We start from the raw sequence: 52,292 nt of genomic DNA on the forward strand, positions 1-52,292 counted from the left end.
AATCTTCAGTTTTCAAAGAACAGACCTCGCAAAACGCAAGATCGTGGCCCGTTGTGCTTTTGGCTCCGGGCCGTCCGAGTGTCGCTTACGCGGCTCTCTTGATTTCGTCCAACTATGCGAAACACAGAAGCAAACTTCTTCGTCGCCAGCAGCGTCACCGCCGTCGTTGGTGTGGCGCATATAGGCGACGCCCACTCGGCGTGTCAACAGCGCGTTTGCAAATTTTCTGCATATCCATATTTGCAGCCGGTGTTGCGTTTTCGGCCCGGCCTTTCGCCGCAGCGCAAGCATAGCTGCGATGTCGATGAGCTAACGAAACGTCAAGCGCCCCTCCTGCCCGCTTTTGAGCGGGCTCTGCGAAGCCGCTGGCCGAGCAGATGCTCGACAACGCGATTCTGAAGTACATCGCCGCAAACAATGGTGGCGCCCGATGCCAAGCGGAAAGCGTTCGCAAGCTCACCTCATGCCTGCGAGATGCACGGGATGAGCTAGCGTCGGGCGTGTCAGGCTTTGAAGATCGGCCGTTCTACGGTGCGCCGCACCGGCGCCCTTCTGGACGATGCTCCCTTGCGCGTGGCGATGAAGGCTGTGGCGGCGGAGCGCCGGCGGTTCGGCTATCGCAGGATCCACGTCATGCTGGACCGGCAGGGATCGTGATGGACCCGAGCCAGATCCATGCACCAACGCCCTTGCAATGGGGAGTCAGGCTGCTATTGATCCCCGAAAGCGACAGGGAGTCTGGCCCATGCGACGCGGATCGGAGTTGCGCAAGGCACTGGCCGAGAAGTTCGACGACGAGCTTCGCTTTTTCAAGGGCTGGATCGACAAGCCAAAGGCTGTCGGGTCGATCATCCCTACCAGCTCGATCACCGCAAAACGCATGGCGTCGGTCGTCGACATTTCTTCCGGCCTGCCGGTGCTGGAGATCGGGCCCGGAACCGGCGTGATCACCCGCGCCATACTGGGGCGCGGTTTGCCTGCCGCGAAGCTCTACGCCGTCGAATATTCTCCGGACTTCGTTCGTCATCTCAGGCGCAATTTCCCGGGCGTCAACGTAATCGAAGGCGACGCCTTCGACCTCGACGCGACGCTGGGCGAGGATGCGCCGAAGCGTTTCGACAGCGTCGTCTCGGGCGTGCCGCTGCTCAATTTCCCGGTGCAACAGCGCGTCGCCTATATCGAGGATCTGCTCGACCGCATTCCGGATGGGCGGCCGATCATCCAGCTGACCTATGGGCCGAAATCGCCTGTGCCGCCTGGCCTTGGCAACTACAGCGTCAAACATTTCGACTTTGTCATCCGCAACATCCCGCCCACGCAATTGTGGGTCTATCGGCGGGGCCGCGGCAATTGATGAACGGCTTTGATACGCGGCCGGGGCGCGGACACCGTTGAATCCGAAAATTCTCGTGTTCGCCGGCTCGATCCGCACTGGCGCCTATAGCGGCAAGACGGCCGACGCGGCGATGAAGGAACTCGCGCTGCAGGGCGCGGAAGTGACCCGCATCTCGCTTACCGACTATCCGCTGCCGATCATGGATCAGGACCTGGAAGCGGAAAAAGGCGTTCCGGAAAACGCCGTGAAGCTGGCCCGATTGTTCATCGATCACGACGGAATTCTGATCGCCACGCCGGAATATAACGGCTCGATGCCGCCTCTCGTGAAGAACACGATCGACTGGATCAGCCGGGTGCGCAAGGATCGCGGCATCGCGCTGCGGCCGCTGCCCGGCAAGGTCGTGGCGATCTGCTCGTCCTCCGAAGGCCATTTCGCCGGCATCCGCAGCGCCAACCATCTACGCGCCGTGCTGTCGCATATCCAGATGGAGGTGATCCCGCAGCAAGTTTCGGTTCCACATGGCGGAGATGCCTTTGACGATCATGGCGACTTCCGGGAAGAGCGGCTGCGCAATGGCATGCAGCGGCTCTGCCGCGCGCTGATCGAACGCGCGGTGATGCTGTCGGGCCGCTACCAGCATTGATCGCCTATTACCTCACCCATCCGCAGGTCGAAATCGACCGGAGCGTTCCCCTGCCGCTGTGGGGGCTTTCGGCGAGAGGGCTGGACCGCACGGAGGCATTGGCCAGGCGCACATGGGTCGGATCCGTCCGGCGGATAGTCGCCAGCGAGGAACGCAAGGCGGCCGAAACGGCAGTCATCATTGCAAGTCGGCTCGATCTCGACATCGAGACCCATGCTAATCTTGGCGAGAATGACCGGTCCTCGACTGGATTTCTCGAACCGCAAGCATTCGAGGCGGCCGCCGACCGGTTCTTCGCTGAACCCGAGGTTTCCTGGGACGGCTGGGAACGCGCAACCGACGCCTCGGCACGAATCACCCGTGCCGTCGATCGCATCCTCGATGCCCATGACCCGGTACTGCCGGTTCTCTTCGTCGGACATGGCGCAGTCGGCACGCTGCTCAAATGCCGGCTCGCCGGACGGTCGATCTCCCGCAGCGAAGACCAACCGGCCGGGGGCGGCAACATATTCGCATTTCGTCTTGTCGACCGCGCGCTTCTCTGCGACTGGACACCAATGGAGAGCTTCGACGGAGTCTTCGATGCCGCATGACGATATCGCCAAGCGCCTGATCGTCGGGCTCGACGTGCCGGACCTGAGGACGGCGCAAGCGGTCGTGCGCGACCTCGACGGCGTGGTTTCCTTCTATAAGATCGGCTACCAGCTCGCCTTCGCCGGCGGTCTGGCCTTTGCCCGCGAACTGGTCGAGTCGGGCAAGAGTGTCTTCCTCGACATGAAGCTGCTCGACATCGACAACACCGTGGCGAAAGGCGTCGAGAACATCGCCAGGATGGGCATGACCATGCTGACGCTGCACGCTTATCCGAAAGCGATGCGGGCGGCCGTCGAGGCGGCGCGCGGCACGCCGCTCTGCCTGCTGGCAGTCACCGTGCTGACCTCCATGGACGAGCAGGACCTGATCGACGCCGGTTACGAATACGACCCGCACACGCTGGTGCTGCGCCGCGCCGAGCAGGCCCGCATTGCCGGCATGGGTGGCATCGTCTGCTCCGCCGGCGAGGCCGCCGCCGCACGCAAGATCGTCGGGCCGGATATGGCTGTGGTGACGCCCGGCATACGGCCGGCCGGAGCCGAGCATGGCGACCAGAAGCGCGTGGTCGCGCCCGGGGATGCGATCCGGGCCGGCGCCAGCCACCTTGTCGTCGCCCGCCCGATCATCGCCGCGCCGGACCGACGCGACGCGGCCCAGGCGATCATCGCCGAGATGGCGGCGGCTGGACAAGCCGCCTGAGCGGCGACTTCGGCGCAGAGATCACGGAGGAAAAATGCCCAAGGGATACTGGATCGCCCGCGTCGATGTGCGCGATGCCGAAGGCTACAAGGCCTATGTCGCCGCGTCGAAACTTGCCTTCGACAAACATGGCGCAAAAATGCTGGCGCGCGGTGGCGCCCACGAACTGGCGGAAGGCCCTGGGCGGGGCCGCAATGTGGTGATCGAATTCGCGTCGCTTCAAGCCGCCCATGACTGCTACCACTCACCGGAATACCAGGCAGCCAAGGTGATCCGGCAGAAATACGCCGAGGGCGAGATCGTGCTGGTCGAGGGGGTCTGAGCCCGATCGGGTACCCCATTTCCCGGCCGTGATCTTGGACCAAAGGATGAGACCACCTCTCGCAGGCGCATCTATTGCATCGCAACAATAGATCGTTAACTTCGTTGTCTAACGATGGGCGGGTTGCCGCGCCGTCCGCGCGGCAGAGGGGTTGTTGCATGTTCTATCAGATGTATGAGATGAGCCACGCCGCGATGCAGCCCTATCGGGCCTATGCGGATGCGGTTCGGCTGTTCTATTCCAATCCCATAAACCCGCTGTCGCTGACGGCGTTCGGGCGCTCTGTGGCGGGGATGGCAGAGCTTTTCGAGCGCACCACCCGCCGCTATGGCAAGCCCGCTTTCAATATCGAAAAGACGGTCGTCGATTGGAAGCCGGTTGCGGTGGCCGAGAAGGTTGTCTGGTCGCGTCCCTTCTGCAACCTGATCCATTTCGTGCGCGACCTGCCGGCGCGGCGCAAAAACGACCCCAAGCTGCTGATCGTGGCGCCGATGTCCGGCCACTACGCGACGCTGCTGCGCGGGACCGTGGACGCCATGCTGCCGCATGCCGACGTTCATATCACCGACTGGACCGATGCCCGCATGGTGCCGGCCGCTGCAGGCCGCTTCGATCTCGACGATTATATCGACTACATCGTCGACATGCTGCACATGCTCGGGCCGAACACACATGTGATGGCGGTGTGCCAGCCTTCCGTGCCGGTGCTTGCAGCCGCGGCGCTGATGGAAGCGCGCGGCGACCGCTACGCTCCTTCGACCATGACGCTTATGGGCGGCCCGATCGACACGCGCCGCAACCCGACCGTCGTCAATCTGCTCGCCCAGGAGAAGGGCATCGACTGGTTCCGCGAGAATGTGATCATGCCGGTGCCGTGGCCGGCGCCTGGCGTCATGCGCGACGTCTATCCGGGTTTCCTGCAGCTTTCGGGGTTCATGAGCATGAACCTCGACCGCCACATCACGGCGCACAAGCAGTTCTTCATGCATCTGGTCAAAAACGACGGCGACAGCGCCGAGAAGCACCGTGACTTCTACGATGAATACCTGGCGGTGATGGATCTGACCGCCGAGTTCTATCTGCAGACGGTGGACACCGTGTTCGTCCGGCATGCTCTGCCGAAGGGCGAGATGACGCATCGCGGCACGCCCGTCGACCCGGCGGCGATCCGCAACATCGCCCTGCTCACCGTCGAGGGCGAGAATGACGACATTTCCGGTCTCGGCCAGACCCAGGCAGCGCACGACCTCTGTGTCAACATCCCGGACGACATGCGCGCCCACTACATGCAGCCGGCCGTCGGCCACTACGGCGTCTTCAACGGCTCGCGCTTCCGCGCCGAGATCCTGCCGCGCATCGTCGACTTCATGTCGAGCTACGGCAAGGACAACCGCGTGCCGCTCCGGCCGCGCCTCGTCAGCACCGCCAAGGCCTGATTCCCTTCGCACCTGCATCCTGGCTGATCGGCAGGGTCGAAGGGCGGCTTCTGCCCGCTTTACGAGCAGCCAAGTCTCGCTGCCTGTTGCAGATTCGTCGCGCATATACCCCGGCGGTAACCATCACGCGAAACTGTTCTCCCATATGAATTGACTTGGCCGGCAAATCGACCTTAACGTTTTGTTAACGACAAAGGGCGAGTGGGCTATGCAATCCTCTCCGCGGACGCGGCGCACGATGATGCGCATCGGCATGCTGGTGGCTTCGGCGACCGGTGCGCTGTCTGCCGGCAATGCCTTTGCCTCCCAGCCCATGATCACCGGCGGCCTCACCTCGCAGCCGATCGGCCACTACGAATTCTGCAAGGTCAATCCGGCCGAGTGTTCGATCCGCCCGCGCGACCGCGGGCCGGAGCGCATGTCCGGCGCGTTGTGGAGCCAATTGGTCAGCGTCAACGCAACCGTGAACGCGGTCGTCAAGCCGATGAACGACCTCGACATCTACGGCAAGGACGAGGTCTGGGCCTATCCGGACAAGGGTGTCGGCGACTGCGAGGACTATGTGCTGGAGAAGCGCCGCGAGTTGCAGCAGCGCGGCCTGTCGCTGGCGAACCTACTGGTGACGGTCGTGCGCAAGCCGGACGGCGAGGGCCATGCAGTGCTGACCGTGCGCACCGACAAGGGCGACTTCGTCCTCGACAACCTCACCAATTCGGTCCGCGACTGGAGCCAGACCGGCTATCGTTTCCTCAAGCGGCAGGCTTCGAACCATACCGGCCGCTGGGTGACCATCCGCGAAGGCTCCGCTCCGCTGGTCGGCTCTGTGCAATAGTTGATCGGTCGCCACGCCGATCATTCCATATCGCTCCAACGATCATCCCGGCTTCTATCCGCGCCGGTCTGCCCAAGCGCTAGATTAGGCAGGTCCCGGACATAGTCGCCTACGCCGCCTGCGCCAGTCTCTCCGCGGCGATGCGGTAGGAAATCGCTTCGGCGAGATGGATGCGGCGGACGGTCTCGCTCTCGTCCAGGTCGGCCAGCGTGCGCGCCACCTTCAGCACCCGATGATAGGCTCTCGCCGAGAAACCCAGCTTCTCGCTGGCGTCGCGCAACAGCGCTTCGCCAGCGGCGTCGGGCCGGGCGATCTCCTCGACCAGTGCTGTAGGGCAATGGGCATTCGTGGTGATCGACGCGCCGATCTCCTCGAAGCGCCGGCGCTGGATCGTCCGCGCGGCGGCGACACGCCTGGCGACGTCGGCGCTCGCTTCTGACTTCGCCGGCCGGATCAGGTCGCTCGCGCTGACCGCCGGAACCTCGATCCGCAGATCGATGCGGTCGAGCAGCGGCCCGGAAATCCGCCCCTGATACTCGGTGCGGCAGCGGTCGCCGCGCGCGCAGCGGAACCCCGGTTCGCCGGACATGCCGCAGCGGCACGGGTTCATCGCGGCGATCAGTTGCATCCGCGCCGGATAGGTGACGCGGGTGTTGGCGCGCGCGATCACGCATTCGCCGGCCTCGATCGGCTGGCGCAGCGAATCCAGCACGACCGGAGAGAATTCCGGGAATTCGTCGAGGAAAAGAACGCCATGATGCGCCAGTGACACCTCACCGGGGCGCACGCGCAGGCCGCCGCCGACCATCGCCGCCATCGAGGCGGAATGATGCGGGGCGCGGAACGGCCGGCGGTTGGTCAGCCGTCCGCCCGCAAGCTCGCCGGCGATCGAGGCCACCATCGACACTTCGAGAAGCTCCTTCGGCGACAGCGGCGGCAGGATCGATGGGAGCCGTTGCGCCAGCATGGATTTTCCCGAGCCGGGCGGGCCGATCATCAAGAGATTATGTCCACCGGCGGCCGCAACCTCCAGCGCCCGCCGCGCCGTCTCCTGGCCCTTGATGTCGGCAAGGTCCGGCAGATTGTCGGCCGGCACATGCACCTTCGCCTCTGGCCGCGCCAGCACCTGCGTGCCACGAAAATGGTTGGCGATGGCGACAAGGCTGCGCGGTGCAAGGATCTCGATCTCTTCGCCGGCCCATGCGGCTTCGGAGCCGCAAGCCGATGGGCAAATCAGGCCCTTGCCGTCGGCGTTGGCCCCGATTGCCGCCGGCAGCGTGCCGGCAACTGAGGCTATGGTGCCGTCGAGCGACAGTTCGCCGAGCACGACGTATCCCGACAGCGCATCGCCCGGCACCGCGCCGAGCGCGGCCATCAGGCCGAGTGCAATAGGCAGGTCGTAATGGCTGCCCTCCTTCGGAAGGTCGGCGGGCGCCAGATTGACAGTCACTTTCTTGGCCGGCATTGACAGGCCGGATGCGTGCAGCGCCGCCTGCACCCGCTCGCGGCTTTCGGCCACCGCCTTGTCGGGAAGCCCGACGATGTGGATGTTCGGTTTTCCCGGCGCGATCATCACCTGCACGTCGACGGGAACCGCCTCAATGCCCTGGAACGCCACCGTGCGTACGCGCGCGACCATGTAGCTTCTCCGATGCGCGGATGAAGAGCCCTGGCCCGCGCGAGAGGAGTGAAGCACAGATTTTTTATTTCATCAAGAACATTACAAGAACATTGTTCCGGATGAACGACGCCTTTCGTGGCGTGTTTGTTCAGGCCAGTTTCGCTTCCACCGCGTCCCAGAACAGGGCGGCGATATCGGCGCCGCCGAAACGCTTCACTTCGCGCACCCCGGTCGGCGAAGTGACGTTGATCTCGGTCATGTAGCCGCCGATCACGTCGATGCCGACCAGGATGAAACCGCGCTCTTTCAACGACGGGCCGATACGGGCGCAGATCTCGCGTTCCTGGTTGGTGAGTTCGGTCTTCTCGGCGCGGCCGCCGACATGCATGTTGGAGCGGCTGTCATGTTCGGCCGGCACGCGATTGATGGCGCCCGCCACTTCGCCGTCGATCAGGATGATGCGCTTGTCGCCCTTGCGCACGTCCTTCAGATAGCGTTGCACGATGAAGGGCTCGCGGAACATCTGGGCAAACATTTCGAGCAGCGAGGCGAGGTTGCGGTCGGCCTCGTGCAGATGAAAAATGCCGGCGCCGCCATTGCCGTACAGCGGCTTGATGATGATGTCGCCATGCTGCCTGCGGAAGGCCGCCACCTCCTGCGGGTCCTTGGTGATCAGCGTTTCCGGCATCAGGTCCGGGAATTCGGTGACGAATATCTTTTCCGGGCTGTTGCGCACCCAGGCCGGATCGTTGACCACCAGCGTCTTCGGATGGATGCGCTCGAGAATATGCGTCGTGGTGATGTAGTTCATGTCGAAAGGCGGGTCCTGCCGGAGCAGGATGACATCCATCTCCGACAAATCGGTCCTGACCGGGTCGCCGAGCGTGAAATGGCTGCCCTTCTCGTCGCGCACGGTCATCTCCTCGATGCGCGCAAACACCTTGCCGCCGGCCAGCGTCAGCCGGTCGGGCGTGTAGTGGAAGAGCGAGTGGCCGCGCCGCTGCGCTTCCAGCGAAAGGGCGAAGCTGGTGTCGCCGGCGATGTTCACCGTCGACACATGATCCATCTGGACGGCGATCTTGAGCGGCATGAGGCCCTTCCGCGTTGCGTTGCCCGTATCGGCACCGCATGTATCGCGTCCGGGTCATCCTGCCAATCGGCCAGCCTTGGCTGGAAGCAGGACAGCGCAAACGTTCGGACGCAAGGCCGGCGGCGTCTCGCCAACGGCGAAACGCCGCCGCAAGACCTATTCTCCTGTGAGAAGTTTGAGGTCGATCGAATTGGCCATGGCGTCATAACCCGCCGCATTCGGATGCAGGTGGTCACCCTTGTCGAATTCCGGCTTGATATAGCCGGGCTTTTGCGGGTCGACGACGACCTTGTCGAAATCGATGACGCCGTCGAACTCCTTGCTGTTGCGGATGAATTCGTTGACGGCAAGCCGGATCTTCTCCTTCTCGGGCGTATAATAACCTTCGAACGGCGTCCCGGCGAAGGAATCGCCGAACGGCGTCAGCGTCGCGCCGATGATGCGCATGCCGTCCGCGTGGGCGCGCGCGATGAGCTGCCGGTATCCGGCGATGATGTCCTCAGCGGTCGGCTCGGGATCATGCAGGGCCAGGCCCGAGCCCGGCCAGCCGATGTCGTTTATGCCCATCATCAAGACGACGGTGTCGGCATTCGGCTGGTTGAGCACGTCACGGTCGAAGCGCGCCAGGGCGTTGACGCCCATGCGGTCGCTCAGAACCTTGGCTCCCGAAATTCCCTGGTTGAGCACGGCGACCGGTGCGCCGCCCGCCTGCGCCAGCCGTTCGGCCAGCGTGTCCGGCCAGCGGTCGTTGCCGTCGACGGTCGAGCCGTCGCCATCGGTGATGGAATCGCCGAACAGCACGATGGCGCTGGCATCGTCAGGGGCCTCGACCATGATGCCCGTCAGGAAGGCGCGCTGCGTCTGCGTGGAATCGGCTTTCAGCTCTTCGTCCGCGACCTTGTTGCCGGCGGCGATGAAAGCAGTCTGATGGCCGTCCCAATGCATGGTCGTTGCCGGCGCGCTTTCCGGGAAGAACAGGCTGACAGAGAGCTCCGAAAGCGGCTCCACCTTCAGGTCAACCGGATCGCTGATGACCGGCGCGCCCGGCGGAATGGTGATTGATGGGCTGCCGCTGAACGTCAGGGCCTTGCCAGTGCCCGGCTGGATCGCGGCGCCATCCTTGGTGACGCCGATCTGTGCGGCGCCGATCTTGAGCGGCAGCTTGCCGTATTCGTTGGACACGATGATGCGGACCTTGTCGCCGCCGATGCTGACGCGCGCAACCTGCCTGATCGTGTGGTTCCAGAGATTAGCCTGCATGCCGAGCGGCACGGCGAAATCCGCCTCCCAGGCCGGTTGAGCGCTGGCTGTCCAGGTGCCGATCCAGTCATTGTCTTCCTGTGCGGCGGCAAATCCGACAAGCGACGCCGTGAACGCGGCGCCCGCCAGGGCAGCCGTCATCATTTTCCTCATGGTTTCCTCCCGGCGCTAGCCGCGCCGATGCTGGGGTTAAGTCGCTGGTTTTTGCCCCCCCGCTGCGATGATGTCAGCCGGCGAAATCCTGTCAATTCGACTTCGGCAGCACAAAAGCCCGCGCAGTACACCCCAAAAGCCTGACGCCGCTTCTGAACGAAACGAAATGCGAAGTTGAGGCAAAGAATTAACAGGACGCCAATCACTCTGTGCTTAGGTCCGTCTCAACGGCGGACGCGGCGATGCAACGCGAAGGCCGAATGTGGAACGGATGGAGTGGACACCGCCATGAATGCAGTCGCGGCCAAGCGGCGCGAAGATCACGCCCAGTTCGAAGACCCTGCGGAACTGGAACTGACCATCCTCATGCCCTGCCTCAACGAGGCTGAGACTCTCGCTACCTGCATCGGCAAGGCGCGCGCCTATCTGATCGGCGCAGGCATATCCGGCGAGGTGCTGATCGCCGACAATGGCAGCATCGACGGCTCGCAAGACATCGCCAAGGGGCTCGGCGCGCGCGTCGTTCCCGTGCCGCAGAAGGGCTACGGCGCGGCATTGCTGGGCGGGATTGCCGCGGCGCGCGGCCGTTTCATCATCATGGGCGATGCCGACGATTCCTACGATTTCAGCGCGCTCGACGCTTTCGTGACGCGGCTGCGCAGCGGCGCGGAACTGGTGATGGGCAACCGCTTCCGGGGCGGCATCGAGCCCGGCGCCATGCCGCCGCTGCATCGCTATCTCGGCAACCCCGTTCTCTCCTTCATCGGCCGGCTGTTCTTCCGTATCGGCACCGGCGACTTCCATTGCGGGCTACGCGGCTTCAACACGGCACGCATCCGTGAACTCGACCTGCGCACGACCGGCATGGAATTCGCCAGCGAGATGGTGGTGCGCAGCGCGCTGGCCGGCCTGCGCATCGAGGAAGTGCCGACCACGCTGAAGCCGGACGGCCGCAGCCGCCCGCCGCATCTGCGCACCTGGCGCGACGGCTGGCGGCATCTAAAATTCCTGCTGATGTATAATCCGCGCTGGCTGTTCGTCATTCCGGGCCTCAGCCTGTGCGGCCTCGGCGTGCTGTTGGCGGCGGTGCTGTTCTTCGGGCCGTTGCAGCTCAACAGCACGATGGAGCTCGATCTCAACACGTTCCTGGCAGCCTGCTTCATGATCGTCACAGGCGTCCAGCTCGTCAGCTTCGGCGTGCTGTCGCGCTACTATGCCGACCTCACTGGCATCCTGCCGAGAACGGCATGGTCCGACTGGCTGATGCGATCGATCAGCACGGACCGGCTGGCGCTCGACGCCGCCATCTGCTTCTTCGCCGGCGCCGGTTTCTTCGTCTACGCGCTGATCTGCTGGGGCAAGCTCAATTTCGGGCCGCTGTTCGATTCGGAAATTCCGCGCATCGTAGTGCTGGGCTTGACCCTTATCGTCATCGGGCTGCAGGGTTTCTTCTCGGCCTTCCTACTCGGCGTGCTGGAAATCCCGGTGGTCCGCGACAAGGTCGCGCCGGCGCTGAAGCGTCAGGCGGCGCAGGGCGCGTGACGGACCTGCTGCGTTCCGCGCTCCGCCTCAGGCTGGTGCGTTTCGTCACCGTCGGCGTAGGCGCGGCGGCGCTGCTTTTCGCGCTGTCTTACCTGTTCGTGCGCCTTGGCATGGCGCCCTTCGCAGGCAGCGTCGCCGCCTATGCCATAGCCTTCGCCGTCGCCTATACATGCCAGCACGGCTGGACTTTTGGCGGCATGCACGACCATTCCCACGCCTTGCCGCGCTATCTCGCCGTCCAACTTGGCTGCGCGCTGATCTCAGGCCTTGTCGCTCACGTCGCCGTCGACGGGTTCGGCGGATCGCCGTTTGTGATGTCGGTGGCCGTCACCATCGTCGCCAGCGCGGCGAGTTACGTCCTGTCCTCCCTCTGGGTGTTTCCCAGGCGGGCGGATCCAAGCTGATCGGCGGGCAGAGACCCCGCCGCTTTACGAATTCTTGAAGCGCAACCGCTAGCATTCGATCCGAGAGAATTCACCAGGAACCCTGTTGGTGGCCACCGCAACAACGCTTGCCGTCACGCGGCCGTCGCATCTCGAAGGCTGGAAGGCCGACCTCGGGGCGAGCCTGCTCGCGGCGGTATTGCTCGTCGCCGCGCAGGCCGCGGCGGGCTTCCCGACGCTGTTCGATTCCGGCGGCGACAACGACGGCATGATGCGCCTGGCGCAGATCAGCGACTGGCTGGGCGGGCAGCCGTGGTTCGACCTGCACCAGTATCGCATGGGCCCGGAAGGCGGCTTCGTCATGCACTGGTCGCGCATCGTCGACGCGCCGGTCGGCGCGATCATGCTGGCGGTGGCTGCGCTGACCGGCAGCATGGCGGCGGGCGAGATGGCCGCCGAGATCGTCTGGCCGGCGCTGCTCAGCGTCGCGGCGCTGTTCCTGCTCATGCGGGCGTCGCGGCTGCTCGCCGGTCCGGACACGATGATGCCGGCGCTGGTGATCGGCGCCATCACGCTGAACGCCATGGGCCTGTTCACCGCCCGCGCGCTCGACCACCACAATCTCCAGCTCGTGCTTGCGGTTGCCATGGTGACGCTGCTTCTGGCGCCGGGATGGCGCAGGGCGGCGGGCAGTGGCGTTTGCGCGGCGATCATGCTGGCGGTCGGCATGGAGACCGCGCCCTATGTCGCCGTGGCGGGCGCCTGCGCGGCGGCCACGCTGTTGTTCACGCGGGAGAAATACGCCAGCACGGCGACGGGCTTCGGCCTGGGTTTTGCTGGTGCGGCGGCTGTCGCGCTCATCGCTACCGTGCCACCGCCCTCGTGGTGGATCGCGCAATGCGACGCTTACTCTGCGCGGCTCAGCGTAGTCGCCATTCTTGGTGGGCTTGGGCTTGCAGCGACTGCCGCGATCACCTTCTCGAAGGGCATGCCGGCGCGGCTTGCTGGTCTCGTGGTGCTGGGACTGGCGATAGGCATCACCGCTATCCTACTTGCGCCGCAATGTTTCGGCGATCCCTATGCCGAACTCGACCAGAGAATGCGCGATTTCTGGCTGGACTCTGTCACAGAGGCACAGCCTTTGTGGCGCGTCGTTGAATTGCAGCCAGCGAACATTGCCCAGAACTACGTGACGCCTCTCATCGCCATGGGCGTTCTGGTCGCGATGGTGCTGCGGGACGGCGCGCGACGCGCCGAATTCATGCTCCTCGCTTTCCTGGTCGCGGCGACGGCGGTCAGCGTCTGGCAGATACGCGGCACCAGCTTTTCGCTGCCGTTTGCAATAATCCCGTTGGCAGCCCTGGTGGCCGCCGCGCGGCGCGGGGCGCAGCAGCGCACCGCGAAGGCGACTCTCAAGATGGTCTGCGCCTGGCTGGTCTCGCTGACGCTGGTGTGGAGCACCGGCTCGCATGCGATCGCCAATGTGATCGCACCGAAACACAATGCCGTCGCTCAAGACGCGGGAGGCGGCGAGACGACCTGCACCGCCGACGCGACCTATGCCGTCCTGGCGCAGCAGCCACCGACCACCGTGTTGACCATCTCCAATCTTGGCGCACCGATGATCGCGACAACGCCTCATCGCGTGCTCGCGGGGCCGTATCATCGCAACAATGCCGGCAATGTCGCGGTGCTCGACGCCTTCATGGGAGCGCCTGAAGAGGCGCATGCCGTCATGCGGCGCGAGAAGATTGGCCTGCTCGCCTTCTGTCCGGGCAATGGCGAAACCGGCTCCTTGGTGGAATGGGCGCCCAACGGCCTGATGGCGGAAATCGTCAAGGGCAACGTGCCGTCGTGGTTGGAGCCGATACCGGAAACGCTCGGCCTGCCGCTCGTCCTTTACCGCGTTCACTGAACCGGCAGTCGCGCGATTCTAACAACTCATCGATTCGGCACCGCGGCGACACGTTTCATCAATGATTTGCTGCCACGATTGCCATGCAAAGAGTGCATTGCATGGGAATTTTAATGCAGCCGTCCTTCGCCCAAGGCCCGGACCGCAGCGAAGGGGCTGATCTGGCTTTCACCGATCCACTGACCGGGCTGGGCAATCATCGGCGATTCTTCGACAAGATCGACCGGCTGATCAGCGACAGGGCAGACGACCCGGCGCCGTTCACGGTCGGCATCCTCGATCTCGACGGATTCAAGCCGATCAACGATCTGTTCGGCCGCAAGGCCGGCGACGAGATTCTGGTCCAGGTGGCGATGCGGCTGCGCGCGTCGATGGATGCGGGTTCGACCGTGGCGCGTGTCGGCTCGGACGAATTCGCCTTCCTCTATCCGATGGTGTTCTCCGAAGAAGCCGCCGCCGCCCGCGCGCGCATGCTGATCGAGATCCTGTCCGCGCCCTACGATGTCGGCGACCGCACGGCGCGGCTCTCCGCTTCGGTCGGATGTTCGCTGTTCTATTCCGGAGACGAGACCACAGAGATCCTCGTCGACAAGGCCGAGACCGCGCTATACCACGCCAAGCGTTCCGACCGCGGCAAGGTGGTCGTCTATACGCGCGAGATGGAGGCCGCCGCCAAGCGCGTCACCCATATCGAACAGGCCTTGCGGCGCGCCGTCTCGGCCGGCGAGGTGGAACCGCACTTTCAGCCGATCATCGATCTCGAAACCCGACAGATCCGCGGTTTCGAGACCTTGGCGCGCTGGACCGATCGTGATCTCGGCGGGATTTCGCCCAGCATCTTCATCCCCATCGCCGAGGAGCGCGGCATCATCGGCCCGCTCTCGCAACTCGTGTTGCGCAAGGCAACCGAAGCGGCGCGCAACTGGCCCACTGACCTTTTCCTGTCCTTCAACCTGTCGCCGTCGCAACTGGTCGACCAGAATACCGGCCTGCATATCCTCGCCATCCTTGACCGCACGGGCTTCGACCCGCGCCGGCTGGAAATCGAGATCACCGAGACCGGCCTGATGAACGATCCGGTGTCGGCCGGCAAGATCGTCGAGGATCTGCGGCGCTGCGGCATACGCGTGTCGCTCGACGATTTCGGCACCGGCCTGTCGTCGCTCGGCCGCTTGCGCGAGTTCCATTTCGACAAGCTGAAGATCGACCGCAGCTTCATCGCGTCCATCCTCGACGACCGGCCGTCGGAACACATCATCCGCGCCATTCTTTCCATGTGCGAGGGCCTCGGCATGGAAGCGGTCGCGGAGGGAATCGAGAAGGAAGGGCAGGCGGCGCGGCTCACCGAATTCGGCTGCAGGGGCGGCCAGGGCTATCTATTCGGCCGTCCCGCCAATGCCGAGACGACGCTTGGCGTCCTGCGTGATTCTATCCGGGGCGCTCCGCTCATCGCCGCCTCCCGAAGGGCCTAGAGCCTGCCTGAGACGCCGGAAGGCATTCGAAAATCCGCAAGATTTCTGTCGCGCGCGGCGCTCGTCCGGTCTATTCATTGCCCGCATTCTCCAGCCTGAAGAGTTTTCTCCATGTCGCATCCGGCCCGATACGCCGATCTCGAGGGAGCGGCCGTGCTGATCACCGGCGGCGGTTCCGGCATTGGCGCGGCGCTTACCGAAGGTTTTGTGGCGCAGGGAGCGAAGGTCGCTTTCCTCGACATAGCGGACGGGCCGAGCGAAGCTTTGCGCGACCGCATCGGCAAGACCTACGAAGCGACGCCACTGTTCATCCGCTGCGACCTCCGCGACATCGAGGCGCTGCGCGACGCTATACGGCAAGCCGAGACGGCGCATGGCGCGGCAACGGTGCTGGTCAACAACGCCGCCTTCGACGACCGGCATGACATTGCCGATGTGACGGTCGACTACTGGGACACGAACCAGGCGATCAATCTCAGGCCGCATTTCTTCACCGCACAGGCGGTAGCGCCGGGAATGCGGGCGGCGGGACGAGGATCGATCATCAACTTCACCTCGACTTCCTTCCTGATCAACCATCCCGACATGCCGTCCTATACGGCGGCCAAGGCCGGCATCATCGGCCTCACCAAGGGTCTGGCCGGCAAGCTCGGCCCATGGAACATCCGCGTCAACGCGGTGGCGCCGGGCTGGGTCATCACCGAGCGGCAGCGCAGCCTGTGGGTGACGGACGAGACGCTGGCGGCGCATGTCGCGCGGCAATGCATACGTGAAGTGATGAAACCGGAAGACATGGTCGGCCCCTGCCTGTTCCTTGCCTCCGACGCGTCGCGCATGCTGACGGCGCAGACGATGATCGTCGACGGTGGTTTCCTGTGAGCAAGGCCGGCAAACCAGCCGTTGCCGCCGCTGACTGGGGCACGACGCGGCTGCGCGTCTGGCTGCTCGACGCCGCCGGCAATGTCGTTGCCGAGCGGCGGAGCGACGAAGGCCTGCTCTCCGCCCAACCTGACCGCTTCGGGGACATTCTGGAACGGCAGCTTGGCGAGATGGGTGCATCGGCAAGCTTGCCAGTCATCATCTGCGGCATGGCCGGCTCCCGCCAGGGCTGGGTCGAGGCGCCCTACGCCACCGTGCCGGTTTCACTTGCCGAGATTTTCGGCGCGGCGGTCAGCGTGCCATGGACGAAGCGCGACATCTTCATCGTGCCCGGCCTGGCGCAACGCGACGCTGCTACGCCCGACGTAATGCGTGGCGAGGAGACGCAGCTCGCCGGCGCGGCGGCCCGCCTTGGCGCGGGACGGCATCTCGTCTGCATGCCCGGGACACATTCCAAATGGGTCGAGCTGATCGACAAGACGGTGACCGGTTTCCAGACCTTCATGACAGGCGAACTGTTCTCGGTGCTGTCGGCACAATCGATCCTCAGCCACTCGATCGGCACTGAGACGAAAGTCGCCGCCGACAGGCCGGCTTTCCTCGACTGGTGCAAGAATGCGCTGTCCAGCCCAGCGCCGGTGGAGACCTTCCTTTTCCGCATCCGGGCGGCGACGCTGTTGCACGGGCTTCAGCCGGCAGATGCAGCGGCGGCCCTGTCGGGCCTGCTGATCGGCTCGGAGATTGCGGCGGCAAAGGCGCGGTTCGCGCTCGACGGCGGGCCGGTCGTGCTCATCGCATCCGGCGCCATGCACGCGCTTTATGAGGCGGCGCTTGGCCTCGCCGGTTTTACCATCGAGACCGTCGACGCCGACGACGCTGTGCGCGCCGGACTGGCCGATATTGCAAGGCATTTCGGGATGATGGAGGGCGCCGCATGAGCCAGACATTTCCAGCCCTGCGGCGCAATCTGGTGGCGATCCTGCGCGGGTTGCGCGCCGACGAGGCCGGCGAGATCGGCGCCGTTGTTTTCGAGGCCGGAATAGAGGCGATCGAGGTTCCGCTCAATTCGCCCGATCCGTTCCGTTCGATCGAGACACTGGTCCGCGACCTGCCCGCCACCGCGCTGGTCGGCGCAGGCACTGTGCTGAAAGCCGAGGAAGTCGATCGCCTGCACGGCGTCGGCGGACGCCTGCTCGTCAGCCCCAACATCGATGCCGATGTGATGCGGCAGGCGGCCAAACGCGGCCTGGTGACGATGCCTGGCGTGTTCACGCCGACGGAAGCGTTTCTGGCGCTCAAGCTTGGTGCGTCGGCCCTGAAATTCTTCCCGGCGAGCGTGCTCGGGCCAGGTGGCATCGCAGCGATCAAGGCCGTTCTGCCGGTGGACACGACGGTCGGCGTGGTGGGTGGCGTGTCGGACACCGATTTCGCCGCTTATGCCAAGGTCGGCGTGCGCACCTTCGGCCTGGGCTCCAGCCTCTACAAACCCGGCATGAGCGCCGCCGCTGTAAGCGAGCGCGCCGTTGCTGCGGCCAAGGCCTGGGATGCTGTGTTTGGCCAAAGGCCCATCTGAGCCGGGATGACTGCGGGAAAATCCACCTATCTGATCCGGGGAAGCGCAGCCGATAGTCTGATTGATCGCGGATGGGAGTTTGGAACGCGCCTTGGCTGGAATCGGGCCGAGCCGAAAAAGCCATTCTGCCGCGCGCCTTCTTCCTGGACCGGATCGCGCGCTATCGCCGGTAGACCGGCGCCTGGGGGATTTTCTTGATGCCGCTGCCGCAACTCGTGCTGGTCTACGAACCGGAGGATGCCTGCCGCACTCGGCTGGCCGCACAAGGTTTTTCGGAACGCAACGCGCTGGAGATTTCGTCCTATCTCGCGCAGAGCACCGATCTGGCGCTTGAATTCGGGGCGATCGCAGAAGCCTGTGGCCGGCGCGGTATTCGTTTCATTCCAACAGCGCTTGATGACGCCGGCCTGGCGCTTGCCAGCGCCGATCCAAGGGCGACGCTGGTCTGGACGCTGACCGACGGCATCGCCTATTTTCGCGGCGGCGTGGCGCCGGCCCTGGCGCGGCTTGCCGGACTACGCACGATTGGCGCCGACGATTCGCTGTTCGCGCTCTGCCAGGATAAGTTCCGCTCCGGCGCGGTGCTTTCTGCGCTCGGGATACCGGTGCCGCCGGCGGGACTGGCGCGGAATGGCGACTGGCTGATTGTGCCGCCGGTTTCGACGACCGGCTATTTCGCGAAACCCAACCGACTTGGCGCCAAGATCGGCATCTGGCCGGATTCGCGCTGCCGACAACCGGACGAGGCACTGGAAATCAGCCGCCGCGTCTTTTCGGCCTATCGCGACGACGTCATCGTCCAGCCCTATGTCGCCGGCCGCAATGTCCGCGCCAGTTTCCTCGCCGTCGATCCGAATGTCGGCGTCGAGGCGCTCGGGGTGTTTTTCGTCGACTCCGGGGCCGATTTTCAGACCATGGCCGACTCCATGGCGCTCTATGGCGATACCGCTGCGGCCGTTAAGGCGGAGGGCGCCTATGCGGAGCCGGAACTCATCGCTGTCGCGGCAAGCCAGCCCGCAGCCGACCGACGCATCCGCGAGATTGCGCGCGGCCTCATGCAGGGGCTTGGCCTCAAGGACGTCTTGTCGATGGATTTCCGCGTCGAGGCCGACGACACGGTGCATCTCATCGAGTTCGAAGTATGCCCCGGCCTTCCCTGCTTCGATTTTCGTGCCTATTGCGCCGCGCAATGGAACCTGTCGCTGCCGGATGCGATTGCGGAAACGGCGGCAAGGCGGCTTGGGGAGCCACCTTAACCTGAACAGCCACGCCTCGTGTCGCAGCCGGCCGGCAAGCCGTCAGAACTCGCGGCCGAGTTTTGCGTCGACAGAGTGGCGATTGGCGCCGCGCACGGCGAAGAAGATGAAGATCGCCGCCCACAGGATGGATTTTTCCGCGCCGGAATAACCTTGGCTGAGCGTGATCCAGTGGAACCAGACCGTGACCAGCAGAACGATCGTTGCCGCGACCGCGGCCGGGCGGGTCAGGAAACCCAGCGCGATAAAAATGCCGCCGAAGAACTCGGTCGCCGACAAAAGCGGCGACCAGAAAACGCCGGGGTAGAAACCCAGTTTCTCGACCATCTCGGCCGCACCGAACGGATTCATGATTTTTGGCGCGCCATGCGTCACCAGGGCCAGGCCGGCGACGACCCGCAGCAGCGTCTCGACACCCTCATGCAGCGACGCATAGATTCTGCCCAGCGGCGGGATCATCAGGCGGCTGGACGAATGGGCGGCGTCGGTCATCAGGGGATCGCTCCGGTTGCTTTGCCGCAACAAACGAATCCGGACAACGTTCGTCAATTCACTACATTTGACAATAAGTTGATGTCTGAAGTGAGGTTTCCCTGCATGGCAATGATCGGCCGGCCGTGGGAAACATCAGCCTATTCGGCAATGCGCTCGTAGACCGCTTTCGGCACCGTGATGCCGGACAATTGGGCGGCAGCGGAAGCCCTCGCCTTGGCCGGCCCGGGAATGTGCACGCGGTATTCGCCGGACAAGCGTTCGAGTTGCCCCGCTATGCGCGCCGAAAAATCCGAATCGAGCAAGCTGGGAGCGATGGCCAGCACGAACAAACCGGTCCCGGGGTTCTCGGTGCCCTCTGAGATCGAGGGCGCGTCGAGCGACCATTTTGCGCCCGACAGGCCGGCCGACAGAACCTCCACCATCAGCGCGATATTGGCGCCGCGCGCGCCGCCAAAGGCGAGCAGCGCGCCAGCCATCGCCTTTTCGGGATCAGTGGTCGGGTTGCCCTCGCTATCCAGCGCCCAGCCCGGCGGGATGGGACGGCCATTGCGCGCGGCCTGGCGGACATTGACGAAAGCGGTAGCGCTGGAAGACTGATCAATGAGCAGCGGCGGGCCGCCGGCAACGGGTGCCGCGAAGGCCATCGGATTGGTGCAATAGACCGGTTTTGTCGAGCCGGAGCCTGCAAGCAGCGCTGGGCCGTTGGTGGCCGCCAGCCCGACCAGGCCAGCCTCCGCCAGCCGCACCGCGAAATGACCCAGCGCGCCGCAGGTATAGGCGTTGCGCTGTACGAACAGCGCCAGCCCAAAACTTTTCGCCGTGGCAACGAGATCATCGAAGGCGCGGTCGAAGCCCGGATGCGCCGCGCCCTTGCGGGCGTCGGACAGGATGATCGCCGGCGCCGGCCGGGTGATTAGAGGCGTGGCCTTGCCGTCGATGCGGCCCTCGCGCAGCGATGCCAGATAGTCAAGGAAATGCCCGAGGCCGACGGATGCCTGGCCCTCCGCCTCGGCTCGCACCGCTGCCTCGGCGATCGACCGCGCCAGTTCGGGATTAGCACCAGCCCGCACCGCCGCCGCTTCGCACAGGTTGTGGGCGTCGTCGAGGGTCAATGTCACGGTGTCTGCGGTGGTCATCCGAGCCTCACGGGAATGCGTGACTCCAGCTTGCGCAGGAGCAGAACGAGAATGCCGGTGATCGTCAGATAGACGAGCGACAGCAGCAACAGCGGTTCGTAGATGATGTAGGTTTCCTGCCTGACGCGCGATGCGACACCATAGATGTCCATCATGGTGATCGTGGCCACCAGCGGCGTCGCCTTGAGCTGCAGGATCGTTTCGCCGGCCAGTGTCGGCAAGGCCCGATTCACTGCCTGTTTCAGCCAGATGCGGCGGAAGATGGTGAAACGCGACATGCCGAAGGCGCGTCCGGCCTCAAGCTGGCCGCGCGGCACGCCGGCGAAGGCGCCGCGCATCACCTCGCCCTCGTATCCGGCATAGGAGAGCGTCAAAGCGAGCAAACCGTAAGGCCATGCCTGGCGCAGGATCGGCCACAGGAACGACTCCCGGATCCAGGGGTACTGCGCAGACAGCGCCCCGAGCCCGAAATAGAGCAGCCAGAGTTGCAGCAGCAGCGGCGTGCCGCGGATGATGGTGCAGAACACCAGTGCCGGCACGCTGAGGATCTTCGGGCCTGTCACTTGCACGAAACCCAGCGGTATGGCGAGAGCCAGGCCGAACGCGCAGGACAGGACAAGCAGCCAGATGGTTCGCCAGATGCCTTGCGCGGCGAGGCCTAGATAGTTCGGCAGCCAGTCCCAGCGCAGCGCGAAGATGCAATAGATCACGATCGCCAGCGCGATCAGGATCAGCACGATGCGATGCGGCTGCAACCAGCCGAGCGCGCGCTGATATCGGGTTCGGTTGACCAGCACCGTGTCCGCCATCAATGCGCCCCGGCCATGGCGGGCATGCCGCGCCGCGCCCAGCGCTCGATGCGGGCGATGATGACGTTGGAGAGCAGCGTCAGCGCGAGATAGAACGCGCCGGCCGCCGTGAAGAAGGTGAGATAGGATTTTGTCGCACTGCCTGCGTTGCGCGCCATCTGCGTCAGTTCGTCGACGCCGATAAGCGCCAGCAGCGCCGTGTCCTTGGTGGCGATCAGCCAGAGATTGGCGAGCCCGGGGATGGCAAAGGGCAGCATGGCGGGGAGGGTGATGCGCCGCAGCATCAGGCCGGGCGGCATGCCGTAGGCGCGCGCCGCCTCGATCTGGCCCTGCGGTATGCCGAGGATCGCGCCGCGCAGCACTTCCGTCGAATAGGCGCCTTGCACAACCCCGAGCACACCGATGCCGGCGGGAATGCCGCCAATGTCGATCGGCCCAAAGCCGATCGCCGCGAGCGCCTGGTTGATCAGGTCGGTGCCGGCATAGAAGATGATCAGGATCAGCACCAGGTCCGGGATGGCGCGGACCAGCGTCGTGTAGATCGCCAGCAGGTCGCGTACGACCGGACCGCCATAGAGTTTTCCATAGGCGCCGCAGATGCCGATCAGCAGCCCCAGGCTGAATGCGCCGACGGCGACGATGACGGAATTCCGCAGCCCGTACAGCAGGCTGGCGCCACGCCCCTCACTGCCGAACGACAGCATTTCGAGCGTGCTCGCGCCGAAGAGCGATGTGAGAACGTCGTGCAGAAGCTGCCCTCCCGCCTGATGCCCGAATTGTCCCGCCGAGCTTCGCAAGGGACGCGGCCGGTCAGGCCGCGTCCCTTGCCGATGGTGAGATCAGTTCGACTGCGCCGCCGCGCCGTAGACGTCGAAGTCGAAATATTTCTTGGTGATCTCGTCGTATTTGCCGTTGTCGCGGATCGCCTTGATGCCGGCGTTGATCTTGTCCTTCAGCGCCGCGTCGTCCTTGCGCAAACCTGCGCCGACGCCGGGTCCGAGCACCTCGTCATCGGGCGCGACATAACCCTTGAGATCGCAGCATGCCTTGCCGCCGTCTGACTTCAGGAAAGCGTCGAGCGCGATCGAGTCTGCCTGGGTAGCGTCGATGCGGCCGGCGGCGAGATCCTGATTGGCCTCGTCCTGGGTCTGGTATTCCTTGATTTCGGCGGCCTCGGTGAAATGCTTCTTGGCGTAGGCGGCGTGCACGGTCGACACTTGTACGCCGATGATCTTGCCCTTCAGCCCTTCCGGCGAGGCATCGAACTTCTGGCCCTTCGAGCCGATCACGGCGGTCGGGGTGTTATAATATTTGTCGGAGAAGTCGATCGTCTTCTTGCGCTCGTTGGTGATCGTCATGGAGTTCATGATCGCGTCGATCTTCTTGGAAGTCAGCGCCGGGATCAGGCCGTCCCACGGGATGGGGGTCAGCGTGCAGGTCAGCTTTTCCGCGTCGCAGATGGCGTTGATGATCTCGACCTCCCAGCCGCCCCAGTTGCCGGAGGCGTCCTGCGAATAGAAGGGCGGATAGGCTTCGGGCGAGAAGCCGACCTTGACCTCTTCGGCCTGCGCCAAGCCTGCGCCAAGCGCCAGGCCAGCGACCGTGGCAAGGACTGCCAACATTTTTTTCATATCGAAATATCTCCCATTTTGTTGTTGGTTCCCTTCTCCTCCGCTCAGTGGATGTTGCGGAGAAACTGTTTCAGGCGCTCCGATTTCGGCGCCCCGAAAAGCTGGTCCGGGGGGCCTTCCTCCTCGACCAGCCCGTTGTAGAGATAGACGACGTGGCTCGCGACCTGGCGCGCGAACTTCATCTCGTGGGTGACCAACACCATGGTGCGGCCCTCTTTCGCCAGGTCGCCTATGACCTTCAGCACCTCGCCGACGAGTTCGGGGTCGAGTGCAGAGGTTGGCTCATCGAACAGCATGACGCGCGGCTGGATGGCGAGCGCCCGGGCGATCGCGCCGCGCTGCTGCTGGCCGCCGGACATGAAGGACGGATAGACGTCGCGTTTTTCGGCGAGACCGACGCGGGCGAGCAGCTTTTCGGCTGTCGCCACCGCCTCGTCGCGCGGGACGCCGAGCACATGGATCGGCACCTCGATGACGTTCTCCAGCAGCGTCATGTGGCTCCACAGGTTGAAGTTCTGGAACACCATGCCGAGCTTCGAGCGGATGCGCTCGATCTGGCGGCGGTCGGCGGGAACCGATCCGCCATGCCCGTCCGGCTTGAGTTTGATCTCCTCGCCATTGACGCGGATGATGCCGCTGGTCGGGTTTTCCAGGCAGTTGATGCAGCGCAGCAGCGTCGACTTGCCGGAGCCGCTGCCGCCGATAATGGCCACCACCTCGCCGTCGCGGGCCGATAGCGAAACGCCTTTCAGCACATGCAACGGGCCAAATTTCTTGTGAAGATTCTCGATGTGGATCGCCTCGGCGGCGGCCTTGCCGTCCGATTCGGTCGACGTGTCGATCTTGACCGCGGTCATCAGCGACCGCCCCCATATACAACCATGAAACGCCGGTGCACTTGTTACGCAATCCTGGCTTTGTTCCCCGAATGCAGCATGGACTTTCCGTATCGTGTCCGTCAACCCGCCATCACCCATCGTCGGAAAGCGTGTTTTATCCTCGCCACGCCCTGCTTTTTGCAGTCTGGCCATTGTCAAAGAACGCTCCCAGCCGCGGAGGGAGAAGTCGGGAAGCGGGCGCAAAAGCCTTGCCTCACGAGAATTGAATGCGGCGCAGCTTCCGCGCCCGCCGGCGATTTTTGGCCTCGTCCCGTTCCGCTTCGCCTTGCTCCGGCTCCGGCATTTTCGCCTCGGCTGGCCCGGTCTTAAGCACTCGTCCAGTGCGCCCCGACCGTAGTGTCGGGGGAGGAACCTTCGGACAAAACCTCCCCGGCCATGCCGCTTCGTCGGCAGCATGACGGAGGCGCCGGTTCCTCCCCACTAACGAACGACTCCGGAAGCGTTCCCGGCGGGAGAAACTGCGGAGGATTATGCGGCAGGTTTCGAGGGCGGGGATGAGATTGGCGCAAATTTTTCAGAAGGCACTCGCACCGAAGAATCGCCTTCGAGCGATTTCAATGGGTTGGCGCGGTCAGAACGGCTCCACCAAAAAACTTTCCTCAAAAATGCACATTTTTCATCCCCGTTTTCGGGCCGCCGTGCTGCGTTTTGCGGGAGCGCCAGAGCGTTTCGTCGGGCGGAGAAAATCCGCGCGAATGGCGCAAGCGCGAAGGCGAATGCCGGTGCTGGCCCTTGCGGGCCACGTTGCCGCGTGGATATTTCTGACGTTTGCGATTGGGAGCAGGACTTCATGAACGTGGCCGCAGCGAAAATTTACGGGTCGCAGTCCATGGCCGGTGCATTGAAGCGGGTGCTGATGCGCCGCGCATCTTCCGCCATGCGCGGAGCCGATGCAAAACGCTGGCATTATGGTCCAGGGTTCGATCCCGCCAAGGCAGCGATCCAGCATGACGCGCTGGCGAACCTGGTGGCCGACTCGGGCGCTGATATCGAATGGCTGGACGACACGGAGGATGGCCTCGCCGATTCCGTCTTCACCCACGATCCGTCTGTTGTGACCGACCATGGCGCCGTCATCCTTTCCATGGGCAAGGTTTTGCGCGAACCGGAGCCGGCGCTGCATGAAGCCGCCTATGCGCGGCTCGGCGTGCCGGTGCTTGGCCGCATCGAGCCGCCCGGCAAGGTGGAGGGCGGCGACTGCGTCTGGGTGGACCGCACGACGCTGGCGATCGGCCGCGGCGTTCGCACCAATCAGGACGGCATCCAGCAGATCGCCAACCTTTTGTCGCCGCACGGGATTTCCGTTTATGGTTTCGACCTGCCGCTGTGGCACGGCGAGGAAGCCTGCCTGCATCTGATGTCGGTGATCAGCCCGCTGGCCGACGATCTGGCGCTGGTCTACGCACCGTTGCTGCCAGCCGCCTTCTACCAGATGCTGAAAGCCAAGGGCATCCGGCTGGTCGAAGGCGATGCCGACGAGTTCTTCGCGTCCCACGGGCTAAGCCTCAACGTGCTGCCGACCGCGCCACGCGAGGTGATCGCTGTGGCGGGGTTTCCGAAGACGCAGGCGGCCATGGAGACCGCCGGCTGCACCGTGGCGACCTTTGAAGCCGATGCGCTGTGCATTGCCTGCGAGGGCGGGCCGACCTGCCTGACGCGTCCGGTGCTGAGGGGGTAGTGCGAATGTTGCAAGGTGAGGCGCCGCCCCTCATCCGGCCCTTCGGGCCGTCCTGCGGACCTCCCCGTAAACGGGGTGAAGGTAAGGAGGCACCATGACCACCATCGGCGAGGCTCTCGTCTCACTGCTTGAACGCCACGGCGTCGACACCGTGTTCGGCATACCGGGCGTGCATACGGTCGAGCTCTATCGCGGACTGGCAAGTTCAAAAATCCGCCACGTCACGCCCCGCCACGAACAGGGCGCAGGTTTCATGGCCGATGGATACGCCCGCGCCAGCGGCCGGCCGGGGGTTGCCTTCGTCATCACCGGCCCCGGCCTGACCAACACGATCACCGCAATGGCGCAGGCGCGCGCCGATTCCGTGCCGATGCTGGTGATATCGGGTGTCAACGCCCTGGCTTCGCTCGGCAAGGGTTTTGGTTACCTGCACGAACTGCCCGACCAGCGCGGCATGATGGAGAAGGTGGCGCTGTCGTCGACGCGCGTCGAGAGCGCAGCAGAATTGCAGCCGGCGATGGACCGCGCTTTCGCGCTGTTCAGGACGGGCCGGCCCGGGCCGGTGCATATCGAGATTCCGCTCGACGTTATGGGCAAGCCGGCAACGCTGCTCAAGCCGATCGAACCGGTCGACCTGCCCGAGCCGGACCATGCGGCTGTCGTCGCTGGCGCGCGGCTGATCGCGCAGGCGGTGCGCCCGGTCATCCTCGCCGGCGGTGGCGCGCGAAACGCTGGCGCAGCCCTCACGATTCTTGCGGAGCGCCTCGATTCACCGGTCGTGCTGACGGCGAACGCACGCGGCCTGTTGCATGGCCATCCGCTCGTCGTACCCGCCAGCCCAAGCCTCAAGTCCGTGCGAACTCTGATCGGCGCGGCCGATCTCGCAATTGCCGTCGGCACCGAATTTGGCCCGACCGATTACGACATGTATGCCGATGGCGGCTTTGTTTTTCCGACCAATCTGGTCCGGATCGACATCGACGCCGAGCAGCTCGACCGGCGTCCGGCTTTCGTCAAGATCGAGGCGGACAGCAGGATGGGGCTGCAGGCGATCCTTGGCACCCTGTCGGACCGCGCCGGTCCCTCCGGCACGTCCGATGGCGAAGGACGCGCCGAAGAATGCCGTCAGGCCGCGCGCGCCGAGCTGGCGCGGCTTGGGCCGGCGCTTCCGTCTCAGCTAGAAGCTGTGGAGGCCATCCGCAACGCGTTGCCCGGCGCGCTGATCGTCGGGGATTCGACCCAGCCGGTCTATGCCGCCAACCTCTATTACGACCATGACCGACCGGGCGGCTGGTTCAACGCCGCGACCGGCTATGGCGCTCTGGGCTATGGTCCGCCGGCGGCGATCGGCGCGGCGCTGGCGATGCTGGACGTTCCGGTCGTCTGCCTCAGCGGCGACGGCGGTTTTCAGTTCACGCTGCCGGAAATCGCCGCGGCGGTGGAAATGCAGGCCGGCGTGATCTTCGTGGTGTGGAACAATCGCGGCTATCGCGAGATCGAGGTGTCGATGCGCGATGTCGGCGTCGAACCGGTCGGCGTTTCGCCGGCTCCGCCGGATTTCAGGAAGATCGCCGAGGCTTATGGCATGCCCTATGCCAGGGTGACGACTGCGGCTGAACTCGCTTCGCAGCTTCGCATCACGGCTGAGCGTCCGGCGATGATCGAATATCGGGTGGATTGATATCAAGGGCCGGAATCAACGCCCTTGGTGCCGGTCCGAAATTGCTGCTGTCTCGACGGCTTGCCGTTTCGGATCGTCGGAGACAGGCTGCAAGTTCACTGAAGCTATCCCAAAAAGAAACCCGCCGGGTCGCCCCGGCGGGATCGAAAGATGGTGGAGTGGTTTCGTCAGTGACGGGACAGCCAGGTGTCGATATCCTTCTCCGCGGCATCCTGGGCCTGGCCATAACGCTCCTGCAAGCGCCCGGCCAGTTCGCGCCTGTTGCCCTTGATCACGTCGAGGTCGTCATTGGTGAGCTTGCCCCATTGCTTCTGGACCTTGCCCTTGAACTGCTCCCAATTGCCTTCAACCTGATTCCAGTTCATGTCGCATCTCCTGGGTTGTTTTCTTGACGGCGCCTGGCGCCTGTCGGGAGATGAACGCCCGGCCATAGACGAGGTTCCCAACGAAAAAGCCCCGCCGGATCGCTCCGGCGGGGCTTTTCGTTTTTCAGGCAGCGGCTCGAAGGCCGCCGTCGGTCAGTTGCGGCCCTTGAGCGCGGCGCCAAGAATGTCGCCGAGCGAAGCGCCGGAATCGGTCGAGCCGTACTGGGCGACCGCTTCCTTCTCCTCGGCGATTTCCAGCGCCTTGATCGAGACCTGCACCTTGCGGGTCTTCTTGTCCCAGGCGATCACGCGCGCATCGACCTTCTGGCCGACCGTGAAACGCTCCGGGCGCTGCTCGTCGCGGTCGCGGGAAAGGTCCGCGCGGCGAATGAAGGACTCGACACCGCTCTCGACCAGCCGCACCTCGATGCCGCCGTCCTTGATACCGGTGACCTCGCAGGTGACGACCGCGTTCTTGCGCAGGTCGCCGCCGGCCTCGCCGCCAGCCGACGAAGCGGCGGTGCGCTGCAACTGCTTGATGCCCAGCGAGATGCGCTCCTTGTCGATGTCGACGTCGAGCACCTGCGCCTTCACCATCTGGCCGCGCTGGTACTCCTCGATGACCTGCTCGCCCGGACGGTTCCAGTCGAGGTCGGAGAGGTGCACCATGCCGTCCACATCGCCGTCGAGGCCGATGAACAGGCCGAACTCGGTCTTGTTCTTGACCTCGCCCTCGACCTCGCTGCCGACCGGATGGTTGGCCTGGAAGGCCTGCCACGGGTTTTCCAGCGTCTGCTTGAGGCCCAGCGAGATGCGGCGCTTGGCCGGATCGACCTCGAGCACCACCACGTCGACTTCCTGGGTCGTCGACAGGATTTTTCCGGGATGCACGTTTTTCTTCGTCCAGCTCATCTCGGAAACGTGGATCAGGCCCTCGATGCCCGGCTCCAGCTCAACGAAGGCGCCGTAGTCGGTGATGTTGGTGACCGTGCCGCGGATCTTCTTGCCGATCGGGAATTTCGAGCCGATGTCGGACCACGGATCGCTCTCGAGCTGCTTCATGCCGAGCGAGATGCGGTGGGTTTCCTGGTTGATGCGGATGATCTGCACCTTGACCGTCTGGCCGATGTTCAGGATCTCGGTCGGATGGTTGACGCGGCGCCATGCCATGTCGGTGACGTGCAGCAGGCCGTCGATGCCGCCGAGGTCGACGAACGCACCGTAGTCGGTGATGTTCTTGACCACGCCCTCGACCACCTGGCCCTCTTCGAGGTTCTGGACGATCTCGGAGCGCTGCTCGGCGCGGCTCTCTTCCAGCACGGTGCGGCGCGAAACGACGATGTTGCCGCGGCGGCGATCCATTTTGAGGATCTCGAAGGGCTGCGGGTTGTGCATGAGCGGGGTGACGTCGCGGATCGGGCGGATGTCGACCTGCGAACGCGGCAGGAAGGCCACGGCGCCGTCGAGATCGACGGTGAAGCCGCCCTTGACCTGGTTGAAGATGACGCCTTCGACGCGCTCACCCTTGTTGAATTTCTCTTCGAGCTTGACCCAGCTCTCTTCGCGGCGGGCCTTGTCGCGCGACAGCATGGCTTCGCCCAGCGCATTCTCGATGCGCTCGACATAGACCTCGACGCGGTCGCCGACCTTCATCTGGCCGTCCTTGGCCTTGGCGCCGAATTCCTTCAGCGGCACCCGGCCTTCGACCTTCAGGCCGACGTCGATGATGGCCATGTCCTTTTCGATGGCCGTGACAGTACCGCGAACGACCTGGCCTTCGCCGGAATGGCCGCTGGAAAACGACTCGTCGAGAAGGGCGGCGAAATCGTCGCGGGATGGGTTGGATTGAGACATTGTTTCTCCTGAAAGCCTCGCGGCTTGGGCGAGGCGGCGCCGTGGGTTCGTGTTGCGTTGGCCTGCCGGCATTCCGGGTCTTCGAAAACCCGAAGCCGCTTCGAGGCGGCGGACCGGCGCAAGAAAATGCTGGCAGGCTGGTTCCGACCTTCGATCAAACGGCGGCGGCCGCCCTTGAGGCAAAACCGATCCGAGAAATCTCAGGATGCGTTCTGCCCGGCAAGGACGCCGTCTATGATCGCCCTGGCTGCGCGGAACGCGGCTTCTATAGACATTTCCGACGTGTCGAGCAAGTGCGCGTCGGCGGCGGGCTTGAGCGGCGAGTCGGAACGGCCCATGTCGCGTTCATCGCGGCGGCGGATGTCGTCGAGGATTTCGGCAAGCCCCGCATGGCCGCCGCGGCCCTCGATGTCGCGCAGGCGACGCGCCGCGCGTACTTCGGCGCTCGCCGTGACATAAAGTTTCACCGGGGCCTCGGGGCAGACCACCGTGCCGATGTCGCGGCCGTCGAGCACGGCGCCGCCGGGCTGCGCGGCGAAGGTGCGCTGCTTGTCGACCAGGATGCGCCGCACCTCGGGGATAACAGCCACCTTCGAAGCCGCGTCGGCAACGGCATGGGCCGACAAAGCGTGCTTGTCGAGATTGCCGAGGTCGACCTGCCTCGCAGCTTCGATGGCATGGGCGTCGTCGTCGAGCGGCCAGCCCTTTTGCAGCATCATGTGCGCCACGGCGCGATAGGTGAGGCCGGTATCGAGATGGCCGAGATGATAATAGTCGGCGATGCGGCGGGCCAACGTTCCCTTGCCGGAAGCGGCGGGGCCGTCGATGGCGATGGTGAGTGATTTTTCCATGGCGGCGCACATGAAGGAGAAATGCCGCGAGCGCAACGGCTAACTCGCGCCGACATCTGACGCCCCGATGTCTCAACCTTTCCCGAGAGGCATCCGGCCGCTCCTAATTCGGACCATCAGCCAACAAAACGGGATGCTCAGAACGAAACATGCCGTTGATAACGTGAGGGAGAAGAGGGGAGGCACCTGATCCGGAAAACCGCCGAACAGATGCTTAAGAATGATGAATGCGCTGGAAACCAGCATCAGGAACGGCGCGGCCCGAAGCGCGAATCTGTGGCGCGCAGGCATGATCGACCACAAACTGGCCAGCAGGTATCGTATCTCAGGCAGTTCGATCTGCGTCTCTGAAACCGGTGCTTGCCGGATAATGTTTTTGCGGCGCCGCTCCAAGTGCAAGCCTATTGGTGTCGCAACCGTCAAAATAGCGCCCACGCAGGCCAGCACGGTCGGGAGACCGAGATGGCCGGAAAGCCAGGACAGAATCGCCACCAGCATCGGAATGCCAGCTACGTATCCGACCACGACCTGCCACCGGAGCAGCTTACCAATCTCGGCATCCTGCTCCTCGGACAACACATATGTTGGTTCGTTCCGCACCGGCCGATAGAGGATCATCCCATCGGGACGTTCCTGCCTATTAATATTGATCCAATCATCCATCGTTGGGCCGTCCGGTGACCGCGCAACAATATCAAAGAGCGCCTTACGAAGTGTGACCAGGTTTCCAAGATGGCAGCCCGCTCATCGCCTGGGGATTATCCCTTCGGTTCGCGTTTCCGATAGCCGTATTCCCGCACCAGTTCCGCCATCTCGGCGTTCACATGCGGCTGGTCCGGCTGCTCCAACCCCTCGATCACCTCGGCGACATCGGCCGCCGGCCGATTCTGGCTCACCTTCCATTTGCCAAAAATGTCGGTGATCTCGATCTCGACGCCGACGATGCCCTTGATCTGTGCCGCAATGAAGGCGTCGGGTGCATCCTCCACCGCCCAGGGCGCAGCACGCTTGCCCTCATGATCGCCGGTCAACGCGCCGATCTGCCGGCGCAGCCAGTCAAAATCCTCGATGACGGCCGCCTTGCCCTTTATCTGAACCATCGCGTAGTTCCAGGTCGGCACGACTTTTCCGGTCTCACGCTTGGTCGCGTACCAGGAAGGGGTGATGTAGTTTTCGGCGCCCTGGAAGACGACGAGCGGCGCGGCGCCGACAAGCAGTTCTTTCCACTGGCCATTGGCCCGCGCCATATGCACCTGCAGCGTGCCCTTGGCGCCGCGCGCCGCGTCGAGATGGAACGGCAGCGGATTGGCGGTCGGGCCCTCTGCGCCAGCAGTGATCAGCAGGCCCAGCGGATGCGCGCGGATCAGCGCGTGCTGAACGCCGAGATCGTCTTCGCGGTGGTGCGGCGGCTGATACATTTTTATTCGATCTCCGCTCCCAACCCCGCCATCAGCCCCATGAATTCGGGAAAGCTGGTGGCGATCATCGCCTGGTCGTCGACGGCCACCGGCTTTTCGGTGGCCAGGCCGAGCACCAGGAAGGCCATGGCGATGCGGTGGTCGAGATGCGTGACGACCGTGCCACCGCCAAGACCCTTGCCGCCCGGTTTTCCACGCACCAGCAGCGTTTCCTTGCCCTCGTCGCAGTCGACCCCGTTGGCCTTGAGACCTGCGGCAACCACCGACAACCGGTCGGATTCCTTGACGCGAAGCTCTTCCAGCCCCTGCATCAGCGTATCGCCCTCGGCGAAGGAGGCGGCGACGGCGAGTACCGGATATTCGTCGATCATCGACGGCGCGCGCTCCGGCGGCACGGTCACGCCCTTCAACTCGGATGATCGCACGCGCAAGTCGGCGACGTCCTCGCCACCGGCATTGCGGCGGTCGATGAGTTCGATGTCGGCGCCCATTTCCAGAAGCGTGGTGATCAGGCCGGTGCGGGTCGGGTTCATCAGCACGTTCTCGATCAGCACGTCCGAGCCCGGCACGATGAGCGCGGCGACGAGCGGGAAGCTGGCGGAAGAGGGATCACCGGGGACGGCAATGGTCTGGCCGGTTAGCTTGCCCTGCCCTTCGATGCGGATGTGGCGCACACCGTCCCTGTCCGTCTCCACATCAAGCTTGGCGCCAAAGCCTTTCAGCATCTTTTCAGTGTGGTCGCGCGTCATCACCGGCTCGATCACCGTGGTGATACCCGGCGTGTTGAGGCCGGCGAGCAGCACCGCCGACTTCACCTGTGCGGAAGCCATCGGCACGCGATAGGCAATGGGTGCTGCGTGGCGCGGGCCGTGCAAGGTGATCGGCATGCGGTCGCCGGCGGCGGCTTCCAGCACCTGCACGCCCATCTGGCGTAGCGGGTCGAGCACGCGGCCCATCGGCCGCTTCGACAGCGAGGCGTCGCCGATGAAGGTGGTCTTCATGTCGTAAGTGCCGACCAGCCCCATGGTGAGGCGAGAACCGGTGCCGGCATTACCGAAATCGAGCGCCGCCGCCGGCTCCAGCAGGCAGCCATTGCCGACGCCGCTGATGATCCATTCGCCACCGCGCTTGTCGATTTTCGCGCCCATCGCCTTCATCGCCTCGCCGGTGCGCATCACGTCCTCGCCTTCCAGCAGGCCGGTGATGCGGGTCTCGCCGGAGGCCAGGCCGCCGAACATGAAGGAGCGGTGCGAGATCGACTTGTCGCCAGGAATCCGGACGGTTCCCTTGAGCGCGGGAGACTTTCTGGCCGTCGCCGGCCGCGCGCCGCCTTGATGGGACATTTCCTGACCTCGTCGCTGACGCCGGCGGTGCGGCGTCGGTGTTTCATCATTCGCGGCGGTCTCCTATCATGGAGTCCATGGGCGGTCATCCCCTCGCGCGGGAGCCGGAAAGCCGCATTTTCGCTGGAAAAAATCGTGTGGTTTTGGCTTTGACAGGGCAATCAACTGCGGTTAAGGGGACCGTTCTTTCAGGACGAGGCTAAGACGTGGCAAAAGAAGAACTCGGCACCAAACGGATAGACCCGGAAACGGGCCGGAAATTCTACGATCTGAACAAGGATCCGATCGTCTCCCCCTATACCGGCAAAACATATCCCCGTACCTATTTCGATTCGGCGAGCGCCAAGCCCGCCGACGACGAGGAGGCCGAGGAGCGCGAGGTCGACGCCGAAGACGAAACCGCCGATGTCGTTTCGCTCGAGGAAGCCGATGACGAGGCCAAGGGCGGCAGCGACGATCTGCCCGATCTGGGCGACGACGAGGTCGATCTGGGCGACGAGGAAGAAGACGTGTTCCTCGAGGATGAAGAGGAAGACGGCGACGACGTTACCGGGATTGTCGGCGTCGGTGAGGACGACGAGGTGTAAGATCTTTCCGGCTGCGTCGTCGCGGCCGGAAAATTGCCTCCAGGGGAGGCTTGATATTACGGAAAGGCGGGTTTAGAAGCCGCCTTCTGCGACGGCCCCTCGGGGCCGTCTCCCAACGCCCGCAAGGGCACCGGCTCTGCCGGACGGATGGGGCCATAGCTCAGCTGGGAGAGCGCCTGCATGGCATGCAGGAGGTCAGCGGTTCGATCCCGCTTGGCTCCACCAAATTTTTTCCGCCTTGCGACGGTGAGACGACGGGATAGAGGCTCCCGGGATTTCGGTCGGTCTGGCAGGTGATCAATCGCCGCTCTCGACAATTCCGCTTTCCACAGTTGCAATCGGAAGCGCGGTCTCCAGACCAGGATAGAGCGGCAAGCCACCAGCAATTGAAGAAGCTGCTCTCCGGCAAACGCGGCCGGGGCGACAGCCGATGATGTGGACCGGTCTTCATTCGGTCCTTGTGACCGTCATCCCGGACGTTCGTGCGACCTCGACGTGCAGGGTATCAGGCCTCGCGCGCAGGATAGGCGCAAGACCGCCCAAGATCGGAACGCAGTTGTCGATCGGCTCGCCGAACGGCTTTCGCGGCGCTCGGGCGGCTCGGACAGGATGCGGAGATTGCCGGCATGGTCGCCTATCTCGCCGGCCCGGAGGCGCGGTTCATCACCGGCGCCGCACTCACCATCGACGGCGGCTATCTCGCCTGAGCGGCGCCGGACGCCTGCCGATCGATCAAACCGGCTCCCAGCCGTCCTTGCTGGCGGCACGGAAGATCGCGTCGATGACCTTCTGGTTCTTCGCCGAATTCTCCAGCGTGAAGACTTCGTCGCCGCCGCCCTGCGCGGCGCGGGCGAAGGTCTCGACCTCCAGCCGGTACTGGCGCGTCGCCGGGAAGCGGAACACGGTCGCCTCGGTGTGGTTCTGGTTGTGCAGTTCTATGCGGTGATGGTCATAGTCGCCCGCGTTGAACGGCGCGTGCACCTCGATGAAGCCTTTTTCGCCGTGGAAGACCATGAACTGGCGGAGCGCCATCTGCGTCGAGCAGTAGAAGGTCAAGTGGAAATCGCCGAAATCCGCCTTGGTGCTCGAATAGGTGTCGGTGCCGAATTTCGGGTCCCGCTCGACCGTCGACTGGATGCGCAGCGGTTCCTTGCCGGTGACGAAGCGGGTCGAGACGGTCGGATAGACGCCGATGTCGGGCAGCGCACCGCCGCCGAGCTCCGGAATGTTGCGCATGTTGGTGGCATCAACATTGTAATAGGAAAAGGCGCCCTGCACGTGGCGCAGCCGGCCGATGGCGCCGCCCTGCACCAGTTCGCGGACCTTGATCCATTGTGGGTGGTAGACCACCATGAAGGCTTCGCAGACGAGCACCTTGTTGCGATCGCGCGCGGCGATCACCTCGGCGATATCCTTTGCGTCAAGCGCCAGCGGCTTTTCCACCAACACATGCTTGCCGGCGTCGGCCGCCTTGATGGCCCACTCGACGTGCTGCGAAGTCGGCAGCGGGATGTAGACGCCGTCGATCGTGTCGGAGGCCAGCATCTCCTCGTAGGAGCCGAAGGCATGCGGCGCGCCAAAACGGTCGGCCAGCGCCCGGGCCTTGGCCACGTCGCGGCTCGCCACCGCGGTCAGCACGCCGTTCTCGGCATCCTGGATGGCCGGCAGCAACTGCTCGCGCCCGATTTTTGCCGTCGACAGAACACCCCAGCGAAACATTTTTCCATCCCTCGAATTAAAAGCCGGCGGACCCTAGCGCATGGCCGGTTGCAAGGGAACCTCAAGAACGGCGGCGGCTCAAATCATCTCCAGCCGCTGCTTGCGGCGTGGCGGCGGAAAGGCGGCGTCGAGGTCGGAAAGGTCGGCAGGCGTCAGTTGCAGGTCGAGCGCGGCGCGGTTGTCGCGCACATGTTTTGGCTGCGTCGCCTTAGGGATGGCGATGATGTGGGGATGGCGCAGCGTCCAGGCGAGCGCAACCTGCGCGGCGCTGACGCCGTGGCGCGCCGCAACCTGGCCGAGACGTGCATCCCTGGTCAGGTCGCCCTGCCCGACCGGTGAATAAGCCATGACCGGCAGGCCACGCGCCGCCGCCTGTGGTAGCAGGTCATATTCGATGCCTCGCGCCGACAGATTGTAGAGCACCTGGTTTGTCTCGACGCCCGAGCCGTCGGTATCCGCCAGTTCCTCCATATCCTCGGTGTCGAAGTTGCTGACGCCCCAATGCAGGATCTTTCCGGCCGCCTTCAAATCCTCCAAGACCCCGACCGTCTCGGAAAGCGGCACGCCGCCGCGCCAGTGCAGCAGATAGAGGTCGAGCCTGTCGGTGCCGAGACGTTTCAAGCTGGCCTCGCAGGCGCGCATCGTGCCGGCGCGCGAGGCATTGGAGGGCAGCACCTTGCTGACCAGGAAAACCTCGTCGCGGCGGCCGGCGATCGCCTCTCGCACCACCTCTTCCGAGCCGCCCGAAGCATACATCTCGGCTGTGTCGATCAGCGTCATGCCAAGATCGAGCCCGAGTTTGAGGGCCGCCACCTCATCGGCGTGCTTGCGCCGGTCCTCGCCCATCTTCCAGGTGCCGAGGCCGAGCACCGGCACGTCGACGCCGGAGGGCAGGCGGGTGGTGCGGACGGCGGAGAGCATACGATACTCCTTCAATGGACCGGATTGCGCCTTTGCACTCAGACGCTGCAACGGATCATAGCATCAAGCCGCAAAGCGGCTAGCCAGGCGGCGCGCCACTGTAGCGGAAGAAATCGACGAAGGCTCGCAATGCGGGCCGCATGTGGCGTCTGCTCGGATAGTAGACATAAAAGCCGTCGAAGGACGGACACCAGTCTTCCAAAACGCGCACCAGCGCGCCATCGGCAATCGCCTCAGCGACATAGTCCTCGAAGACAAAGGCGACGCCGGCGCCGTTCAGCGCGGCCTCAACGATCAATCGGTCCTCACCAACGATCAACGGCCCGTTGACGGCGATCTCGAGTTCCTTGCCGTCCTTCTCGAATTCCCATCGATAGAGCACGCCGCTCGAAAAGCGGAAGCGAACGCAGCGATGTTCGCCAAGTTCTTGCGGATGAACGGGCCGCTGCCTGGTCTTGAAGTAGGAAGGCGCGGCCACGACGGCGCCGCGCATCGGCGGCCCGATCCGCACCGCGATCATGTCGTTCTGCAGGCTCTCGCCGAGCCTGACACCGGCATCGAACCCGCCCTCCACGACGTCGGTGAACCGGTCGTCGACGACAATCTCCAGCACGATATCGGGATAGGCCGTGGCGAAAGCTCCAAGCCGCGGCGCAAGCGTCAGTTGTGCCGCCGTTCGCGGCACGGTCAGCCGCAGGTTTCCCGCCGGCGCTTCCCGGGACTCGATGGCGGATTCCAGCGCCAGATCGATTTCGGACAGGGCCGGGCGCAGCCGTTCCAGCAATTGCGCGCCCGCTTCCGTCGGCGCAACGCTGCGCGTGCTGCGGGCAAGCAGCCTGATCCCAAGCCCCTCCTCCAGACTCGAAATCGCGTGGCTTATCGCCGACGGTGCGATGCCGAGTTCCCTGGCCGCACCGCGAAAGCTGCCAGCCTGCGCGACGGCGGCGAGGACGGCGAGCTGCGGCAAATGGTTCCTTTTCATTGATCTATTTTATGGAACGGCCCGTGCATTCCAAGCGCATTATCGAACAAGCGGAAGACCACTACCTTCGCTCCATCGCGAGAACAGAGGAGCGATTGATGCAAAACCGCAAACTTGGACCCGAAATCGATGTGTTTCCGGTCGGCCTCGGCTGCATGGGCATGAGCTTCGCCTATGGCGGGCAGGATGAGACCGACGCCATCCGCACCCTTCACCATGCCGTCGACCTCGGCGTCACCTTCTTCGATACCGCGGAGATCTACGGACCGTTCGACAATGAGGTGCTGGTTGGCAAGGCACTGCGGCCGGTCCGCGACCGCGTGGTCATCGCCACGAAGTTCGGCTTCAAGATCTCCGACCAGGGCAAGGGCATCGAACGCATGACCGGTCTCGACAGCCGGCCGGAACACGTGAAGGCGGTCGCCGAAGCTTCCCTGAAGCGGCTCGGAATCGAGGCAATCGACCTGTTCTACCAGCACCGCGTCGACCCTACCGTGCCGATAGAAGACACGGTCGGCGCCATGGCCGATCTCGTGCGCGAGGGCAAGGCCAAGGCGCTCGGCCTGTCGGAAGCGAGCGCAGCGACAATCCGGCGCGCCCACGCCGTACATCCGATCGCCGCTGTGCAGAGCGAATATTCGCTGTGGACCCGCGACCCCGAGACGGACGTCCTGCCCGTGCTGCGCGAGCTCGGCATCGGCTTCGTACCCTACAGCCCGCTCGGGCGCGGCCTTCTGGCCGGCGCCATCCGCAAGCCGGAGGAACTTGGCCCCGACGACTGGCGACGGACCCTGCCCCGCTTCCAGGCCGACAACATGACAGCGAACGCGGCTATCGTCGAGAAACTCGGGCAAATGGCGGAAGAAAAAGGCGTGACCTCGGCCCAACTGGCGCTGGCCTGGGTGCTGCATCAGGGCGACTCCATCGTACCGATCCCCGGTGCGCGGAAGATCCAACATCTCGAACAGAACACCGAAGCCGCGACGATTTCGCTGACTGCCGCCGAACTCGCCGCCATCGGCGAAGTCGCGTCACCGCACAAGGTCGCGGGCAAGCGCTACACCGAAGCGGCGCTGGCGCTGGTTAACGGTTGATTCTGGCTTGGGGATGCAGGGAATCGGGGCGCCAATGCGCACCGATTCCCATCTGCAGGACACCCGTTTCTGGTCAACTGCGCCGGTACATGACGTCCGTCCGCAGAACGTATTTGCGGCCCAATACCACCTCGTCGCCGCGATGCTCGAGCGGATGATAGAAGGCCAGCGCCATTCCCTTGCTTGGCTTCACGTCGAGGCGGAAGCCGGAATAGCCCGGTATCTCACCGCGAAACGACGTGCCGCCGCCCTCGAAACCATCCGAGAGGTAGATCATGAAGGTGAACTGGCTGCGCTCGCCGTTCGGACGCTCGAAATAGCCGTCATTGTGCCAGTCGAATTTCTGGCCAGGACCGTAGCGATAGAAACGGAACCGCTCGTTCAAACCGGAGATCCGCCAGTCGCCAAACCGCGCATAGAGGAGCGGCTTGGCGCGGGCGAAAAACAGGTCGGCAAGGTCTTCGTCGTCGAAGATCACGCGATCGTTGTCGCGCAGATATTTTTCCACCGACGCCCTGCCGCCATTGCTGACAGTGGCTTCCTCAAAACCGCGCCGCTCGCTATCGGCGATCAATTCGGCGCATTCCCGGTTGTCAAGGAATCCGTCGATCGTGCCGATATGCGTGGCAAGCCATTTCGTGGCGAGTTTTTCCATTGCCGTGAGTCACCCATGCGCCGACCGGTATACTGACTATTCGGACAGCCGGCGCGGACTGGCGGAGAACCCCGCTCTCCACCATCGCGGCGGATCACCCCCTCAGTACCCCACCTGTCTGCTTCCTGACATTCTCGACGATCCGCCCGGCCAGCGCCTCGAAATCCTCGTCGGTGAGCGTGCGCTCGGCCGGCTGGATGGCAACTTCGATCGCCACGGATTTCTTGCCCTCGCCCAGCGACGCGCCCTCGAAAATGTCGAAGACCGAGACGCCGGCGATCAGTTTTTTGTCGGCGCCGGTGGCGGCCCGCACGATCGCACCGGCCTCGACGCCGCGATCGACGACGAAGGCGAAGTCGCGCTTCACCGCCTGGAAGGCGGACAGTTCCAGCTTGGGTTTTGTGCGGGTCGGCTTGGCCTTCGGCTCGGGGATGGCGTCGACGAACACCTCGAAGCCGCAGAGCGGGCCGGATACGTCGAGCGTTTCCAGCGTTTTCGGATGGAACTCGCCGAAGGTGCCGAGCACGGTCTTCGGCCCGAGTTTTATCACCCCCGAGCGGCCGGGGTGGTACCAGGCCGGGCCGCCGGCCTCGACCTGCAGCTTGTCCACCGGCGCGCCGCACGCTTCCAACGCCGCGATGGCGTCGGCCTTGGCGTCGAACACACCGACCGGCTGCGCGTTGCCGGCCCAGTGACGGCCCGCGCCGTCCAGCTTCGCCGTGCCGCGCCGGACGCCGGCAGCAATACGACGCTGGTCCGACGGAGTGTCGCCCTCATAGGTGCCCGACACTTCGAACAGGGCGACGTCGCCAAAACCCCGGTCGGCGTTGCGCTGGGCGGCGGCGATCAGGCCGGGCAGAAGCGAGGGCCGCATGTCCGACATGTCGGCTGCGATCGGGTTCACCAGTTTCAGCTCCGGCTTGCCGCCACCAAAAACCTCGGCGTGCTTTTGTGGGATGAACGACCAGGTGACGGCCTCCATCATGCCGCGCACGGCGAGCGCGCGTTTGGCAGCGCGGCTGCGGATCTGCAGCGTCGTCAGGATTTTTCCGTTCACGGCCTCGTGGTTAGCCATGGGCTGCGGCGCGATTTCGTCGACGCCATGGATGCGCATCACCTCCTCGACCAGGTCGGCCTTGCCGTCGACATCCGGCCGCCAGGAGGGGACGATCACGTCGACGACGTCGCCGTCTCCCTTGGGCTCGAAGCCGAGGCGGGTCAGGATGTCGAGGCTTTCAGCTTTCGGGACATCGAGTCCGGTCAGGCGCTTCACCTCCGAGACCGGGAAGGAGACGATTTTCGGCGTGTGGCCGGCGTAGCCGACGACCTCCGTGCGGGTCGGCACGCCGCCGCAGAGGTCGAGCACCATCTGCGTCGCCAGTTCGAGGCCGGGGACCATGAATTCCGGATCGACGCCGCGCTCGAAGCGGTAGCGGGCATCGGTGATGATGCCCAGCGTGCGGCCTGTGCGCGCGATGTTCAGCGGCGCCCAGAGTGCCGATTCGATCAGCACGTCGGTGGTGTTTTCGTCGCATCCGGAATGCTCGCCACCCATGATGCCGGCGATGGATTCCACGCCGTCGTCGTCGGCGATGACGCACATGTCGGGGGTGAGCGTGTAGGGCCGCCCGTCCAGGGCCAGCACCATCTCGCCCTCGGCCGCGCGGCGCACGACGAGATTGCCGGCGACCTTCTTCGCGTCGAACACATGCAGCGGCCGGCCGCGGTCGAAGGTGATGTAGTTGGTGATGTCGACCAGCGCGTTGATGGGGCGCAGGCCGATGGCGATGAGCCGCTGCTGCAGCCATTTCGGCGATGGGCCGTTTTTCACGCCACGAACGAGGCGCAACGCGAAGCCGGGGCACAGCTCCGGCGTCTCGATCGTCAGCTTCACCGGGCAGTCGCCCTCGCCGGCAATGGGCTCGACCGGGGCGGCCTTCAACCGGCCAAGGCCGCTGGCGGCGAGGTCGCGGGCGATGCCGTGCACGCCGGTGGCGTCGGGATGGTTGGGCGTCAGGTTGATCTCGATGACCGGGTCGTCGAGCTTCGCCCAATGCGCGTAGGGTGTTCCGACCGGCGCGTCGGCGGGAAGCTCGATGATGCCGTCATGCGCGTCGGAAAGCTCAAGCTCGCGTTCCGAGCACATCATGCCGCGGCTCTCGACGCCCCTGATCTTGCCGACGCCGAGCGTAATGCCGGTGCCGGGGATGTAGGCGCCCGGCGCGGCGAAGGCGCCGACCAGGCCGGCCCGCGCGTTGGGCGCGCCGCAGACAACCTGCACGGGCGGCTTGCCGTCGCCGGTGTCGACCATCAGCACGCGCAGCTTGTCGGCGTCGGGATGTTTTTCCGCCGTGAGCACTTTTGCGATGACGAAGGGTTTTAGCGCGGCCTTGTCGTCGACCGACTCGACTTCGAGCCCGATCGAGGTCAGCCGCTCGACGATCTCATCGAGCGAGGCGTCGGTCTCGAGGTGTTCCTTGAGCCAGGAAAGGGTGAGTTTCATGCGTCGGTTCCGTCGGGTCTGGGTACGCTTGTCTTTACGTGGCGCGGCAGGCTGTCCGGCATATGGACGAAGGGCAGTTGCGAGCGCACGTAGGAATGGTGGGTGGGCTTGTACAGCGCGGGCTGGTCCATCGCGCCGAGCATGAAATAGATGCGGTCGCCGATGCGGGCGTCCGTATAGGCGATGGGCGAACCGCAGACCGAGCAGAAACTGCGGGTCACCGGGCCGTTGTCGAAACGGGCGAGCGAATCGCCGCGCAGCGTGACTTCATCGGCCATGAAGCCGACATAGGCCGCGACCGGGGCGCCCGTAGCCCGCCGGCAGTCGTCGCAATGGCAATAGCTGACGTGGTGCGGCGTGGCGGTCGCCTCGAAGCGCACCGCGCCGCAGCGGCATCCGCCGGTGTGATGGGCGACCTCGGACATTGTTCTCCCCGGTGCCCGCCTGCTATTCCGCCGCCACAGCAGGCTTGACTGCCTTCGGATATTTCCAGCCGGACAGCATTCCGCGAACCGAGAGGTCCTCGTCGACATCCGGCCAATGAACACCGTCAAGCATCATGCAAACGTTGTTGCGCTGGCCCGGTGACGCGGACGCCAGTCGCGGATACCACCACAGGGGCGTCACCACTTCCCGGCCGTCGGCAAGGCGGACGTGCAAATGCGTGGGATCGCACCACGCCTCGATCGGCCGATCACTCTCCGAATATGTCTCTGAAGAACTCATTCCATGCCTCCAGAAATTCATCCCTGTGTTCGTTCGACACTTCGATAATACGCTTCAGGTCGGACGCCTTGAAGCCTTGATGTTCGGCGAACCGGACCGGCTCCAGCCAGATCTTCGCTTTACCGCCCTGCCCTTCCGCATGAATATGCGGAGGCTCCCGCATGTCGGAACCATAGAAATGGAACCGGATGCCGTATTTGCGAAGGACGGTCGGCATCGCCTAGCTGCTCAGCCCTCCGAACAGCGTCGGCAGGTCGAGCGGGCGGAAACCGTAGTGCTGCAGCCAGCGCACGTCGGCGTCGAAGAAGGCGCGCAGGTCCGGCATGCCGTATTTCAGCATGGCGATGCGGTCGATGCCCATGCCCCAGGCGAAACCCTGGTATTCGTCAGGGTCGAGCCCGCCATGGCGCAGCACGTTGGGATGCACCATGCCGCAGCCCAAAATTTCCATCCAGTCACTGCCCTCGCCGAAGCGCACTTCGCCCGGCCGCGAGCGGTCGCACTGGATGTCGACTTCCAGCGACGGCTCGGTGAACGGGAAGAAGCTCGGCCGGAAGCGCATCTTGACCTGCGGAACCTCGAAGAAGGCTTTGCAGAACTCTTCCAGCACCCATTTCATGTTGGCGACGTTCGCCGTCTTGTCGATCACTAGCCCCTCGACCTGATGGAACATCGGCGAATGGGTGGCGTCCGAATCCTGCCGGTAGGTTTTTCCCGGTATGACGATGCGGATCGGCGGCTTTTGCGCTTCCATGGTGCGGATCTGCACGGGCGAGGTGTGGGTGCGCAGCACCTTTCGCTCGCCGGTGGCATCCGGCGGCAGGAAGAAAGTGTCGTGCATCTCGCGGGCCGGATGGCCGACCGGGAAGTTGAGCGCCGTGAAATTGTAGTGATCGGTCTCGATGTCCGGGCCTTCGGCGACCGAAAAGCCCATGTCGGCGAAGATCGCGGTGATCTCGTCTATGACCTGGCTGATCGGATGGATGCGGCCGCGCTCGGCCGGTGACTGGCGAACAGGGAGCGTCACGTCGACCTTTTCGGCGGCGAGGCGCGCGGCAATCGCCACGTCCTTCAGTTCGGCCTTGCGGGCGGCGAGCGCGTCGGTGACGCGGTTCTTGAGGCCGTTGAGCGCCGGCCCCATCGACTGGCGCTCCTCCGGGCTCATGGCGCCGAGCGTCTTCATGCGCTCGGAGATCGAGCCCTTCTTGCCGAGGGCTGCGACGCGCACGGCTTCGATCGCCTGCTCGTCGGATGCCGCGGCGATGTCGGCCAGCAGGGCGCTTTCCAGCGTTTCAATGTTCGAAGCTGCGACGTTCACGGTCAAACTCACGGTTCAAAGTTGATTTTCACGTTGGAAGTGAAAGCCGGGCATAAGAAAAACCCGCGCCAGCCCTGCCAGCGCGGGTTTCCCAAATCAGAATTTCGAAAGCTTGGGAAGGCGCTGGTTAGGCTACAGCGCTCTCAAAAGCGTTCGGGGTGGTGTTCTTCAGGTATTCGAGCGCGACCTTGGCCTTGCCGACGAGTGCGGCGAAAGCCTGCGGCTCGTGGATCGCCATGTCGGACAGCACCTTGCGGTCGATCTCGATGCCGGCCTTGTTGAGGCCGTCGATGAAGCGGCCATAGGTCAGGCCGTGCTCGTGCACCGCCGCGTTGATGCGCTGGATCCACAAAGCGCGGAAGTTACGCTTGCGCACCTTGCGGTCGCGATAGGCGTACTGCATCGACTTTTCGACCGCCTGCTTGGCGATGCGAATGGTGTTCTTGCGGCGGCCGTAGAAACCTTTAGCGGCGTCCAGGACCTTCTTGTGCTTGGCGTGGGCGGTGACGCCTCTCTTTACGCGTGCCATGTCATGATCTCCTTATTCGTTCCGGGCTCAGAGTCCGCCGCCATTGGGCAGAAAGTTCTTCACGACCTTCTCGCCGTCGGCCTTGAACAGAACCATCGTGCCGCGCGCGTCGCGGATGAACTTGTTGGAACGCTTGATCATGCCATGCCGCTTGCCGGCGGCAGCGGCCAGCACCTTGCCGGTGCCGGTGATCTTGAACCGCTTCTTGGCGGCCGATTTGGTCTTCATCTTGGGCATTTTGCTACTCCTATGCGGGGCTTCAATCGCCCCTGTTGTTGTTTCCGGAGCCGACCAAAGCCCGGAAAGCAAATGAAACCGCCACGGCATGCCCTGCCGGGCGGTTTTTTCAGAACGCGGCCTTATAGCGGCGAGTCTGGAAAAGTGCAACGGGCTGGATTGAATCCTTTTTCCGTTATTCGGCGCCATGTATACGGCCGCGCCTTGCTCCTGTCAGCATCGGCAGGATCAGCGATACGGCGGTTCCGGCAAGCGCGGAAACGATCGTCAGCAGATGGGTGTTGATGCTCGCCTTGGCGAGAACGGCGAGGTCCATGGTCTGTTTGCCGGCGCCGAAGGCGGCCGCTCCCGTGGCGATGCCAGCCGGATAGGTGCCGACGCCGCCCGGCGCATGCACCGGCAGCACGGAAGAAAGTTCGCCGCCGAGCGCGCCGCCGAAGCAGGCGGCAAGCGGGCCGACGCCCATCAGCGCCAGCACCCAGGCAAGCACCAGCACCTTGACGCCCCAGTTCACCACGGTCAGCACCCAGGCGCGGATGAACGCCGCGAGGTTTTGCGGGATGCCGTCGGCGATCCGGTCGACCAGACCGGAGAATTTTGCCGGAAGTTTTCGCCGCGCAAAGCCCAGCACCGGATCGCGGAACGGGAAGACAAGAAGCGGCGACACCAGGAACAGGAGCCAGAGACCGCAGGCCCATAATTCGTAGCCGGTTCCCGCGACAAGGCCCACGCCGGCCGCCGCCAGCAGCGCGTGCAGGTCAAGCAGCCTCAGCACCAACAGAGCCGATGTACCGTGGGCCAGCGGCACGCCGAATTCGGAGCGCATCAACAGCGGAAAGCTGGTCTCGCCCGCGCGGAAAGGCAGCATGATATTCAGGATATTGTGGACCTGCGTCACCCGCAGCAACCAGACAAACCGGCCGGACGTTTCGCGCGGGAAATAGTCGTGGATGCGGTGGGCACGCACGAAATAGGTCGCCACCAGCAGGGCGAGCGCCAGAAGGATCGTGCCGATGCCGACCTCGCGCCAGGCGGCGAGGATGGATGGCCAGCCCCACACCCACTGCACGAAGAGCGCGTAGAGAAGGATCACCGCCACGGCGAGCAATACGATCCTGTTCTTCACGAACCAGTTCCGCCGGGTAACGCCCTCAGCCATGCCGCCGCCCTTGCCCGTGATTGTCTAACATCGGCCGCTGCTGTAACAGGGCGGCCCAAAGCCGGGCTTTCCGGGGAGACATCGTGCTGCAATCCCAATCATTGCCACTTTCAGTCGACGAGGCCGAAAGCGGCATAGAACTTTCGGTCCTTATCCCGGTTCGCAACGAGGAGGAAAGTGTCGGGCCGCTGGTCGAGCGAATCTGCGGCGCCCTCAAGGACTTCGGTAAGCCGTGGGAACTCATCATCGTCGATGATGGCTCGACGGACGGCACGCTTGTCAATGCACGCAAGGAATTCGGCCGTGAAGGGCTCGATCTCCGGATCATCGAACTGCAGCGCAATTTCGGCCAGGCGGCGGGCTTGCAGGCCGGCATCGACGCGGCGCGCGGCCGACTGCTGGCGACGCTCGACGGCGACCTGCAGAACGACCCCTACGACATTCCGAAGATGATCACGATGCTCGAAGAGCGCCAGCTCGATCTCGTCTGCGGCTGGCGCAAGAGCCGGCAGGACGGGCTGATGCTGCGGCTGGTCCCGTCCTGGATCGCCAACAGGCTGATCCGCAAGGTCACCGGCGTGAAGGTCCACGACTATGGCTGCGGGCTGAAGCTTTATCGCACCAAGGTCGTCAAGCAGGTCCGCATCATGGGCGGCATGCATCGTTTCATCCCAGCCTGGATCGCCAGCGTGGCGCCGACATCGCGCATCGACGAAATGGTGGTCAGCCACCATGCGCGGCAGTTCGGCCAATCCAAATACGGTATCTCGCGGACCTTCCGGGTGGTGCTGGACCTGCTTTCGGTGCTGTTCTTCATGAGCTTCCGCCACCGGCCGGGCCATTTCTTCGGTACGATCGGGCTGATCTTCGGCGGGATCAGCGGGCTGCTCTTCCTCTATCTGTTCGTGGTGAAATTTTTTCTCGGCGAAGACATCGGCACACGGCCGATGCTGACGATCGCGGTGATGCTGTTCGTGGCGTCGGTGCAGATGATAACCACCGGCATCGTCGCCGAAATGCTCGCCCGGCCTCAGGGCAATACTATCAGCTACGTCGTCCGCAACAGCTACAGCCGGGACAGTTGAGGTGATCAAGCGGCTGGCGCGTAGCGGCGGCGCGGTCTACCTGCTGCTTGCTGCGTATTTCGTCCTGAACATCGTCCTGCGCCTGCTCGCGCCGGCCTCGCTGGAACTCGACGAAGGCCAGCAGCTCTTCCTCGCGCAGTGGTTCGCCATCGGCTACGACACCCAGCCGCCTTTCTACAACTGGCTGCAATATGGCGTGGTGCAATTGCTCGGCAGCACCGTGCTGGCAGTGTCGGCACTGAAGAACCTGATGCTGTTCGGCTGCTACCTGCTGTTCGGGCTGACGGCCAGTCTCGTCATCCGCGACCGAGTGCTGGCCGTCATCGCCACGCTCGGGCTGATCACCATTCCGCAGATCGGCTTCGAGGCGCAGCGCGACCTGACGCATACCGTTGCGGTGCTGTTTGCCGCTTGCATGTTCATCCATTTCTTCATCCGGTCGCTACAGCGGCCGAATATCTTGAATTACGCGCTGACCGGCATCGCCATCGGCATCGGCGTGATCTCGAAATACAATTTCGTCATGCTTCCGCTTGCTGCAGTCATTGCCGCATTACCTGACCGCGCGTTCAGAGCACGGCTGTTCGACCCGCGCGTGCTGCTGACGGCACTCTTGGCGACAGCAGTCGTGGCGCCGCACGCGCTATGGTTCATCGACCATGTCGGCGAGGCGACGAGCGGCAGCATCGGCAAAATGACGGATGACGCCCACGGAAGCCGGATCGAGATGATCGGCGAGGGTTTGCTGTCGCTGGCCGGGGCGATCGCTGCCTTTACGCTGCCGACTTTACTGTTCTTCGCCGTCGCCTTCGGCCGGACTTTGCTGAACGCATGGAAAGCGCAGAACCAGTGGACGCGGCTGATCGGGCGGATGTTCCTGATCTTCGCCGTCGTGCTTCTGTTGCTTGTCGTGGTCGGCGGCGCCGACAACTTCAAGGACCGCTGGCTCGTTCCGATGTTCTTCCTGCTGCCGATCTATCTCTCTGCGAAGATCGAAGCTTCGGGGGAACCGCTTGCCGGCGCGCCGCAGCGGTTCGGCGCGATCGTGCTTTCCATCATGGTGATCATCCCACTCGTGCTGTTTGCGCGGACGCCGATCCTCGGCGCGATGGGACGATACAGCAAACAGAACGTGCCTTACGGCCCGGCGATCACGGCGATATTGGCTTCCGGCAAGGACCGGCCCTCGGTCATCCTCGCGGACGACCAGCAGATGGCCGGTAATCTGCGCCTGCATGCGCCGGCCGACATTCCGGTCATGGTCCCCGGCTACGAGAGCCTTGAGCAGCCTTATGTATTTGACGCGGCCCATCCGGCTCTGGTCATCTGGCGCAACAAGGGCAAGCCGGATCCGAAATTGCCCAGCGATATGGCCGCCTGGCTCGAGGCCAGGCCGGAACTGCGCGGCGTCAGGCCCGAAGCGAAGGACGCTGCGCTGCCCTATCACTACGGGCGCGACGGCGACGCCTATCATTTCGCCTATGCGTGGATTTATCCCACCGGGTTGTAGTTTGGAGTTCAACACGGTGGGGCAAGCGCGCTCAGACGCGCCCTGTGCCGCCGCCACTCACGTCACGCACTGGCCCTTTGTCCGAACCGGCAAATCCACAAGAGCCGGCTGCCGCAGCGTGCTCGGGGGCCGTTTTCAATAAAGGTAGAACAGTATCGGTATGAGCCCGGCTTCCTGGCCCGACTCGATCAGTTCGAAGCATGGGATCGAGATCAGAAACACAAGGCCGTCGCGCAGCGTGTGATTGAAGACACGCGAGCTGAACGTGACTTCGGTCTGATCCGTGAACAGCCATGGGTTGGGAACGAAGCGCGGCACTCGCTGGAGATAGGCTTCGTAGGGCGCACCGAACAGCGCTTTCAGGTGCGCTTCCTCGCGCATCGCCACAATGTAGAAAGCAGTGGCGCAGAGTACGGCGGCCGCCGCCGCAACCGTGATGCTTCCGGTCTGCGTGCCGACGCCCGCCGCCGCGATCGTCGAGAAGAAATAGAGCGGATTGCGGACGACCGAGTAGGGACCGGTGGCCACGATCTCGGCGGATTTGCGACCGCCGATATAAAGGATCGACCACAGCCGGCCGCCAATGCCGATCAGAATGAGCGCCAGCCCATGCGCTTCTATGCGTTCATGCGTGAGTTCGCTGTGCGGCGAGCCGCTGAACACAAGCAGCAGGCAAAGAAGGCCGATCACAACCGCCAAAACTAAACGCCGCGATGCCTGGTAGCGAGCCATCGCGGCCTTGCGATCAGTTTCCATGCAATCCTCGATGCCAGAGCTTCCGAAACGGGCGGCACGCTCTGTCGGCATCTTGGCTATTTCGGGGCGAGCACCATCATCATCTGCCGGCCTTCCAGCTTCGGCTCAGCCTCGACCTTGGCGATCGTCGCGGTTTCCTCGCGGACCTTATTCAGGAGCTGCATGCCCAGCTCCATATGCGCCATCTCGCGGCCGCGGAAGCGCAGCGTCAGCTTGACCTTGTCGCCTTCCTCGAAGAAGCGGCGCACCGCCTTCATCTTGGTCTCGTAGTCATGGCTGTCGATGTTGGGGCGCATCTTGATCTCCTTGATCTCGATGACCTTCTGGTGCTTGCGCGCCTCGGCGGCCTTCTTCTGGTTGGCGTATTTCAGCTTGCCGAGATCGAGAATCTTGACGACGGGGGGAACGGCATTGGGCGATATCTCGACGAGATCGAGCCCGGCCTCCTCGGCCATCTGCAGCGCGTCGGTGATGGAGACGTCGCCGTGGTTCTTGCCTTCCGTGTCTATGAGCTGGACCCGCGGAACGCGGATATCCCTGTTGGAGCGGGGCCCCTCCTTGACGGGCGCGCCTGCCTTGAATGGTCTGCGAATGGTCGTGGTCTCCTTGAACCGTTGAACCTGTTTTCTGCCTGGCGGCCCTATGTCGGTGGGCCGGGGCGCGAGTCAATAGCACGGGGAAACAAATAAATCACCAGTCCGCGAACCAACCTTGGCGGGAAACTGGCCCTTTGCGCACGCTTGCGACTGTGCGAGAAGCCGTCTCCCCCGAAGGTCTTTGAGCGCCATGGACAAAAACCCTCCCGATCATCTCGACGTCGACGGCGTAAGTATCGCTTTCCGCCGCCGCACCGGCCGCCAGCCGGGCGCCGTGTGGCTCGGCGGATACCGCTCCGACATGCTGGGTACAAAAGCGGCGGCGCTGGACGGCTGGGCGGAAAGGACCGGGCACGCCTATCTGCGCCACGATTATTCCGGCCATGGCGAATCCGGTGGCGCCTTCGCCGACGGGACGATCTCGGCCTGGCTGGCGCAGAGCCTCGCCGTCTTCCGCGCCTTCACAGAGGGGCCGCAGGTCCTGGTCGGTTCTTCCATGGGCGCGTGGATCGCGCTGCGCCTTGTGCAGGAACTGGCGAAGGCCGGCGAAAGCGCGCGTGTCGGCGGCATGGTGCTGATCGCGCCGGCGCCGGACTTCACCGTCGACTTGGTCGAGCCGGACCTGACGAGAGCGCAGAAACGGGATCTCGACAAGAAGGGTTTCTTCGAGACGCCTTCCGAATATTCTGGCGAGCCCAGCATTTTTACGCGCGCGCTGATCGAGGACGGACGCAAGAACCGCGTGCTGATCGGGCCGCTCGACACGTTCTGCCCGGTGCATGTCATCCAGGGCATGCGCGACCCCGACGTGCCCTACCAGCATGCGCTGAAGCTGGTCGGGCTGCTGCCCGCCGACGACGTGACTTTGTCGCTGGTGCCGGACGGCGACCATCGCCTATCGCGTCCGAAGGACATCGAGATGATCCTCGGCGCGGTGGACGCGATGATCCGTCAGATTTCCGAATAGGCCGTGCATCATGCGGCTTTCGATCCCGGTTTCGGCCTTCGTCGCGGCGGTCGTCGGTTTCGGCGGCACGCTGGCGCTGATCATCGCGGCGGGCGATGCCGTCGGCGCCTCGCAAGCGCAGACCGCCAGCATGGTGACGGCGCTGTGCATCGCAATGGCGGTGGAAACGGCGTGGCTGTCGTGGCGCACAAAAATGCCGGTGATTTCCGCGTGGTCGACGCCGGGCGCAGCACTTATCGGCGCCAGCACCGGTTTTTCCATCAACGAAGCCGTCGGGGCCTTCCTGGTGGCCGGCGTGCTGCTGGTCGCCACCGGCCTGTTCAAGCCGCTGACAAGATTGATCTCGAAAATCCCGGCCTCGGTCGCCTCGGGCATGCTGGCGGGCATCGTCGTCACCTTCGTCATGAACGCCGCAAAGACCGTTCCGACCGATCCCCTGCTGATCCTGCCGCTGATCGCCGCCTTCTTCGTCATCCGGCTGTTCAATCCGGCACTGTCGGTGCTGGCGGTGCTGATCGGCGGTGGGGCGCTGGCTGTAGCGCTTGGCCGGATCGGCGCGATGCCGGCACTGGAAATGTCGACGCTGGTTCTTACAATGCCGGAATTCACGCTGACATCGGTCATCGGCCTGGCGCTGCCGCTCTATCTCGTCACCATGGCCTCGCAGAACCTGTCCGGCCTCGCCGTGCTAAAGGCGGCCGGCTATGATCCGGAGCCGGGTCCGCTGATCGCAGTTACCGGGCTGGTCTCCGTGCTGACCGCTCCCTTCAACGCGTTGACCAGCAACCTGGCAGCCATCTCGGCGGCGATCTGCACCGGGCCGGACGTGCATCCCGATCCTGCCGAGCGCTGGAAGACAGGGCCGTTCTACGCGCTGGCCTACGTCGTCTTCGCGCTGTTCGGCGCCTCGCTGGTCGCGCTTTTCGCAGTTCTGCCGCCCTCGCTGATCATGCTGGTGGCGGGACTAGGCCTGCTCGGCGCGCTGGCCAACGCGCTCGCGATAGCGCTCAAGGACGACAAGGAACGCATCGCCGCGACGGTCACTTTCGCCGTCACCGCGTCGGGGCTGACGCTGTTCGGCGTCGGCTCGGCCTTCTGGGGGCTGGTCGCCGGACTGGTCGTCCTTTTCCTCGACCGGTTAAAATTCCGACAGATTTTTCAAGCTCTTGTCCGGTTTCAGGCGGAAAAGTCTTGAAGCCGGGTTCTCCCCTTACCATTTCGAATCCGAGCAGCCGGCCCGGCTGCCCAACCGAAGGAACGGGAGAAGATGAACACGACCGCCTTGATCCGTCCGGCCTGGACGCCAGCCACCATCGCGCTGATGGTCATCGGCTTCATGGTGTTCTGGCCGCTTGGATTTGCAATGCTCGCCTACATCATCTGGGGCGACCGGCTCGAAGGCTTCAAGCGCGACGTCAACCGTGCGACGGACGGTATATTCGCCGGCTGCCGCCGCGGAGCCGACAAGACGCATCGCTGGGGCCATGGCCCCAGCCGCACCGGCAACGTCGCCTTCGACGACTGGCGCGAGAAGGAACTCGAGCGCCTCGCCGAAGAACGCCGCAAGCTCGACGAGACGCTGACGGAGTTCGACGACTACATGCGCGAACTGCGCCGCGCCAAGGACCAGGACGAGTTCGACCGCTTCATGGCGAACCGCTCCCGCTCCACGCCGGCCAAGACCAGCGACGACGACAAGTCGAAGAAAGGCCCATCCGGCCTGCTCGACGACGTCGAGTAAAGTTCGAACAGCTTTTGGCTATCCGACCGGATCGGGGG

Annotated in this window: 54 protein-coding genes, 1 tRNA gene and 1 pseudogene; 27 read left to right on the forward strand and 29 right to left on the reverse strand. The window is 64.2% G+C overall.

Annotated features, from left to right (window positions below; genetic code table 11):
- The first annotated feature begins 510 nt into the window (after window positions 1-510).
- From ACH196_RS28290 to ACH196_RS28325, 8 genes are all read left to right on the forward strand, one after another.
- The gene (locus ACH196_RS28290; RefSeq protein WP_396650187.1) at window positions 511-657 is read left to right on the forward strand and encodes a hypothetical protein; all 147 of its coding nucleotides are present in this window, start codon (window positions 511-513) and stop codon (window positions 655-657) included.
- Window positions 658-745: 88 nt separating this feature from the next.
- The gene (pmtA, locus tag ACH196_RS28295) at window positions 746-1,354 is read left to right on the forward strand and encodes a phospholipid N-methyltransferase PmtA (protein ID WP_396650188.1); all 609 of its coding nucleotides are present in this window, start codon (window positions 746-748) and stop codon (window positions 1,352-1,354) included.
- 37 nt (window positions 1,355-1,391) lie between these two features.
- A complete protein-coding gene (locus ACH196_RS28300) occupies window positions 1,392-1,982 on the forward strand; it encodes an NADPH-dependent FMN reductase (protein WP_396650189.1) in 591 nt (196 codons plus the stop codon).
- Complete coding sequence (locus ACH196_RS28305) at window positions 1,979-2,575, forward strand: histidine phosphatase family protein (protein WP_396650190.1); 597 nt, start codon at window positions 1,979-1,981, stop codon at window positions 2,573-2,575. The genes ACH196_RS28300 and ACH196_RS28305 overlap by 4 nt, the downstream gene beginning before the upstream one ends.
- A complete protein-coding gene (gene pyrF / locus ACH196_RS28310) occupies window positions 2,565-3,275 on the forward strand; it encodes an orotidine-5'-phosphate decarboxylase (RefSeq protein WP_396650191.1) in 711 nt (236 codons plus the stop codon). The genes ACH196_RS28305 and pyrF overlap by 11 nt, the downstream gene beginning before the upstream one ends.
- Window positions 3,276-3,309: 34 nt before the next feature.
- Window positions 3,310-3,597 (forward strand): DUF1330 domain-containing protein, encoded by a 288-nt coding sequence (locus tag ACH196_RS28315; RefSeq protein WP_396650192.1) that lies wholly within the window; start codon window positions 3,310-3,312, stop codon window positions 3,595-3,597.
- 158 nt (window positions 3,598-3,755) lie between these two features.
- Window positions 3,756-5,033 (forward strand): polyhydroxyalkanoate depolymerase, encoded by a 1,278-nt coding sequence (locus ACH196_RS28320; RefSeq protein WP_396650193.1) that lies wholly within the window; start codon window positions 3,756-3,758, stop codon window positions 5,031-5,033.
- 208 nt (window positions 5,034-5,241) lie between these two features.
- Window positions 5,242-5,865 (forward strand): transglutaminase-like cysteine peptidase, encoded by a 624-nt coding sequence (locus ACH196_RS28325; protein ID WP_396650194.1) that lies wholly within the window; start codon window positions 5,242-5,244, stop codon window positions 5,863-5,865.
- A gap of 109 nt (window positions 5,866-5,974) precedes the next feature.
- Here ACH196_RS28325 and ACH196_RS28330 read toward each other — a convergent pair whose 3' ends face one another.
- The 3 genes from ACH196_RS28330 to ACH196_RS28340 form a co-directional block, all read right to left on the reverse strand.
- Window positions 5,975-7,504 (reverse strand): YifB family Mg chelatase-like AAA ATPase, encoded by a 1,530-nt coding sequence (locus tag ACH196_RS28330; protein ID WP_396650195.1) that lies wholly within the window; start codon window positions 7,502-7,504, stop codon window positions 5,975-5,977.
- 130 nt (window positions 7,505-7,634) lie between these two features.
- Window positions 7,635-8,576: a glutathione synthase gene (gene gshB / locus ACH196_RS28335; protein WP_396650196.1), complete on the reverse strand. Its 942-nt coding sequence runs from the start codon at window positions 8,574-8,576 to the stop codon at window positions 7,635-7,637.
- Between the two features lie 156 nt (window positions 8,577-8,732).
- Window positions 8,733-9,989 carry an SGNH/GDSL hydrolase family protein gene (locus tag ACH196_RS28340; protein ID WP_396650197.1) on the reverse strand — a complete coding sequence of 419 codons (1,257 nt, stop codon included), beginning with the start codon at window positions 9,987-9,989 and terminating at the stop codon, window positions 8,733-8,735.
- A 288-nt stretch (window positions 9,990-10,277) separates the two neighbouring features.
- On the opposite strand from ACH196_RS28340, the gene ACH196_RS28345 reads away from it, so the two are divergent.
- The 8 genes from ACH196_RS28345 (at window position 10,278) to ACH196_RS28380 (ending at window position 19,009) form a co-directional block, all read left to right on the forward strand.
- Entirely contained in the window at window positions 10,278-11,531 is a 1,254-nt protein-coding gene (locus ACH196_RS28345; RefSeq protein WP_396650198.1) for a glycosyltransferase family 2 protein, read from the forward strand.
- Window positions 11,528-11,935 (forward strand): GtrA family protein, encoded by a 408-nt coding sequence (locus ACH196_RS28350; RefSeq protein ID WP_396650199.1) that lies wholly within the window; start codon window positions 11,528-11,530, stop codon window positions 11,933-11,935. Before ACH196_RS28345 ends, ACH196_RS28350 begins: the two co-directional genes overlap by 4 nt.
- 88 nt (window positions 11,936-12,023) lie before the next feature.
- On the forward strand, window positions 12,024-13,829 hold the full coding sequence (locus ACH196_RS28355) for a GtrA family protein (protein WP_396650200.1): 1,806 nt from the start codon (window positions 12,024-12,026) through the stop codon (window positions 13,827-13,829).
- A gap of 113 nt (window positions 13,830-13,942) precedes the next feature.
- On the forward strand, window positions 13,943-15,301 hold the full coding sequence (locus ACH196_RS28360; protein WP_396650235.1) for a putative bifunctional diguanylate cyclase/phosphodiesterase: 1,359 nt from the start codon (window positions 13,943-13,945) through the stop codon (window positions 15,299-15,301).
- Between the two features lie 111 nt (window positions 15,302-15,412).
- Window positions 15,413-16,180, forward strand: coding sequence for an SDR family NAD(P)-dependent oxidoreductase (locus ACH196_RS28365; RefSeq protein ID WP_396650201.1), 768 nt, complete (start codon window positions 15,413-15,415; stop codon window positions 16,178-16,180).
- Entirely contained in the window at window positions 16,177-17,118 is a 942-nt protein-coding gene (locus ACH196_RS28370) for a 2-dehydro-3-deoxygalactonokinase (protein ID WP_396650202.1), read from the forward strand. The genes ACH196_RS28365 and ACH196_RS28370 overlap by 4 nt, the downstream gene beginning before the upstream one ends.
- A complete protein-coding gene (locus ACH196_RS28375; protein WP_396650203.1) occupies window positions 17,115-17,753 on the forward strand; it encodes a 2-dehydro-3-deoxy-6-phosphogalactonate aldolase in 639 nt (212 codons plus the stop codon). Before ACH196_RS28370 ends, ACH196_RS28375 begins: the two co-directional genes overlap by 4 nt.
- Window positions 17,754-17,950: 197 nt before the next feature.
- A complete protein-coding gene (locus ACH196_RS28380) occupies window positions 17,951-19,009 on the forward strand; it encodes a D-alanine:D-lactate ligase-like protein (RefSeq protein WP_396650204.1) in 1,059 nt (352 codons plus the stop codon).
- 42 nt (window positions 19,010-19,051) lie between these two features.
- Here ACH196_RS28380 and ACH196_RS28385 read toward each other — a convergent pair whose 3' ends face one another.
- The 6 genes from ACH196_RS28385 to ACH196_RS28410 all read right to left on the reverse strand — a co-directional run bounded on the left by ACH196_RS28385 (window position 19,052) and on the right by ACH196_RS28410 (window position 23,937).
- A complete protein-coding gene (locus tag ACH196_RS28385; protein ID WP_396650205.1) occupies window positions 19,052-19,501 on the reverse strand; it encodes a DoxX family protein in 450 nt (149 codons plus the stop codon).
- Between the two features lie 140 nt (window positions 19,502-19,641).
- On the reverse strand, window positions 19,642-20,640 hold the full coding sequence (locus ACH196_RS28390; RefSeq protein WP_396650206.1) for an Ldh family oxidoreductase: 999 nt from the start codon (window positions 20,638-20,640) through the stop codon (window positions 19,642-19,644).
- On the reverse strand, window positions 20,637-21,449 hold the full coding sequence (locus ACH196_RS28395) for an ABC transporter permease (protein WP_396650207.1): 813 nt from the start codon (window positions 21,447-21,449) through the stop codon (window positions 20,637-20,639). Before ACH196_RS28395 ends, ACH196_RS28390 begins: the two co-directional genes overlap by 4 nt.
- The gene (locus ACH196_RS28400) at window positions 21,449-22,153 is read right to left on the reverse strand and encodes an ABC transporter permease (RefSeq protein WP_396650236.1); all 705 of its coding nucleotides are present in this window, start codon (window positions 22,151-22,153) and stop codon (window positions 21,449-21,451) included. Before ACH196_RS28400 ends, ACH196_RS28395 begins: the two co-directional genes overlap by 1 nt.
- 135 nt (window positions 22,154-22,288) lie before the next feature.
- Window positions 22,289-23,080 (reverse strand): transporter substrate-binding domain-containing protein, encoded by a 792-nt coding sequence (locus ACH196_RS28405; protein ID WP_396650208.1) that lies wholly within the window; start codon window positions 23,078-23,080, stop codon window positions 22,289-22,291.
- Window positions 23,081-23,124: 44 nt separating this feature from the next.
- Entirely contained in the window at window positions 23,125-23,937 is an 813-nt protein-coding gene (locus ACH196_RS28410) for an ABC transporter ATP-binding protein (RefSeq protein WP_396650209.1), read from the reverse strand.
- Window positions 23,938-24,808: 871 nt separating this feature from the next.
- Between ACH196_RS28410 and ACH196_RS28415 the strand changes: the two genes are divergently transcribed.
- Window positions 24,809-25,657, forward strand: coding sequence for a dimethylarginine dimethylaminohydrolase family protein (locus tag ACH196_RS28415; protein WP_396650237.1), 849 nt, complete (start codon window positions 24,809-24,811; stop codon window positions 25,655-25,657).
- 94 nt (window positions 25,658-25,751) lie between these two features.
- A complete protein-coding gene (locus ACH196_RS28420) occupies window positions 25,752-27,338 on the forward strand; it encodes a 5-guanidino-2-oxopentanoate decarboxylase (protein WP_396650210.1) in 1,587 nt (528 codons plus the stop codon).
- A gap of 167 nt (window positions 27,339-27,505) precedes the next feature.
- Here the strand turns inward: ACH196_RS28420 and ACH196_RS28425 are convergent, their stop codons facing one another.
- The 6 genes from ACH196_RS28425 to aroA form a co-directional block, all read right to left on the reverse strand.
- Window positions 27,506-27,703 (reverse strand): CsbD family protein, encoded by a 198-nt coding sequence (locus tag ACH196_RS28425; RefSeq protein ID WP_396650211.1) that lies wholly within the window; start codon window positions 27,701-27,703, stop codon window positions 27,506-27,508.
- 153 nt (window positions 27,704-27,856) lie between these two features.
- On the reverse strand, window positions 27,857-29,557 hold the full coding sequence (rpsA, locus tag ACH196_RS28430; RefSeq protein ID WP_396650212.1) for a 30S ribosomal protein S1: 1,701 nt from the start codon (window positions 29,555-29,557) through the stop codon (window positions 27,857-27,859).
- Between the two features lie 200 nt (window positions 29,558-29,757).
- On the reverse strand, window positions 29,758-30,408 hold the full coding sequence (cmk, locus tag ACH196_RS28435; protein ID WP_396650213.1) for a (d)CMP kinase: 651 nt from the start codon (window positions 30,406-30,408) through the stop codon (window positions 29,758-29,760).
- Between the two features lie 72 nt (window positions 30,409-30,480).
- Window positions 30,481-31,071, reverse strand: coding sequence for a hypothetical protein (locus tag ACH196_RS28440; RefSeq protein WP_396650214.1), 591 nt, complete (start codon window positions 31,069-31,071; stop codon window positions 30,481-30,483).
- A 95-nt stretch (window positions 31,072-31,166) separates the two neighbouring features.
- Window positions 31,167-31,826, reverse strand: coding sequence for an FMN-binding negative transcriptional regulator (locus ACH196_RS28445; protein ID WP_396650215.1), 660 nt, complete (start codon window positions 31,824-31,826; stop codon window positions 31,167-31,169).
- Window positions 31,827-31,828: 2 nt separating this feature from the next.
- Window positions 31,829-33,169 carry a 3-phosphoshikimate 1-carboxyvinyltransferase gene (gene aroA, locus ACH196_RS28450; protein ID WP_396650216.1) on the reverse strand — a complete coding sequence of 447 codons (1,341 nt, stop codon included), beginning with the start codon at window positions 33,167-33,169 and terminating at the stop codon, window positions 31,829-31,831.
- A 206-nt stretch (window positions 33,170-33,375) separates the two neighbouring features.
- Here aroA and ACH196_RS28455 point away from each other — a divergent pair, with 206 nt between their 5' ends.
- The 3 genes and pseudogenes from ACH196_RS28455 to ACH196_RS28465 all read left to right on the forward strand — a co-directional run.
- Window positions 33,376-33,756, forward strand: a complete 381-nt coding sequence (locus tag ACH196_RS28455) for a TIGR02300 family protein (protein ID WP_396650217.1) — start codon at window positions 33,376-33,378, stop codon at window positions 33,754-33,756.
- 149 nt (window positions 33,757-33,905) lie between these two features.
- A tRNA-Ala gene (locus ACH196_RS28460) sits at window positions 33,906-33,981 on the forward strand.
- A gap of 362 nt (window positions 33,982-34,343) precedes the next feature.
- A pseudogene (locus ACH196_RS28465) lies at window positions 34,344-34,463 on the forward strand (SDR family oxidoreductase); the annotation flags it as partial.
- Between the two features lie 25 nt (window positions 34,464-34,488).
- Here ACH196_RS28465 and ACH196_RS28470 read toward each other — a convergent pair.
- From ACH196_RS28470 to ACH196_RS28480, 3 genes are all read right to left on the reverse strand, one after another.
- Complete coding sequence (locus ACH196_RS28470; protein ID WP_396650218.1) at window positions 34,489-35,475, reverse strand: Gfo/Idh/MocA family protein; 987 nt, start codon at window positions 35,473-35,475, stop codon at window positions 34,489-34,491.
- A 78-nt stretch (window positions 35,476-35,553) separates the two neighbouring features.
- Window positions 35,554-36,396, reverse strand: a complete 843-nt coding sequence (locus ACH196_RS28475; RefSeq protein WP_396650219.1) for an aldo/keto reductase — start codon at window positions 36,394-36,396, stop codon at window positions 35,554-35,556.
- A 79-nt stretch (window positions 36,397-36,475) separates the two neighbouring features.
- Window positions 36,476-37,378 (reverse strand): LysR family transcriptional regulator, encoded by a 903-nt coding sequence (locus ACH196_RS28480; RefSeq protein WP_396650220.1) that lies wholly within the window; start codon window positions 37,376-37,378, stop codon window positions 36,476-36,478.
- Window positions 37,379-37,476: 98 nt separating this feature from the next.
- Between ACH196_RS28480 and ACH196_RS28485 the strand changes: the two genes are divergently transcribed.
- Window positions 37,477-38,472: an aldo/keto reductase gene (locus ACH196_RS28485; protein ID WP_396650221.1), complete on the forward strand. Its 996-nt coding sequence runs from the start codon at window positions 37,477-37,479 to the stop codon at window positions 38,470-38,472.
- Window positions 38,473-38,545: 73 nt separating this feature from the next.
- Here the strand turns inward: ACH196_RS28485 and ACH196_RS28490 are convergent, their stop codons facing one another.
- The 9 genes from ACH196_RS28490 to ACH196_RS28530 all read right to left on the reverse strand — a co-directional run bounded on the left by ACH196_RS28490 (window position 38,546) and on the right by ACH196_RS28530 (window position 45,599).
- Entirely contained in the window at window positions 38,546-39,127 is a 582-nt protein-coding gene (locus ACH196_RS28490) for a 2OG-Fe(II) oxygenase (RefSeq protein ID WP_396650222.1), read from the reverse strand.
- Window positions 39,128-39,221: 94 nt separating this feature from the next.
- Window positions 39,222-41,630: a phenylalanine--tRNA ligase subunit beta gene (pheT, locus tag ACH196_RS28495; protein ID WP_396650223.1), complete on the reverse strand. Its 2,409-nt coding sequence runs from the start codon at window positions 41,628-41,630 to the stop codon at window positions 39,222-39,224.
- On the reverse strand, window positions 41,627-42,055 hold the full coding sequence (locus tag ACH196_RS28500) for a GFA family protein (protein WP_396650224.1): 429 nt from the start codon (window positions 42,053-42,055) through the stop codon (window positions 41,627-41,629). The genes pheT and ACH196_RS28500 overlap by 4 nt, the downstream gene beginning before the upstream one ends.
- Window positions 42,056-42,077: 22 nt before the next feature.
- Window positions 42,078-42,356, reverse strand: a complete 279-nt coding sequence (locus ACH196_RS28505) for a DUF2442 domain-containing protein (protein WP_396650225.1) — start codon at window positions 42,354-42,356, stop codon at window positions 42,078-42,080.
- Window positions 42,325-42,573, reverse strand: coding sequence for a DUF4160 domain-containing protein (locus tag ACH196_RS28510; RefSeq protein WP_396650226.1), 249 nt, complete (start codon window positions 42,571-42,573; stop codon window positions 42,325-42,327). Before ACH196_RS28510 ends, ACH196_RS28505 begins: the two co-directional genes overlap by 32 nt.
- Window positions 42,574-42,576: 3 nt before the next feature.
- The gene (pheS, locus tag ACH196_RS28515) at window positions 42,577-43,674 is read right to left on the reverse strand and encodes a phenylalanine--tRNA ligase subunit alpha (protein WP_396650227.1); all 1,098 of its coding nucleotides are present in this window, start codon (window positions 43,672-43,674) and stop codon (window positions 42,577-42,579) included.
- 127 nt (window positions 43,675-43,801) lie between these two features.
- A complete protein-coding gene (gene rplT, locus ACH196_RS28520) occupies window positions 43,802-44,203 on the reverse strand; it encodes a 50S ribosomal protein L20 (protein WP_349004975.1) in 402 nt (133 codons plus the stop codon).
- 27 nt (window positions 44,204-44,230) lie between these two features.
- Window positions 44,231-44,440 carry a 50S ribosomal protein L35 gene (gene rpmI, locus ACH196_RS28525; protein WP_349004976.1) on the reverse strand — a complete coding sequence of 70 codons (210 nt, stop codon included), beginning with the start codon at window positions 44,438-44,440 and terminating at the stop codon, window positions 44,231-44,233.
- Window positions 44,441-44,615: 175 nt separating this feature from the next.
- Window positions 44,616-45,599, reverse strand: coding sequence for a lysylphosphatidylglycerol synthase domain-containing protein (locus ACH196_RS28530; RefSeq protein ID WP_396650228.1), 984 nt, complete (start codon window positions 45,597-45,599; stop codon window positions 44,616-44,618).
- A gap of 83 nt (window positions 45,600-45,682) precedes the next feature.
- Between ACH196_RS28530 and ACH196_RS28535 the strand changes: the two genes are divergently transcribed.
- Window positions 45,683-46,684, forward strand: coding sequence for a glycosyltransferase family 2 protein (locus tag ACH196_RS28535; protein WP_396650229.1), 1,002 nt, complete (start codon window positions 45,683-45,685; stop codon window positions 46,682-46,684).
- A 1-nt stretch (window position 46,685) separates the two neighbouring features.
- Window positions 46,686-48,194 (forward strand): ArnT family glycosyltransferase, encoded by a 1,509-nt coding sequence (locus tag ACH196_RS28540; RefSeq protein WP_396650230.1) that lies wholly within the window; start codon window positions 46,686-46,688, stop codon window positions 48,192-48,194.
- A 135-nt stretch (window positions 48,195-48,329) separates the two neighbouring features.
- Here the strand turns inward: ACH196_RS28540 and ACH196_RS28545 are convergent, their stop codons facing one another.
- Entirely contained in the window at window positions 48,330-48,950 is a 621-nt protein-coding gene (locus ACH196_RS28545; RefSeq protein ID WP_396650231.1) for a methyltransferase family protein, read from the reverse strand.
- A 56-nt stretch (window positions 48,951-49,006) separates the two neighbouring features.
- Complete coding sequence (gene infC / locus ACH196_RS28550) at window positions 49,007-49,543, reverse strand: translation initiation factor IF-3 (protein WP_396650238.1); 537 nt, start codon at window positions 49,541-49,543, stop codon at window positions 49,007-49,009.
- Between the two features lie 193 nt (window positions 49,544-49,736).
- On the opposite strand from infC, the gene ACH196_RS28555 reads away from it, so the two are divergent.
- The 3 genes from ACH196_RS28555 to ACH196_RS28565 all read left to right on the forward strand — a co-directional run bounded on the left by ACH196_RS28555 (window position 49,737) and on the right by ACH196_RS28565 (window position 52,254).
- On the forward strand, window positions 49,737-50,513 hold the full coding sequence (locus ACH196_RS28555) for an alpha/beta hydrolase (protein WP_396650232.1): 777 nt from the start codon (window positions 49,737-49,739) through the stop codon (window positions 50,511-50,513).
- A gap of 10 nt (window positions 50,514-50,523) precedes the next feature.
- Entirely contained in the window at window positions 50,524-51,708 is a 1,185-nt protein-coding gene (locus tag ACH196_RS28560; RefSeq protein ID WP_396650233.1) for a benzoate/H(+) symporter BenE family transporter, read from the forward strand.
- Between the two features lie 72 nt (window positions 51,709-51,780).
- Window positions 51,781-52,254: a DUF2852 domain-containing protein gene (locus tag ACH196_RS28565; protein WP_396650234.1), complete on the forward strand. Its 474-nt coding sequence runs from the start codon at window positions 51,781-51,783 to the stop codon at window positions 52,252-52,254.
- The last annotated feature ends 38 nt before the right edge of the window (window positions 52,255-52,292 follow it).

Source organism: Mesorhizobium sp. IMUNJ 23232 (assembly GCF_044326205.1).
In the GTDB taxonomy this organism is placed as follows: domain Bacteria; phylum Pseudomonadota; class Alphaproteobacteria; order Rhizobiales; family Rhizobiaceae; genus Kumtagia.

Coding starts and splice junctions, on each gene's coding strand:
- pmtA (WP_396650188.1), top strand. CDS start 746: ATGCGACGCGGATCGGAGTTGCGCAAGGCACTGGCCGAGAAGTTCGAC.
- pyrF (WP_396650191.1), top strand. CDS start 2,565: ATGCCGCATGACGATATCGCCAAGCGCCTGATCGTCGGGCTCGACGTG.
- ACH196_RS28315 (WP_396650192.1), top strand. CDS start 3,310: ATGCCCAAGGGATACTGGATCGCCCGCGTCGATGTGCGCGATGCCGAA.
- ACH196_RS28320 (WP_396650193.1), top strand. CDS start 3,756: ATGTTCTATCAGATGTATGAGATGAGCCACGCCGCGATGCAGCCCTAT.
- ACH196_RS28325 (WP_396650194.1), top strand. CDS start 5,242: ATGCAATCCTCTCCGCGGACGCGGCGCACGATGATGCGCATCGGCATG.
- ACH196_RS28330 (WP_396650195.1), bottom strand. CDS start 7,504: ATGGTCGCGCGCGTACGCACGGTGGCGTTCCAGGGCATTGAGGCGGTT.
- gshB (WP_396650196.1), bottom strand. CDS start 8,576: ATGCCGCTCAAGATCGCCGTCCAGATGGATCATGTGTCGACGGTGAAC.
- ACH196_RS28340 (WP_396650197.1), bottom strand. CDS start 9,989: ATGAGGAAAATGATGACGGCTGCCCTGGCGGGCGCCGCGTTCACGGCG.
- ACH196_RS28345 (WP_396650198.1), top strand. CDS start 10,278: ATGAATGCAGTCGCGGCCAAGCGGCGCGAAGATCACGCCCAGTTCGAA.
- ACH196_RS28360 (WP_396650235.1), top strand. CDS start 13,943: ATGCAGCCGTCCTTCGCCCAAGGCCCGGACCGCAGCGAAGGGGCTGAT.
- ACH196_RS28365 (WP_396650201.1), top strand. CDS start 15,413: ATGTCGCATCCGGCCCGATACGCCGATCTCGAGGGAGCGGCCGTGCTG.
- ACH196_RS28375 (WP_396650203.1), top strand. CDS start 17,115: ATGAGCCAGACATTTCCAGCCCTGCGGCGCAATCTGGTGGCGATCCTG.
- ACH196_RS28380 (WP_396650204.1), top strand. CDS start 17,951: ATGCCGCTGCCGCAACTCGTGCTGGTCTACGAACCGGAGGATGCCTGC.
- ACH196_RS28385 (WP_396650205.1), bottom strand. CDS start 19,501: ATGACCGACGCCGCCCATTCGTCCAGCCGCCTGATGATCCCGCCGCTG.
- ACH196_RS28390 (WP_396650206.1), bottom strand. CDS start 20,640: ATGACCACCGCAGACACCGTGACATTGACCCTCGACGACGCCCACAAC.
- ACH196_RS28395 (WP_396650207.1), bottom strand. CDS start 21,449: ATGGCGGACACGGTGCTGGTCAACCGAACCCGATATCAGCGCGCGCTC.
- ACH196_RS28400 (WP_396650236.1), bottom strand. CDS start 22,153: ATGCTGTCGTTCGGCAGTGAGGGGCGTGGCGCCAGCCTGCTGTACGGG.
- ACH196_RS28405 (WP_396650208.1), bottom strand. CDS start 23,080: ATGAAAAAAATGTTGGCAGTCCTTGCCACGGTCGCTGGCCTGGCGCTT.
- ACH196_RS28410 (WP_396650209.1), bottom strand. CDS start 23,937: ATGACCGCGGTCAAGATCGACACGTCGACCGAATCGGACGGCAAGGCC.
- ACH196_RS28415 (WP_396650237.1), top strand. CDS start 24,809: ATGGCCGGTGCATTGAAGCGGGTGCTGATGCGCCGCGCATCTTCCGCC.
- ACH196_RS28420 (WP_396650210.1), top strand. CDS start 25,752: ATGACCACCATCGGCGAGGCTCTCGTCTCACTGCTTGAACGCCACGGC.
- ACH196_RS28425 (WP_396650211.1), bottom strand. CDS start 27,703: ATGAACTGGAATCAGGTTGAAGGCAATTGGGAGCAGTTCAAGGGCAAG.
- rpsA (WP_396650212.1), bottom strand. CDS start 29,557: ATGTCTCAATCCAACCCATCCCGCGACGATTTCGCCGCCCTTCTCGAC.
- cmk (WP_396650213.1), bottom strand. CDS start 30,408: ATGGAAAAATCACTCACCATCGCCATCGACGGCCCCGCCGCTTCCGGC.
- ACH196_RS28440 (WP_396650214.1), bottom strand. CDS start 31,071: ATGGATGATTGGATCAATATTAATAGGCAGGAACGTCCCGATGGGATG.
- ACH196_RS28445 (WP_396650215.1), bottom strand. CDS start 31,826: ATGTATCAGCCGCCGCACCACCGCGAAGACGATCTCGGCGTTCAGCAC.
- aroA (WP_396650216.1), bottom strand. CDS start 33,169: ATGTCCCATCAAGGCGGCGCGCGGCCGGCGACGGCCAGAAAGTCTCCC.
- ACH196_RS28470 (WP_396650218.1), bottom strand. CDS start 35,475: ATGTTTCGCTGGGGTGTTCTGTCGACGGCAAAAATCGGGCGCGAGCAG.
- ACH196_RS28475 (WP_396650219.1), bottom strand. CDS start 36,396: ATGCTCTCCGCCGTCCGCACCACCCGCCTGCCCTCCGGCGTCGACGTG.
- ACH196_RS28480 (WP_396650220.1), bottom strand. CDS start 37,378: ATGAAAAGGAACCATTTGCCGCAGCTCGCCGTCCTCGCCGCCGTCGCG.
- ACH196_RS28485 (WP_396650221.1), top strand. CDS start 37,477: ATGCAAAACCGCAAACTTGGACCCGAAATCGATGTGTTTCCGGTCGGC.
- ACH196_RS28490 (WP_396650222.1), bottom strand. CDS start 39,127: ATGGAAAAACTCGCCACGAAATGGCTTGCCACGCATATCGGCACGATC.
- pheT (WP_396650223.1), bottom strand. CDS start 41,630: ATGAAACTCACCCTTTCCTGGCTCAAGGAACACCTCGAGACCGACGCC.
- ACH196_RS28500 (WP_396650224.1), bottom strand. CDS start 42,055: ATGTCCGAGGTCGCCCATCACACCGGCGGATGCCGCTGCGGCGCGGTG.
- ACH196_RS28505 (WP_396650225.1), bottom strand. CDS start 42,356: ATGAGTTCTTCAGAGACATATTCGGAGAGTGATCGGCCGATCGAGGCG.
- ACH196_RS28510 (WP_396650226.1), bottom strand. CDS start 42,573: ATGCCGACCGTCCTTCGCAAATACGGCATCCGGTTCCATTTCTATGGT.
- rplT (WP_349004975.1), bottom strand. CDS start 44,203: ATGGCACGCGTAAAGAGAGGCGTCACCGCCCACGCCAAGCACAAGAAG.
- rpmI (WP_349004976.1), bottom strand. CDS start 44,440: ATGCCCAAGATGAAGACCAAATCGGCCGCCAAGAAGCGGTTCAAGATC.
- ACH196_RS28530 (WP_396650228.1), bottom strand. CDS start 45,599: ATGGCTGAGGGCGTTACCCGGCGGAACTGGTTCGTGAAGAACAGGATC.
- ACH196_RS28545 (WP_396650231.1), bottom strand. CDS start 48,950: ATGGAAACTGATCGCAAGGCCGCGATGGCTCGCTACCAGGCATCGCGG.
- ACH196_RS28555 (WP_396650232.1), top strand. CDS start 49,737: ATGGACAAAAACCCTCCCGATCATCTCGACGTCGACGGCGTAAGTATC.
- ACH196_RS28560 (WP_396650233.1), top strand. CDS start 50,524: ATGCGGCTTTCGATCCCGGTTTCGGCCTTCGTCGCGGCGGTCGTCGGT.
- ACH196_RS28565 (WP_396650234.1), top strand. CDS start 51,781: ATGAACACGACCGCCTTGATCCGTCCGGCCTGGACGCCAGCCACCATC.